Here is a 57,671-nt window from a genome sequence, read left to right as displayed (position 1 = left end):
AAAGAACTCGCGGATGAGATCGTTAAATAGCGCCACGCTGCCCCAAATCGCGCCATAAGCATCGGTCATGACGATAGCCGATAGTGAATACCAACCAAAGCCTGAGGCCAGTGCTAAGCCTTTGGTCCACGATACCTCACTAAACATCATGGCAAACATCACCCCGCCTACCAATACTGCGAGCGTAAAGATGACACTCATCTCAACGCCGCGCTTATTGAGCAGCACTTCTTTTAAAGTAATGCCTGAGCCTTTAAGACCAATGCCAACGAGCAAGATGAGTATCATCAGCAGAACGGTCATAGTATTTTCAGGCGGCATATAATTCTCAGGCAAAAAATAGCCAATCACCATACCGATGACCACACAGATAACCTGCGCCAAGCTGCCACGAATACTGACGCGATGCTCTTTGGATTTGGCGACAGGTTGTTTGGCCTGCCAAGGTTTGAGACGATCAAAAACCATCAGTCCGATGAGTCCCGTACCAATAGTCAATATCGATAATACGGTAACATAGAGCGCAATCTCACCCACTTGACTGCCGAGCCCCTCAACTTGCGACAGCTCAATCCCAATCAAAGTCAAAATAATAAACACTAAGTATGATAAGCCTTTGTCCGCAAGTATAGTCATCTTGGGATTTGATGGAATTGCAAAGCCAATGAACATCGGCATAAGAACAAGAACGAGAGTAATAAGGCTTTGCATAGAATAGGCTCGCAATATTTTACAAGGCGTTTTTGGGAAACCGGCGATTGTATCATAGTCCGCTATAAATGCGCTTATTTGGCTGTTTAAAGTAACAAATGATGAAGTGCAACTGACCTGATAAAATTTTTGACCGCTTGTTTTAATCGTTTACCTGATGCACTTTTGTTGTTACATTAAAGCACTTACTGTATTTAGCGCGCCTTTTCATGTCTCTTTACCAGCTCAAAACTCGCTTTCAAGATCAGTTGCGTCCGCTAAGCGATGCGCTCGTTGCACATCAATACACTGCCAATCAAGTGACTGTATCCGCTGCTGTTATGAGTGTGGGCACCGCTGTCATAGTGGCAAAACCTGCGCAAAATTATCCTAAACTATGGCTGTTATTGCCGTCATCGCTGTTTGTGCGTATGGCGCTCAATGCCATTGATGGGATGATGGCGCGCGAGCATGGGCAGGCCACGCAGCTTGGCTCCGTGCTCAATGAAGTAGGTGATATCGTTGCCGACACCGCACTGCTGGCAAGCCTTGCGCCTTATATCGATAAAAAATACGCAGACAGCGCTTACTCTAATCAGCATCATATCAGCCGTTTTATCGCCTTGAGTATCAGCACAGAGCTACTGGCAATAATAAGTCATACTGTATTTGCTGTCCGAGCCAATCAAGGGCCTTTGGGTAAGAGCGATCGCGCCTTTGTATTGGGCACGCTTGGCGCGGTTATGAGTAGTGCCATTCCGATGATGCCGCTGTCGTTATCACAAGCAAGGATAGGACAAGTGTCCTTAATTATAGAGGCACTGCTTCTCAAGACTTGTCTTAATCGTTTGCGGTTTATGGCAAATCTATACCTTATGCATAATCCGCCTGTTCTTCGATCGGTGTGTCAATCACCGTCTCATTTATCTTCTTCACCCTTTTTGGAGCATAGCGATATGTCAGCTATACCGACCACAGTCAATACTGATTTAGATCAGCCAAATACTATAGAAAACGAAAGTAGAATAGAAGGTGAGAGCTGCTACAACGCTTATGATGGTACGGCGATTTATTATCGCTATTGGCTCACTACGGATATCGAGCAGTTAAAAGATAGCGACCAGCCGAAGCGGCAAGTGATTTTGTTGCATAGAGGTCATGAGCACTCTGGACGACTAAAAGAGCTGGGCGTGCGCTTTGTGGATGCAGGCTATCAGGTATTCGCTTGGGATGCGCGCGGTAATGGGCGCTCAGGCGGTATTAAGGACCATGCCGACAGCGTCACAGAGCTTGAGCGCGACTTAAATGATTTTGTGCAACTCGTTACCCGGCAGACAGGTATCGCCATTGAGGATACTTTGATCGTTGCTAGTAGTATTGGCGCCGTGCTCGCCGCCGCTTGGGTACATGATTACGCGCCCAACATTCGCGGTATGATACTAGGCACGCCTGCGCTAAAGATTCGCTTGTATATTCCCTTTGCCATACCGTCGCTCAAGGTAGCGCGCACGCTTGGGCTCATGTCACGCGTGAGTAGTTATGTTAAAGCTCAGGTACTCACTCATGATAAAGACGCGCAAGAGGCCTATAATGCTGATCCGCTGATCTCAAATAGTATCTCAACTGACTTACTGATCGACACCCACGCGACAGGTCAGCGGCTGCTCGATGATGCAGGCGCGATTACGGTTCCGACCTTTGTGCTCTGCGCCGGCAAGGATTATGTGGTTGATAAGCAAGCAGAACGCCAATTTTATGAGGCTATCAACACGCCTATTAAGCGCTGGCAGTTATATCCAGACAGTTATCACGCGATCTTTCATGAAACCAATAAAGCCGATGTCTTTGCCGACTGTATCGAGTTTGCAGGGTACGTCTTTGATACGCCCATGCCAGCACCTGATTTGCGTATGGCGCACTTAGATAGCGCTAGTAAAGATAAAGTCGATCGCCTAGCGATTAAGCCGTTTAACCCAAGCTTTGCTATCACCCGTTTTGCGATGCAAAAATTCGGTCATGTCAGCGACGCTATCGCCACAGGGCTTGAGCATGGGTTTGACTCAGGGCATTCGCTCGATCATGTCTATTACAATCAGCCTAGTGGTCGCAATAAGTTCGGTCAGGCGGTTGATAAGTTCTATCTCAATAACATCGGCTGGCAAGGCATTCGTATACGCCGCATGCATATTTTAGAGCTGGCACGTCAGGCGCTAGCAGATATCAAAAAGGCTAATGAGCAAAAAAGCGAATATCAGCCCAGACTATTAGATATCGCGAGTGGTCATGGTTTTTATGCTTTTGATTTGTTGACTGAGTTTGATGACTTGCAGGCTGAGCTGCGCGATTATGAGAGGCATAATATTCAAGCGCTACAAAACAAAGCGCTGCGCTTAGAGCTGGCTGATCGTGTCAACACGGTACAAAAAGACGCTTTTGATCCTGCTAGTTATTTACATTTAAAAGCTGATAATGCCACATTCGATATCGCTATTGCCTCAGGAGTGTTTGAATTGTTCTCTGATAATGCGCTGCCAGCGACTGCACTTGCAGGTATTTTTGAGAGTCTAAAGTCTGGCGGCTACCTGATATATACCAATCAGCCATGGCACCCTGAACAAGAATTCATTAGTAAAACGCTTAACAATCACCGAGGGAGTAGTTGGGTCATGCGCTGCCGCTCGCAGGCTGAGATGGATCAATTGGTTGTTGATGCAGGCTTTGAAAAAGTCGCTATGCGTATTGACCGCTTTGGCATCTTTACCGTGTCACTCGCTATTAAGCCTATGCTAAACAGCGATGAGTAATACAACCGCCCCGCCTTACGAGCGCGTCCAGCTATTTTCAGGAGGCGGGTCGCGGTTTGGCTATTATTTGGGGAGTTATGCTGCGCTCGTTGCACACGATTTGCGGCCCGATCTCATCATTGGTACGTGCGGCGGCAGCTTGTCGGCTTATCTGGTGCAGCTTGCTCCTGATCCTAGCGATTTGCAGCAGCTGATGCGTAGCCGTGAGCTATACAAGAGCATCCGTGCGATCAGACATGTTGCCCCTGATGAGGCAAGCACACGTCAAAAACTACGCTATATCAGCAATGCGCTCAAACGCTGGTACAGCTCTCGATATACATCTCAACAGCCGTTCAAAAGACAAAAGCAGCATCAACGCGATAACTACCAACGTCTGTTAGACGAGCTACAGCAACTGGCGATGTTTCGTATTGATAGTGAAGGGCAGTGGCTGGATAAGTTGTCTGCTTTTGGCTCTAATCCCGAGTGCAATACGAGTAGCATAAATAAGTCACCAGAGATTGCCATTATCGCCAGTCGTTTGCGCCAGACGTCGATAGCAGGTTTTAGTGTTAATGCTGATAGTATGCTAGCCGCAGACTTTCAGCTTCAAGAATTGTTATTCGCGCCAAAGCGTTTAGACCACTCCAGCTTTGACAGTCATTTACTAGACCAAAAAGATCTCGTTAGACATAACTTTAACGCGCCTACGCATTCTTTTGCCAATGGACGTATACAACAGTCGGTACAGATACTGACTGAGTGGGATATGAATTCTGCGGTACGCGCTTCGATGGCAGATATGTACTATTTGCCGCCAACGCATATAGACGATCTAGGCTGGTGTTTGGGCGGGGTGATTAATCTGACGCCTATTGAGCTGGCTTGTCAACTGGGAAGTACGGTGTTTGCAGAGACCAAAGCGGGCTATGATCCCTATCTTGCCGCGCCTGCGATTAAGCGCGTGTTTGGCTTTGATCCCAATCAGCGACTGGCTCAGGTGCACAATTATAAAACGTCATCTATGCCTAAGCCTCACGATCAGGCGCAGATACATTGGCTGCCTTTTGCTGACAATGATCAGCAACTGGCAAGGCAAAATGTACAAAAACGCTTTAGCCTTAGGCAAATGACCGTCGAGCTGATTCATAGCGATTATGATGGCTTTATACAGCAGATGGACGCCCAGTGGCAGTATGGCTATCAGCGCACCGTGGATTATATACGCATAAATGCAAAACATACCTTCTAATACGCCTAAGCATCTTATTGTAATAGGCGGCACCAGCGGTCTAGGCTTAGCACTAGCCTTGTATCATCTACAGCTTGGCTGGCAGATCAGCGTCGTTGGGCATAGTCTTGCTAAAATTGCTCATATCAACAGCGTCTATCCTCAGATCACTACTTATCTTTGTGATTTGACAGATTTTGATGAGCGCCAACACCTGCTCGATAAGCTACTAAAAAATCGTTTTGATCGGCTGATTTATAGCGCGGGCAGTTATACCAATGAGCGCGTCCATACTCTAAACCAAACAGAGAGCACGCAAATGCTCGCGATTAATTTGCAAGCGTTCGAGCATGTTTTTATGAGGGCAAGTGAGGTACTCAAACGCCAAAACCTACAGCAGTTGGACAGTGCTAAAGGCGTCAAGCCAAGTCTAATTTGTATCGCTTCTATCGCAGGGACGCTCGATTATCCCTATGCCAGTCTCTATGCCAAAAGCAAGCGGGCGATGATAGCGACGGCGAGCGCTTATCGAATTGCGCTTACGCCTTTTAATATTCAAGTCAATTGTATCGCATCAGGGTATATCGACACCCAAACTTTGCGCGATCTAAACGGAGGTGATGCCAGTCATAAGCCTTTTATTATAAGCCTAGATCACGCGGTGAGTCATATCGTGCAGGCAATCGACAATGATATAGCGCTCGCGACATTTCCGTGGTCTATGCGTTATATTGTCAAGCTGTTAAATAAGCTGCCTGAACCTGTGTTAAATAGGCTATTACGAAGTCAGCTGGATAAACCCGCTTGATTTTACATTGAAGTTGTCTATTGATCATTCGCGTTAGCCAAACCACCAATAAAACAGCGTAAATATCGGCACGCCAATGAGCAAACTATCTATCCTATCGAGCACGCCGCCGTGGCCTGCCAGCATAGTACCTGTATCCTTGACCCCATGCTGACGCTTAAACGCCGATTCTAGCAGATCCCCTGCGATACCGCTCACCGCCAGTCCGTAAGCGGCTAGCAAACACAGCCACCAGCTAAAAGGCGTTAGCCAAACGCCCAATAGTGATGCCAAAAGCGCTGCTAGCAGACTACCAAAAAACGCGCCTTCGATACTTTTATTTGGGCTAATTCTAGGTGCAAGACCACGTTTAAAGAACCTGCCTTTAAATAGCTTACTACATAGAAACTGAGCAATATCGTTGAATTGACTGGCAAATAAAACAAATAATAAGACGCCGTACTGCTCGCGGTGCCAAGTCAGCTGTTGTAAAAATATGAGACAAATAATTAAGGTAATAAAGGCAAAACTAAAAAAGCTATCTAGTACATTAAGATACAGATAAGGCTTAACGGGGCTTGCTGTACTAGCGTTATTTGGCGTTAGCATATGCTTTTGCGCAAAGGGCAGTGCTAAAGTATTGGGTTGCAATCCGCGCGCTTGCAATTTGGTGATAAGCCGCGCTTTACTCTCAGAGCGCCACAACCTGTTAATCTCATAACTACCACGTAAACCAATGGCGATAAAAAAGGCGACCAACAGCCATTGATAAGGGTGTTCGGCGTTGAGGGCTTGACCGTTTGTGTTGATTTTGGCGACCACATAACATAAGCATAGAGCGGCTAGCATCCACCACCAAGAGCGTGCAATCAGGTAAATAGTCGGCAAGCGATTACGCAGCTTGGGCACAGCAAGCGACCCCCAAGCCAAACTGACGATTGTCATAAGTCCGATGACGAACCAAGTATCCGTTGCCATATGCTATATATCTCAAAGGTAGGTTAAAAGTGCAATCCTTCGTAAGCTTACAGCATAACAAGATTTACAAGGGCTTAGCTAGCAGCTAAGACAAATGTTTGTTTGTCTGAGTCATATAGTGCTGTCGACTCACTACTTTGGGATTTAGTGGTCTCTGTAAGTGCTGCAATGACACTGGTCTTTGCCTTATTTGCTAAGTGCGGATAGTCACTGCGATAATGACCACCGCGACTCTCATAACGCTGATGTGCTGACTCTATCACCAAAGTGGCTAATTGCAACTGCCTGCTGAGTTGAAAACGCACCAGCTCAGACGTTGTCATCGCACTATCTGTATTGACCTGACTTTGATTTACTGGCAAAGACTTTAATATTTGCTGCCACTTGGCGATTTGTACCAGTGCTTGTTCCAGTTTTGACGCGCTGCGAGTAATGCCCATATGCGTACTCATTAGGGTCTTTAGCTCATTGGTTATCATATTAATATCAGTATCTTTAGCGCTAGTATTTCTATGAACAACCATGCTATCAATACCAGTGTTTGCAACCTTTAGGGTGATGACTTGCGTGTCCGCCAAGACAGGCGGCGTCCAAAGCGTACGCTCAAAACTGCTAGAAGATGCGGATACTTGGTTTAGATAACGCGGTAAGTCAGTGGCGATATTACGACCGACGACCACGCATTCTAATAGTGAGTTGCTGGCCAGACGATTAGCGCCATGCAAGCCTGTATAAGCGACTTCGCCTGCGGCGTAAAGTCCAGGTACATCCGTCATGCCGCGCGCATCAGTGACCACGCCGCCGCAGCTATAGTGCGCAGTCGGTGCAACGGGTATAGGGTCAGTGGTCATATCGATACCGAGATCCAGCAGGGTTTGATAGATCTGCGGAAAATGACCTTTGATAAAGTCATCTGGTAAATGACTGATATCAAGGTGCACGTAGCCCAAACCATTATTGCTAATTTGTTCCGCTATCGCTCGCGCTACGATATCGCGCGGCGCAAGCTCAGCGCGCGCGTCAATCTCTAACATAAAGCGTGTGCCTGTCTGCGGACAATACAGATGAGCGCCTTCACCGCGCAGCGCCTCTGAGATTAAAAAGCTACTATCGCTAAGTGCAAGACCTGTCGGATGAAACTGGATGAATTCCAAGTTAGCCAAGCGGCATCCTGCTTGCCATGCCATCATCACTCCATCACCAACGCAGACATTGGGCGCGCTGGCGCGTTTGAACAGTTGCCCCAAGCCGCCACTAGCGAGTACCACGGTGCGACTATAAAAGGTAATCTTGCGCGCGCTGATATGGTCAAACACTTGCGCTCCGTAGCAGGATTTAAGCCCGGTGTCGTGAGTTAACAGGCTTAGTGCTTCATGAAAGGGTAAGATGGTGATATTGGTCGCATGTTGCGCCCTAAGCGTCAAGGTCTTCATAATATGCCGACCAGTGGCGTCATCAGCGTGAGCCACGCGGCGGCGACCATGACCACCTTCTTGGGTTAAATGTAGATCTGTCGTTTGAAGTTTGTTTTTTGACTGAATATGTTGCTTGGAAGTTTGAGTAAAAGGGACACCTTGCTCGCATAACCATTGCACAGCCGATTGTCCAGCGCCCAAGATATCCGTTGTGTTATCGGTTGTACAGAGTCCAGCACCTGCGATAAGAGTATCACTGACATGATCAGTGATAGAATCCTCTTTATCCAAGCTTGCCGCTATGCCGCCTTGTGCATAATGGCTCGAGCAGACTTCAAGCGCCGCTTTACTCAGTACCGTGACATGTAGCGATTTTGGCAAAGCCAAAGCCGTGCTAAGGCCAGCCAAACCTGCCCCGATGATGAGGACATCAGTTTGCCGAATACTTATATTGTCAGCGCTTATAAGTCTATTCATATTACGCGGCTCCCACGTTAGCGAAGAGGGCGCGGTCTTTGACGATATCACCGCTGGCAGTGACGCGCTGCTTTTGCGTTTCAGCGAAATCTAACATACGCTGTAATGGCTTTTTGGCAGCGACTGCTAGCTGTTGTGACATCAGTACCTCACCGCTTTGATCTTTTAAGACGCGCTCGATACCTTGCAAGCCATTCATTGCCATCCATGGGCAAAATGCGCAGCTCTTACAGCTGGCGCTTTCACCTGCCGTTGGTGCAGCCAAAAAGCGCTTATTCGGTGAGCGCTTTTGCATCTCATGCAAGATACCTAGGTCAGTGGCGACAATAAAGGTATCGGCGTCCATCTCGTAGGTGGATTTGAGTAATTTGCTAGTTGAGCCAACCACATCAGCCAGAGCCACCACGCTATCAGGTGATTCAGGATGTACCAGCACTTTTGCCTCAGGATGCTCAGCCCTTAATTGCATCAGCTCAGTGGCTTTAAACTCGTTATGCACTAGGCACGAGCCTTGCCAAAGCAGCATGTCTGCGCCCGTCTCTTGCGCGATGTATTTACCCAGATGGCGATCAGGACCCCAAATGATCTTTTCACCTTTATCATGAAGATGGCGGATGATATCGATACCGACAGAGGAGGTCACCACCCAATCCGCTCGTGCTTTGACCGCTGCACTGGTGTTGGCGTATACGACGACGGTGCGATCAGGATGAGCATCACAAAACGCTGAGAATTCATCAGCAGGGCAGCCCAAATCAAGCGAGCACTCCGCTTCTAGGTCCGCCATCAGTACCGTCTTTTCCATGCTGAGAATCTTGGCAGACTCGCCCATGAAGCGTACCCCTGCAACGACTAACGTCTGAGCACTATGCGCTTGCCCAAAACGCGCCATCTCAAGCGAATCACCGACGCACCCGCCCGTCGCTAGTGCCAAGTCCTGAATAAAAGGGTCAACATAATAATGCGCGACTAATACCGCATTGTGCTCTTTTAATAGCTGTTTAATGTTATCTTCCACCGCTAAGCGCTCAGTACGTCCCATGTCTGCTGGTACTTTTGCTTTGGCATATTCAATTTTAGTTTGGATAGTTTTGCTATTATCAGTGCTTAGTATAGGCGCGTCATAGGGATAGATTTTCATAAGTCGTAGTCTCTGTTATGACAATAAGAAAGGTTCGGTAATGAGAAAAATTCGATTCAATGAGTTCTAAAAGGTGATTTAAATTGATATACTCTAATTATGCTCATTTTGAGCATAAATACAAGTTATTTTTGTCAATTAGCAGAATTTATCCTGACCATTATCTTTAAATTGCCATATTGACTATGATATTAAGACAATCTCGCTATACTAGACGTTATTGTCCATTGAGCTCTGCATTATCATCTTTCACTAAAATAGGTGACACTTAATATTATGACGTTGTCTTATTCCCATGCGCATCAAGAAGGCAGTGGTACTACCGAAGTCGTGGCGGTACTGATTGCCATCACCGATCATATTGCGCGTGTTTTGACGGTTGATCGAGGTAAACTGTTGCCCAACGGCCCTTTAATGCCGCTACATCGCTCCCTGCAGGCAGGCGTACGTGAGTGGGTTGAGGAACAAACCCAGCAGCCACTTGGCTATATCGAACAGCTATATACCTTTGTAGATACCAATAGGCGTAACGCTGATGGGCACGCACTGGTTTATGTCAGCTACCTTGGACTGGTGCAAGAGACGCAGGCTCAGCTGCAAAGCCAAGCGCAGTGGCGAGATTGGTACGAGTACTTTCCATGGGAAAATCACCTAACTGGTGTTCCTGATATCATCGAGCGTCTTATCGTACCTGAGCTACTCGCTTGGGCAGATACCGCGAGCGATGCTGCTGCCATATCCCGTCGTCGACAGCGTATAGGGTTGTGTTGGGGTGTGGGCGTTAGTCTCGTTGATAATAAAAGCATTGATAAGCAGAGCGTGAATAAAGACTACGCCGATAGTGACTGGGTCGCAGAGCATGCTCTGCTACGCTATGAGATGCTCTATGAAGCAGGTCTTATTCCTGAAGCGCCAACTTATCCTGCCAGCTATCTGGATAGTAAACTGCCAAACGAGTGGTCAAAAGTCATGGGCGTGCCGATGTATTACGATCATCGCCGCGTGATTGCAACCGCCATTTCTAGGCTGCGCGCTAAGATAGAGTACCAGCCGCTTATCTTTGGTCTCACGCCTGATGTGTTTACCTTATCTGAGCTCCAAAAAAGCGTCGAAGCGCTCTCTGGCACGGCGCTACACAAGCAAAACTTTCGCCGCTTACTAGATACTCAAAACCTTGTGATGCCAACGGGCGAGAGCAGTAGTGCTAGCCGTGGTCGCCCCGCCAAGCTCTACCGTTTTCGTCACGATATCGAACTGCAAAGCTTGCTTATGGATAGCAAATTACCTAAGCGTAAATAGGGAATACTAACTATTCATCTAGCAATTTTTTTAAATAACTAAGCAATCAATCTTGCCAGTCTGTTATCTTTACGCTATATTTATGCTCATTTTGAGTTTAAATAGACTTTTACGATAAATTTTTAAAAGGCAAAATAGATGAGTATATCAGCAGAGCCTGCACTAGATGACGTATTACTTATTCCTTTGGTTGAGGCAGCCCTTAGTGAAGATTTGGGACGTCGCGGTGATGTCACCTCCCAAGCGACCATCCCAGCGAACAAGCAAGCACAACTGCAGATTAAAGCGCGGCAAGCTGGGGTGATATGCGGTATGGATCTTGCGCGGTTATCCTTTGCTATGGTTGATGCTGATATTGAGTTTATAGCGCAGATAACAGATGGCGCGCGCGTAGCAGCAGGTACAGTACTGGCAACGGTACGCGGCAATGCCCGTCACCTATTGACCGCAGAGCGCACTGCTTTGAATTTTATGACTCATCTGAGTGGTATTGCCACCGCTACTCGCCAGATTGTCGATAGCGTGACAGAATATCCCGCCCAGATTACTTGCACTCGTAAAACCATTCCAGGATTACGTATCGTGCAAAAGTACGCGGTACGCTGCGGCGGCGGGCGTAATCACCGCTTAGGGCTTGATGATGCTATTTTGATCAAAGATAATCACATCGCTATTGCAGGGGATATCGCAACCGCTATCAAGCAGGCGCAAGATTTTGCAGGTCATCTGCTACCTATCGAGGTCGAGGTTGATACGATAGAACAGCTAGAGCAGGCTTTGGACGCCGGCGCGCAGCTGGTGCTACTTGACAATATGTCACCTGAGATACTCACGCAAGCGGTTAGTATGTGTCAAGGCCGCGCCAAGACGGAAGCCTCAGGCGGTATCACGCCCGAGAGTGTACAAGCAGTCGCTAAGACGGGAGTTGACTTTATTGCGATGGGCTATCTGACTCACAGCACCACCGCGCTTGATATCGGACTTGATTTTAGTGCTTAGTTATCAATAATTTACCGGTTACCATAAGGTATCAGAATTAGCGGTAGTTAATGATTTAATCGGCTCATGTACTTATGATATAATAGCGCTACTAAATACCTACTGGGTCACCGCTGCATACGCACGGTGGCCTTATTTTTTTGCTGAAGTTTTATGATAGATAAGTGAGCGCTCAGTGGATACTGAAATTATCAAAATCATCTTGGCTTTTGTGGTCTTGATCAACCCCTTTAGTGCCTTGACCCTATTTTTGGATCTAACTCGCGGCTACTCGATGATCAATCGACGTAAAGTGGCGCGTATCGCTTGCTTGACTATTTTTATTACCATTAGCTTTTTTACCGTCGCAGGGGAGCTGTTACTCAAAGCTCTTGGTATCTCTATCGGCTCGTTTCAGCTGGCAGGCGGGATATTGGTATTTTTGATTGCCCTTAATATGATGAATGGCGATGGCAATCCGGTTAAGCCCGATCAAGAGAATTTTGACATCGAATACGATAAACACGCTGCACCAAGTACTGCCGCTGCCGTTGTACCGCTCGCTATTCCAATGATGATAGGGCCTGGCGGTATTTCAACCGTCATCATCTACTCCTCGCAAGTATCTGGTATTCTAAAGGTGTCTGCAGTATTGATTGCAGGTTTACTAATCAGCTTGTTCTGTTATCTTGCGCTTATGGCAGCAGGTCGTATCAGCCGTTTGCTTGGCGATACGGGTTTGAATATTATGAGCCGAATCATGGGCATGCTACTAGCGGCTGTCTCTATTGAGATTATCGTCAGCGGTCTACGTACTCTATTTCCAGACTTAATCTAAAACTCTAAACTAACAATTTTTTATAAATATCATCAATAAACCATCTATCGTAAAGTTAAGCTTGTCTCAATACAGTCTTAATACTCATTACCAAAAGTGTCTGGCTCAAACGGCAGAGATAGAAATATGTTATGATAGCGCTCCAATATTAATATTAGGAGTTAGTTTTGAGTAAGACAAAAATTGCTATTTTAGGGGCAGGTCCTAGTGGTTTGGCTCAATTGCGCGCGTTTGAAGCGGCTCGATTGGCAGGCGTCAAAGACTTACCTGAGATAGTATGTTATGAAAAACAAAATGCCATTGGCGGCATGTGGAACTACAACTGGCGTACTGGTCTAGATAGAAACGGTGAACCCGTTCACGGCAGTATGTATCGCTATCTATGGTCAAATGGTCCAAAAGAGTGCTTAGAGTTTGCCGATTATTCCTTTGAAGAGCACTTTGGTGAACCTATCCCGTCTTATCCACCGCGTGAAGTCCTCAAAGACTACATCATGGGCCGTATCGACAAGCAAGACATTAATAAATACATCCGTTTTGAGTGCCCCGTACGTTGGGTGACTTTTGATGACGACACGCAAAAGTTCACCGTGACCGTGATGAATCACAAATCAGGTGAGCAAGAAGTCGAAGAGTTTGATTACGTCGTGGTAGCGACAGGTCACTTCTCAACGCCGAACATGCCTTATTTTGAAGGGCTAGAGGTATTCCCAGGCCGCGTATTGCATGCTCATGACTTCCGCGATGCATTAGAATTTAAAGACGAAGACATTCTACTTATCGGTAGTAGCTATTCTGCCGAAGACATCGGTACGCAGTGCTATAAGTACGGCACCAAATCAGTCACTATCAGCTACCGCACGCAAGCGCTAGGTTATGATTGGCCTGACGGTATTAGCGAGCGACCGCTGGTCACCCATTTTGAAGATGATGTTGCACATTTCGCGGACGGTACCAGTAAGCGTTTTGACGCTATTATCATGTGCACAGGCTACTTGTTCCACTTCCCATTCTTGCCTGATGAGCTACGCTTGCAAACGCATAACTGCTTGTATCCTGCCAACCTTTACAAGGGTATCTTTTGGCAGCCTAACCCTAAGCTTATCTATTTAGGGATGCAAGATCAGTACTTCACCTTTAATATGTTTGACGCGCAAGCGTGGTACGCCCGTGATGTGATGGTGGGTGATATTGAGCTGCCAGATCTTGAGACGCGACAAGCCGACGAGCAAAAGTGGTTAGCAACTTATGACAAAGCCGTCACCGTTAATGATTCTATTGAGTTTCAAGCCAATTACATTCGTGATTTGACCAACTCGACCGACTATCCAGAATTCGCCGTTGAAAAGCAGGGCGATATCCTAAAGCAGTGGCAAAAGGATAAAGTTGCTAATATCATGGGCTTTAGAGAAAAAGCGTATCGCTCAACGCTAACGGGTACGCTAGCGCCAGAGCTACCAGAGCCGTGGTTAGATATTACTGATGATTCACTAGAGCATTTTTTGAATTTATCATTTGTAAAATCTAAAAAGATTAAAAAAGCGTCTTAAAACCAGCTTGTTAAAAAGATAGAAAAACCAAATATACTTAGTATGTTTGGTTTTTTTATTGTCTTAATTTTGCATATTATTTTAGTTAGCTCTGGTATAAATGCCACGCCAAATAAAACATAAGCAAACCAACGAACGCGTCCAGTATATTCCACGCTTTTGGTTTGATAAATAAAGGTTGTAGTAGCCTCGCCCCATATCCGAGCGCAAAAAAGAATATAAAAGAGGCACTGACGGCGCCGAGTGCGAAGGTAAGCTTACTACTTGCGCCTGTTGAAACCATGCCAACGAGCACCAAGGTATCTAGGTAGACGTGCGGATTGAGCCAAGTAAATCCAAAGCACAGTAGCAGGGATTTTTTTAGGCTGGTGACCACTTGCCCCTCGACAGTCAAAGCATGAGAGACACGCAAGCTTGCGTATAGACTCTGCAAACCGTACCCTAATAAGAACAGCACGCCTGCGATCTTGGCAATACTCACCACTTGCGGGAAGCGGGCGGTCACTGTGCTAAACCCTGCCACGCCCGCTGCGATAAGTAGCGCATCACTTACTGCGCAAAATAGGCAGATATAAAAGATATGCTCGCGTTTGAGCCCTTGTTTGAGGACAAAAGCGTTTTGCAAGCCAATGGCAATGATGAGCGATAAGCCAAGCAAAAAACCAGAGAGATAATCAGGGGCGTTCATAGTAATTTGCTCAAATAATCAGAGAGAAATGGTGACGTTTGCTTACTGGCAGCAGGGCAAAAAGCTGTTAAGATACGATATCAAGTCACGGCTTGCAAGCTATAAATCAATAAGCAAAACTGCCGCAAGTTTGGTTAAACGTTAGTATTAAAATAACAGGCGAGGAGTAGGGCCAGTCATGGTATTGAGTTTGGCAAGAATGCTACAGTCATTTGGACAAGAGCAAGATGACTTGCCGACTACGGCTGCCAAAAATGTCCAGCAGGCCGCTAGCATAGATAGTAAGACGCCAGTTCAAGAGCACTCGCAAAGCCTAGATGCACAAACCCCAGACGCACAAACGCTGGTGTCGCCACTGCGTGAACCTAAACGCGTTGAGCGTATCTGTGATGCGCTAGCGCAAGTAAGCAATGTTGGCACACCAACGCCGCTCACTGATAGATATCTGGCAAATCGTGCCAAATGGCGCTCGCCTAATCGACCTCCCTTTGATCCTGATACCTTATGGTATCTCAAACATGGACGCTGCCCGATTATGACTGAACTGGTTGAAGTGGTCGACGAGGCCACTCTAAATGCGATGCCGATTGAGGCAGTTGCTATCCTTGACCGTATCAATGGTAAGCTCAAACGCTACCGCGAGTGGAGCCAAGAGCTAAACGAGCAGCAACAGCAGCAGCACAATGAGCGTCAGTTTGTTATTGATAAGCTGGTCACTGAGAGCATTCCAGAGGCCTTATATCACTATGAGCAATTGCAGCGTTTTAGTCCGCACCGCACCAAGAACAACATAGCGCAGGGCAGTATGACGGCAGGGGATATGCTCACTGATTTGTTTTTAGAGATCGATTATGAGCTTGATGAGCTATTAGATGAGCTTCATCAAACCGTGCTCAATCGCCTAGCTTCAACGCACCGTTATGTCAAAAGTCGTACGCAAAATTAATGACCATTAAAGCGATAAAAGGAAAAAGCCATGACCCAAGTGACCGCTATGTTTGTAATGTTTATCCTATACGGGGTACTACCAGCAGCGGGTATTTATCTGGGTTATCGCGGTATCAAAAAGCTTAGCGCGCCCAAAATGCTTGAATACGAGGCTATGCCGCAATTGGGTTATATTCCAGAAAAGAGCCTGCCAGACGATGTCAAAATAGCTTTGACTCAGATTAATACCAAGGGCGAAAAACTATCTTTGATTTACGGCGATACCAATAATGATGGCAAAATAGATGACAAAGACACGGTGAATGAAACCTATATCATGATCCAAAACTTGATGGACAGACACATTCCGCAAGCGGTCGCTGATTATCGCCGTTTGCATGATTTAGACGGCGCGCGTGCCGATACCACAAAAATAAAAAACTCCAATGTCACTGGTAAAGAGGCCTTACTTGAGGTACTAGAAACGATCAATAGCCAATTCGATGATTTGCTTAATGCGTCTTATCACCAAGACGGGCAAAAGCTGCTGGTGACCAATCGCTATTTGCAACAGCGTTTTGATAATCCTACGCAAGACAATGATGTACAAGTGCTACAAACCACGCGTTTAGACAAGGAGCACGATAAAAGTACTCAGGACACCACTATCTAGTTAGTCCATGAGTAAGAGGTAAACCAATATGAGTATTTTAATAGGTATAGGTGTCGCAGGTACAGTAGCCACCGTTTATATAGCCAGAAAAGGTTGGCACGCATTGCACAAAGCTGTTGGTATTACTCCAGGTGTGCTTACTTATCATGACTCGCAAACGCCAAGACTGCTCAATGACACAAGATGGCAGCAGCTTGAGTTGAACAAAGAGCATTTAAGCTGCTTACCTAGCAGTCAATTGCGCCAGCTACAGCGTATTGATAATAAAGTGGTCAGCTATGATAACTATCAAAAGCAGATGCAAAAGCAAAATGTAACACCTGCGATTAGCGAATCACAATTTATTGTCAACAAGCTATTACAAACAAGACTGCCTGAAATGTTGGCGAGTTACTATCAGCTTATGACGATAGACGGTCATGCTAACACAAACCGTTATGAGAGACAGAGTGAAGCTAACGATCTATTACAGCAAGTGCTAGATAATATAGAGACGCGCTTAGATAACTTATTAGAGAGCGTAGAGCGACAGCATCTGCAAGATTTAAAAGTGATGAAGAGTTATATCGATAGTCAGAACATTTAAAGGTTTGTAGTTAAAAGAAAAAATAAAAAGCTGCCAATGATAATGATCACTGGCAGCTTTTGGTTTTTAGAAGACAAGAACTTATAAGATATAAATACTTAGCTTAAACACTAACGCTTGTCATTGCGATCACGAGTATTACGCGCTGCGCGGCTAGCAGGACTAGCGCTACTTTTAGACTTCTCGCTATTGCTGCTAGTACTACTACGATTATCACTACTTTTACGACTGTCAGAGCGACGCGCTTTTAGCGGCTTGTTTTTGATACGCTCTTGCTTGTCTTTTGCCGCACCATGGAGGCCTGTGCCGTAACGTGGACGCAAGCTGACCAAGTCAGTTAAAGTGTTGATATCTTTTTTGTCCAATTCGATATGACGACCTGTACGCAGCTCTTTGGGTAGATCGATACTACCATAGCGCGTCCGCAGTAGACGGCTAACTTTAAGACCTTGCGACTCAAAAAGACGGCGAACTTCACGGTTACGGCCTTCTTTGAGTTGCACATGATACCACTTATTGACGCCTTCCCCGCCGCCCGCTTTGATGTCATCAAACTGCGCCATACCGTCCTCTAACATCACGCCCGAGGTCAGATTGCGAGCGATTTCTGGGGTGACTACACCGAGTATCCGCACCGCATATTCACGCGTGATCTCACTTGAGGGATGCATCAATCGATGTGCCATCTCGCCGTCATTGGTGAATAACAGCAAGCCTGAGGAGTTGATATCCAAGCGACCGACCATGACCCAGCGGTCATGAGTTAGTTTAGGCAAACGCTCAAATACCGTCGGACGACCTTCTGGATCACTAGCTGAGCAAATCTCACCCTCAGGCTTATAGTAAGCGATAACGCGGCGACGCTTTTCGTTCTCGCTTGTGTATTTGATCTGACGACCATCAACGCGGATCTCATCGCCTGGGCTGACGCGATCGCCAATGGTCGCAGGGCCGTTATTGACCGTGACGCGCCCAGACTTAATGACCTCTTCCATCTGACGGCGTGAGCCAAGTCCCATACGGGCTAGTGCTTTTTGTAGTTTTTCATCTTTCATAGTCATTCCTTGAGTCGGTTGGAGCTACATTTCTCAATGTAGTAGGGATAAAATTATCAGCGGCTATTCTACGCTAAATACGCTGGCTATTCTACGCTAAGTACGCAGCCTTAGCGTAAGAGAACAGCAAGTAGATAATGGGACTAAAAATAGTTCACCTATTAATCACCAGTTAATAACAGTATGATATTAATTTGCTTATTCGAATATAATGATAAGCTAGTGTTAAAACTTACTTTTTTATTATCATTTAAAACAAGATTGAACGTTATTCGTTTAATAGCTAACCACTTATGTTATTATGGCTTTGTTTTTTGGAGCTAGTATGAGGGTCGATTTAGCTCATATTATTGTAGCGCGGTTATTATTAAAGTTCTGTTATCGTTTACTTGTTATGGTTTATAAGGGTCTTTTATTATGCTTCAATCCTCTAAGCTACTAGGTGCAACAGGCTTACTGCTTATCAGTTTGCTGTCTGGTTGTGCGACGACAACGATAAATTCAGGATTACAAGCGGGTGATTTGCCACCTGTTGGCAGTTTTACCGCAGACAATGGCTTGCAGTTTAATATTCAGCCGCTTAACCTAGCGACCCTGCCAGCACCAAGAGTGGCACAGCCGAACAATGACATATATCAACTTATAGCGAGCTCCACTAAGAAACAGTATCGTATAGCGTCAGGTGATATCTTAAGTATTAATCTTGCTGGTTATCCAGACATGGCACCAGCCGCTTCAGGTGGCACGAGTCCTGCTGCCTCAGGATATCCTGTAGACCAACAAGGCTTTGTACAGTTTCCACTTATAGGACGTATAAAGGCATCAGGTTTAAGCGTGCCACAGTTCACAGAAAATCTACGTGGTAAGCTACAGCGCTATCTTAAGTTTCCAGATCCGCAGGTTAAAATTGTAAATTACCGCGGCAATAAGTTTTTTATCGATGGTGAAGTCAGACAGCCTGGCGAATTTACTATTGATGATGCACCTGTATCTTTGTATAGTGCAATTTCTTTGGCTGGTGGTGCTACTGCTGCAGGTGATTCGAATAGTATTGTACTTAATCGCAACGGTCGCAACTACAACATTGGCTTGCAAGATTTGCGTCAAATAGGCGCATCAGGCAACCAGATATACTTACAAGATGGTGACTCTGTTCATGTTAATAGCCAAAGCCGCAACCAAGTCTATGTGTTAGGCGAGTTTGGTCAAGTTGCGCCAGTACCAATACTAGAACAAGGATTAAGCTTAGCTCAGGTTTTGGGTGAGTCACAAGGTCTTAACTCCTTTACGGCTAATGCTGCCAAAATATATGTCGTTCGAGATAATCCAGGATATGGGCGTACCAATATCTATTACATAGACATGCAAACTATTACCAACTTTGCCCTTGCCAATCGCTTCGAGATGCAGCCCAATGATATTCTCTATGTTGATCCTACAGGTTTGACGCGTTGGAACCGTGTGCTTAGCTCACTATTACCATCCACTTCTGCTATTAGAAGCCTTTCAAACTTGTAATATATATCTGATAAAATTTAGGTAGTTTTAGTATGGCATTTGAGAATATTTTAGTCGTTTGTGTAGGTAATATTTGTCGTAGTCCTATAGCAGAGGCACTATTAAAAGATCAGTTCCCACAAAAGCATATCGAGTCAGCAGGTCTTGGAGCGCTCGTTGGTAATGCTGTAGATCCAAAATCGCAGCAAGTGATGACGCCATATAACATAGATATGTCAGATCATATTGCAAAGCAGATAGATGAGCATCTAGTCATGAAAGCAGATCTTATCTTTACCATGTCAGACAGTCAGACGAAGTGGATAGAAGAGCGCTGGCCGCATTGCCGCGGCAAGACTTTTAAGATAGGTCATTGGAATGACAAAGATATTGCGGATCCTTATCGCCACGATATCTCTTTGTTTGAGACCGCAAGACAAGATATCATGAGTAGTCTTGAGACTTGGACGGACAAGATCATTTAAATGATACTGACAAATAATTAGCATTCAACTATTAAACCTAAATGATGAACATAAAGTTATGACTTCAGATTCAAAGAACCTATCAAAGCCTGATATGGAAGCCAAGAATGATGTGGATCTATTAGCGCTCGCATTTTCGATACTGCGTGGCTGGAAAACTATTCTATTTTTTGCCTTGTTAGGTCTATTAATAGGTGTCCTATATAGCCGTTATGAAACAACAACCTTTAGATCGGACGCCTTGATTCAAATTGAGTCCGGCTCTAACGGTATAACAGCGCTCGGCGCTAACGTCTCAGATTTGGTATCATCAGAAGCAGGTCCTGCACAGACAGAAGCTGAGCTTATCAAGTCTCGAATGGTACTTACCCCTGTGGTCAACTCGCTTAATCTGTCTATTGCCTTGAGCGATCCTACTGTAGATGCTATAGATAAAATTGTCACCAATCGCTCTTATACACAAGAGAACCTACCCAAAAGCGTACTATTAGCGACTAGCGATGGCAAAGCACAGATCAGCCAATTTGATGTATCAGAAGACTACTTAGATAAATCTTTTACTTTAAGTAGATCAGCGACTGGTTTTATTTTAAGTAATGATTTGGACATTTTTGAGGGAGACTTCGATAAGACGTATCGGTTCAAAGGTACAAAAGGTATTATCGATATCGTTGTTAATGATTTGCCATCTAATGAGCATCCTATTTCGATCACTAAAAGATCCTTACAGAATACAACCGATGCCATTAATGGTGCTTTGACCGTAGCAGAGGTTGGTGGTGATACCGGTATTATTGAGCTGACGATGATTGGGTCAAATCAAGATCAAATCAGCCGTATCTTGCGACAAATTGTATTGTCCTATATGGAACAAAATAATTCGCGCGGTTCAGAGGAAACCACGAGAACACTCGAATTTATCGAAACACAAATACCAGATCTTAAGCAAAAGCTTGAAAACTCTGAGGCAACGTTTAATGAGTTCCGTACCCAGAACAATACGATAGATATTGGTCAAGAAGCACAGTTGCTGTTAGCAGAGAATGCACGTATCGATAGTCAGCTCAGTGAGCTACGACTCAAAAAAGCAGATCTAACGACGTATTATACTGAAGAGCATCCACTAGTCATTCAGATTAATGATCAAATAGCAGAGCTACAGAGTAGAATACAAACGATAGATAGTCGAATAGGGAATTTACCTGAGATTCAAAGAGAGTTTTTGCAACTTTCAGAAGACGTCAGTATCAATAGGGAGATTTACTTAAACCTACTCAAAAACTATCAGCAGCTTAAGATAGCAAAAGCGGGTCAAGTAGGTTTTGCACGTATTATTGATCTACCTATCAACACCTATCGTGCTATTGCGCCTAAGCAATCTTTAATCATATTTATAGCGGCGTTAACAGGATTATTGCTTGGCATTATGGCTGTAATACTGAAAAATATGCTACGAAACGTTGTCAAAGATCCCGAGCGCCTTGAGTCGAGAACGGGCGTACCAGTCGTCGCGACTGTTCCGCGCTCACCGTTACTGACTCGATTAAACAAAGGCAGTAAGTCACCTAGCCGTCTGTTAGCACATACAGATAGCAATAGCTTAAGCTACGAAGCTATTAAGAGTCTGAGAACCAGCCTAATGTTTGGTATGCCAAAAGAGGGTAGAGCAGGTCAGCGTGCAAAGGTAATCTTGATCACGGGTGAGAGTCCTGGAGTCGGTAAGTCTTTTATCTCATCTAACTTATCTGAAGTGTTCGCACAACTGAACAAAAAAGTATTGATTATCGATGCAGACATGCGCTTGGGCGAGCTGCACAAAGTATTCAATATGAGTCAAGACAATGGCCTCGCAGATTACTTCCAGCAAGATAGCCATGCACTAGTAGATATCGTTCATCCTACGACATTGGATAATGTAGACTTTATACCCAGAGGTAAGCAGCCCCATAATCCTGCTTCGCTACTATCTAGTGACAAATTCAGTGCGCTAATGACTGAGCTTAATGCACACTATGACTATATTGTTATAGACTCGCCGCCAGTACTAGCAGCTTCAGATGCTATGATTATATCGCAATACGCGGATAAAGTGCTGATGGTCACTAGATACGATCAGTCTATAGAGGGGCAATTGGTTTATGCGGTCAAACAAATGAACAAGGCTAATGTTCAGGTAGATGGTATCGTCCTCAATGATGTCAAACAAGGGCTTATGAGCAAATATAGTTATCATTACAACTATGCTTATGGTAATGATAAATAAAGCTTACCAAGCAAGCATTCGCCATAAAATAAATCGATATTTAATATATACTCACATTAGTTGAGTATGCGTTGATGTCTTGTTATTTATATTCTATTAAAATTAGTCTAAGGAAAGTTATGTTCGATACCAATAACCTAAAAATAGCAGTCATTGGTCTTGGCTATGTTGGCTTGCCATTAGCCGTTGAATTTGGTAAGCAGCATTCGGTGATTGGCTTCGACATCAATGCAAGTCGTATTGCATCATTACAGGCAGGGACAGATCATACCTTGGAAGTTAGTAAAGAAGAGCTCTCTCAAGCAAAGCATCTAAGCTATAGCTCAGACATTCAAGCATTAAAAGACTGTAACTTCTTTATCGTAACGGTACCAACTCCTATTGATGACTATAAACAGCCTGATCTCACACCTTTGATTAAGGCATCAGAGGCTATCGGTGGCTTGCTCAAGTCTGACGATATCGTCGTCTATGAGTCAACGGTCTATCCTGGCGCAACCGAAGAGGTCTGTATACCTGTACTAGAAAAGGTATCAGGACTGACATTCAATCAGGACTTTTATGCAGGCTATAGTCCAGAGCGTATCAACCCAGGTGATAAAGAACATCGAGTGACCAATATCCTCAAGGTAACCGCAGGCTCAACGCCACAAGTTGCTGATTTCGTCGATGAGGTATATAACTTAATTATTACCGCAGGCACTCATAAAGCGCCCAGTATCAAAGTAGCAGAAGCTGCCAAGGTGATCGAAAACACCCAAAGAGATGTCAATATTGCTCTGATTAATGAGCTAGCGGTTATCTTTAATAAGATGAATATCGATACCGAGGCTGTGCTGACTGCCGCAGGTACGAAATGGAACTTTTTACCCTTTCGTCCAGGTCTAGTAGGTGGTCACTGTATCGGTGTTGACCCTTATTACCTCACTCATAAGGCGCAAGCTATCGGCTATAATCCTGAGATTATACTAGCGGGTCGTCGTCTGAACGATAGTATGGGCGAGTACGTCGTCACGCAACTGGTCAAGACTATGATCAAAAAGCGCATTCAGGTCGAAGGCGCAAGAGTGCTCATATTAGGACTAAGTTTCAAAGAGAACTGTCCTGATGTACGTAATACCAAAGTAATAGATATCGTGCATGAGCTAGAAGAGTACAATATCGAAGTGGATGTCTATGATCCGTGGATAGACAGCAGCGAGGCTGAGCGCGAGTATAATATTACACCAGTTAGCGAACCATTAGCCAATCAGTATGATGGCATCATCCTGGCGGTTGCCCATCATCAATTCATTGACATGGATATAGAAAGCATACGCGCATTGGGCAAAGACGATCACGTACTCTATGATCTCAAATACGTGTTTAATAGAGATAAAACAGACATCCGATTATAAACACTTCAAGTAATAGAGAGTATCATGACAACCACATATGACATCATCAAAGATAAATTGAGAAACGAGCCGAGGACATGGCTTATTACAGGGGTAGCGGGTTTTATCGGCTCTAATTTGCTTGAGACACTATTATTGCTTGATCAAACAGTGGTGGGGTTAGACAATTTTGCCACAGGCTTTCAGCATAATTTGGATGAAGTAAAAAGTTTAGTAAGTGTTGATCAGTGGGAAAGATTTACGTTTATAGAAGGTGATATTCGTCAGTTAACTGATTGTTCGAAAGCATGTCAAGGCGTTGATTACGTGCTGCACCAAGCAGCGCTAGGCTCAGTACCGCGCTCTATCGCTGATCCTATCACGACCAATGAGACTAATATCTCAGGATACCTAAATATGCTAGTTGCCGCCCGCGATGCCCAGGTGACCAGCTTTACTTATGCCGCTAGTAGCTCAACTTATGGCGATCATCCTGCGTTGCCAAAGGTAGAAGATGCTATCGGTAATCCGCTGTCTCCATATGCGGTAACTAAGTATGTCAACGAGATATATGCTGATGTATTCGCTCGCACTTATGGCTTCCAGACGATTGGTTTACGCTATTTCAATATCTTTGGCAAGCGTCAAACACCAGATGGCGCGTATGCTGCGGTCATTCCGAAGTGGACATCGGCGATGATTACTGGAGATACGGTCTATATCAATGGTGATGGCGATACCAGTCGCGATTTTAACTTTATCGAAAACGCGGTACAGGCCAATATCTTGGCCGCAACTGCCAACGATAATGCCAAAAACGAAGTCTATAACGTCGCTGTTGGAGGTCGTACGACACTTAATACGCTATACGTGGCTCTAAAAGAAAACCTATCGGCAAACGGGGTGGACTACGCGCAAGAGGCTGTATATCGCGACTTCCGAGAGGGAGATGTACGTCATAGTCAGGCAGATATTAGCAAGATACAAAACGCACTTGGCTATGCACCGCAGTTCAACATTACGCAGGGTATAGAAAAAGCGATGCCTTGGTATGTACAAACCATACAATAATTCTACTATTACTATAAGCACAAATATTGATAACACTGGAAGTTTAATTGTTAAATGCCAAAAAAATAAAGTCTGCAACTGCGTGGTCACTGATTGAAACACTAGTTACAATGGGATTAGGCGTATTCTCAATAATCTTCTTAGCTAAAATACTTACACCTGAAGATTATGGAAAAATTGCCACTGCTCAATTCATATCAGGTTTTGTACAAATAATTTTAAGCTTAGGGTTAAATGAAGTTGTAATACAAAGAAAGCAATTGAACGATAATGAAGTTCAAACGTTCTGGACTGCAACAATTGGAATGTCTATATTTTCATTATTAGTCTGTCTAATTATTAGTTTGGTTCTTTACATGAATAATCAAGCTATTATTTCAAAGGTATTAATCTATGAAGGTATTAGTACCTCATTGATATTGTTGTCCATAGTTCCAACTGCATTATTAATGCGTAATTTAGAACTTAAGATATTTGCTTATAGAACTATAATTTCAAGAGTTACTTTCTTTATTTTTGCTATACCATTGGCTTATTCTAATTATGGCTTATGGAGTATAGTATATGCAAACATAGTACAGTCGTTTGTTTCATTTCTATTGTTGTATTTTGCAACAAAAAGCTTAATACCGAAAAAACTATCTTTTGATAAGAAATTTTTCTTAGATTCTATAAATTTTGGTTTTTACGTTATGATAGAAAAACTACTGTGGAGCTTCTTGACTAGAGTCTTAGGTATCTTAATTACAATTTTTCATGGTCCTACAGCTCTAGGGTTGTATCACATGGCGACTAAACTAACAGATACAGCATTGAATATATTAAATGCTGCAGTAACAAGAATTTCACTGCCGATTTTTTCTTCAGTTCAGGACAATAAAGATAAGTTACTATTCGCATTTCAATCTTCTACTTATTATTTTAACTTACTATCTGTTCCGATGTTTTTAGGAATGGCATTAACAGCAGGTTATTGGATACCGTTAATTTTAGGTGAGAAATGGAATGATATTATTCCACTCTTGCAAATAATATCAGTAATGTATGCAATAATGTATAGTCGTATGTTCGTTGGAATAGCCATCAAGGCTTTAGGAAGGTCTAAAGATTTTTTATATTTATCGCTTATAGCAGCTATTGTTACTGTGATTGCTCTTGTTCTAACTAAAAACTATAGCCTTACTACAGCTTTATTAGCTCTAGCTATACCTAGGATAATAATCACTATCCCTTTAGGTATATATTTAATGAAAAATATATGTGATTTTTCTATAACTGAACAGCTGATCCCATTAAAGATTCCGATTATATTGGGTATGCTTGTTACGATAACTGTGTTGTTAGTACAGACTATCTATCAAGAAAGTTTATTAATAAGTTTAAGTTTACAAGTATGTATAAGTACCTTCTTATTTCTCGTCATTATATTAATATTATTTAAAAAAAATCATTTAAAATGGAGATGATTACTTGATGGGTATGTATGATTTGAAAGCCAAATTATTAAAAATACTAGATTTTATTGAGGATAAAGAGGATATAGTTTTTGTAGACTATCCTTTACATCATAACGTGGGTGATTTATTAATCTTACTTGGAACAATAAAATTTTTTAAGAATAATTCACTTAATGTAAAAGCTCATTTGTCAACTTATAACACAGATATTAAATTATTAAAAAAACAAATAACGCCTAAAACGACTATTCTCTGCCATGGAGGAGGAAACTTTGGTGATATCTATCCTACTCATCAAAAGTTACGAGAAGATATAGTAGAACATTTTCCAAAAAACAAAATCATTATTCTGCCACAAACTGCTTTTTTTGAAGATAATAAGAGTGAGGAGCTCTCGAAGAAAATATTTAGAGCACATAATAATGTAATTATGTTTGCTCGAGACGAGATAACTTATAACATTTTTAAAGAGTTTTCAAGTAATGCTTATCTAATGCCAGATATGGCACACGAGCTCTATGGTGAGTTACCTAAGTCAAAAAAGAAGAAGTCTGTCTTATACTTTCTTCGTGATGATGTCGAAAAAAACCCTATGCAATTAAAATTGCAGGAAAAAATAAAAGGTCATGACTGTGTCGACTGGAGCGATTTACTAACCAAAAAAGATCATAGAGTAGCATATGCGATTCATAAAATGATTAGATTAAATAAGTATCTGAGATCTAGTAAAATAGATAAAACAATCTTCAAATTATGGAATAGTCATTCACAACTTTTAGCCTTTAGGATGTCGAAGAGGTTTTCAAGTTATGAAAAAATAGTAACCTCACGTTTGCATGGACATATTCTGTCTTGTTTAGTTGATGTTCCATCTTCTATTATCGATAACAGTTATGGTAAGAATACTTCATACTATGATTTATGGACAAAGGACTTAGAAATAACATCGGTTTGGGATGAGTAATATGATACATATCTATATAGTTTCGTTGAAGCAAGATATTAAGAAGAGAGAAAGTATTAGTAAGACTTTAAAAGATTTTGATCTTGAGTTTAGTTTTGTAGATGCTATCTACGGAAAGGAATTATCTGAAAACGCATTGGATTCAATTAGATCCAAAAGTGTTGGTACTATTATTAGCAGAGGTTTCGCTGCAATACCGGGTGAAATTGGTTGCACTTTAAGCCATATTAAGGCTTATCAGCAATTGCTAAGCGATCAACGAGAGTGGGCATGTATTTTGGAAGACGATGTTATTCTCGACAAGAGGTTCAAGGTTTTCATTAATACTTTTAAAAGCGATAATATAAATCCAAAAGACCTTCACTTGATGGGTGGTCAATCCTATCCATTAAATAAATATATTATTAGAAGTAGAAAGAACAACAAATATATAGGAGAACAAAAATTTTACAAGACCATTAGAAGTCAGTATTTAGTATATAGAACATGTTGTTATCTTATAAGTTCTGAAATGGCTAATGAATTGATAAGTCTATCAAAAGCAAAGTTCATTCTTGCGGATGACTGGGGTTACTTGAAAAAAAATAAGTATATTAATAGAATATATTTATCTGACTTTGTAGAGCATCCATTAGACTTATCCACAAGTCATTTGCAGAAAGGTAGAGAACAAGAAAGATTACCAAAGAAAACCAGCTACGCTTATAATGTAAAGGGTTTTCTGAAGCGAAACATTAGGTATCGAACATTAAAAATTTATTCATATATAGAAAAAAAAGATAAAAAATAGAAATTTTTTACCGACTGTTAAGTTGAAAGATATATGATTTAATTATTTGAAGTAAAACTATTATTTTCTAGTGTGGCATGACATACAGGTTATAGTTAAGGACAAAAATTTTATGAGTCTTCTTAAACAAAAAGCATATGCTTTGGTATTCTGGCGCACTCCAGTCGGAGAGGTCTTGAGCAAGACCTATGACACTTATTATCATCTAAAATTTGGTTTTAATAATAATAAGCTTCCTGATAAAGCCAATTTAGAATTCTATCTAACTAAACAATATCATATAGTCGAGAAAGGTCTTGCTTTACCTAATCCTAGACCAGGTTTTGGAGCTGAAAAAATTAAGTTGCTATTAGATAAAGGTAATTTATACATACAAAAGTATGGTACCTCGCAGCTTACCTCTTCAATCGCACAATGCTTAGTAGACTATTTGGCTTTTAACGACCGTATCGATCATACTATAGATGCCGAAATTAGAAAAAATATAGACGATTTTGTTGAGAAGGACGATTTAAGATACAAAGGTGGAGCAAAGCAAGTTACAAGAGATAGTGTCAAAAGCCTAGCTAATAAGCCTTTCAATGAGTTTGTTAAAAGTAGATTTAGCATTAGAGATTTTTCAGATATTGATGTTCCTATTGATACGGTTGAAAAGTCAATTGATTTGGCTAAGTTTGCTCCCTCAGTATGCAATAGACAGTCTTGGCAAGTGCATTACTATAATGACAAAGCTCTTATGAAAGAGCTACTCACTATTCAAAACGGTAATGGGGGTTTTACAGACTGTATCAATGGCTTAATGGTTATTACTGGTGATATTAAAGGCTTTACTAAGTACGAAAGCAATCAGCTATTTGTAGATGGAGGGCTTTTTTCGATGAATATTATGCTGGCCTTGCACTATTATAATATAGGCTCTTGTCCTCTTAATACCTGTGTTCCTTTCGTTGTTGAAAATAAGATCAAGACATTAGCTGGTATACCAAAAAATGAGCGATTGGTCATGATGCTGGCCGTTGGTAATTTAAAGGAAGAGTTTAGAGTAGCAGTCTCTGAACGTAGGTCTACTGATAATATTTTAAGCGTTCATTAATTGGGTTTTATATGAAGATTAAAACAATAACCTGCCATCAGGTATATAACTATGGTGCTAGTTTGCAAGAGTTAGCTCTTGTAGAGTTTTTGAAAATGAATGGTCACGAGGCAGAAAGCATAGCGTATAAGCCAAGTTATTTAGCTGACGTCCATAATTTATTTTCGTGTTTAAGCCCAAGGTGGAATAAGAACCTCTTAACCAAATGTGCTTATATTTCATTGAAGTTACCGCAGCGCATCAAGTTATTAAAAAGAAAAAGGATTTTCAATACATTTGAAAAAATGTATATTTCTATAACCCCTAAAAGCTATAAAAATAACGAACAGTTAAAAAAAATAAGAAAAGATGCTGATATCTTTATTTGTGGTAGTGATCAGATTTGGAATCCACTATTTCCAAATGGTAAAGACCCCGCTTTTTATTTGGATTTTGCTCAAGGTAGTGAGGCTGTAAAAGTTTCTTACGCAGCTAGCTTTGCGACTGACGCTATTCCTATAGAAAATGTTAGCTTTGTCAAAGAACAGGTGTCGAAATTAGACTTTGTCTCCGTGAGAGAAACATCAGGAAAAAGAATTCTAAATGACCTAGGTTTTGATGAAGTAGAACAAGTATTAGATCCTGTTTTTTTACTTACTGAGCAAAAATGGAATAGCTATGTAGTAGAGAAATTAGAGAATAAAAAATACATCTTGATCTACGATTTTGATAATAATACACATATCAAAACTATAGCCAAGAAACTAGCAAAGCGACATGGACTTTTGCTCATTGGTGTTAATGCAAATTTAAAATATGTTGACAAAAACTACTATTTACAAGGGCCTGCTGAGTTTCTTGGGTTAGTAAAAAATGCAGAACTAATACTGACAACGTCTTTTCATGCTCTAGCATTTGGATTGATATTTAAGAGACGTTTAGGTGTGTTTAATCGTAATATTGGTATCAATACTCGTATGAGAGATTTGTTAGAATTAATTGGTCTATCTGATCACTTGTTGGATAGCTCTAAAAACGTTAGTCTGTCTCATTTTGATATTGATTACCAAATTATTGATAAAGAAATAGATAAACATATACAGCGTTCGCAGAATTTTTTAGTTAATAGTATTAACTCAAAATTTAATATTGGTAAATGATATGGATATTCTTTTTTCTGTCATTATCCCTCTTTATAATAAAGCGGACTATATATTCTCAACTTTAGAGAGTGTATTAGCTCAAACATGTAAAAATTTTGAAGTAATAGTCGTAGACGATGGCTCAAATGATGCTAGCTTAGCAGTAGTCCAAAAAATTACCGATCCACGCTTACAAGTTATTTCGCAGAATAATTCGGGAGTGTCTGCTGCAAGAAACAAGGGTATAGCAATAGCTAAAGCAAAATGGGTTGCGTTTTTAGATGCTGATGATATTTGGCTTCCTAATCATTTAGAGACTTTGTTAGAAGTGAGCAAAAATCATCCTGAAGCTGAAATGATAGCTACTGGTCATAAAGCTCTCAAGAGAGAAGCTATTAACGGTAGTTTAAATCATGAAGAAGAATCTGAGATTAAGTTAATAAACTACTTCTTGGAATCACAAGTCAATATTAGCATTCTAAACTCATCATGTACTGCTATAAAAAGAGAGTTTTTTGACAGCAATAAGGGTTTTAAGGATTACAAACGCGGGGAAGACCTAGAGCTTTGGGCACGAGTTGCACTCAATTATCCTGTAGCTATATCGACTACGATTACTAGTATCTATGTACAAGACACTGGCGGTGCTATGGATACTGGTCACTGGTCCAAAGACAAGCCAAATTCCATTGATGCTATAAAACTAGAAGATGTTAGTCCATCCTCTGCTTTTTTATACGATAATCTACCGAACCATTATTCACCTGATATCGTTGACTATATCAATGCACGAGTAATGAGTCATATAAGAGCGAACTGTATTAGAAAAGATGCCGCAACAGCGAAAAAAATATCATCTTTTCTAATAAAACCATTGCGTTACAGAAAACCAAGTGAACGGTTTTACAGGCATGTGCTATTACTACCTTCTTCATCTATAAACTCTATTTTTAATTGTCGTAAGAAAGTTACAAGCTTATTAAAAACTAATCCATTGTATAAAACCTTTGTGAGAAATAGGTCTTAATAATAATTAATATGTACAATACGAGTATGAAGTTATGCAAAAAAAAATAGATGTATGTATTTATTCCTCCAGTGAAAAAATTTGGGGCGGTGGTCAGATTTATATAGAGAATTTATGTCGTTACATGAATGATAAAGGGATCGCTACTTCAATCTTAACTTCAGAACCAGATACATTTACTTGCCCTACAATCAAGATAAATTCAGTCGCTTCCAAATCCAAACGATTGTCAAGCTCCTTAACGCTTACAAAGCAACTCAAACGTGCTGGAGTTAAGGTTATTGTACTCAATGACCTAGGTTCCCTATGGCTTGCTCCAATGTTCAAGTTGCAAGGATTCAAAGTGGTTTCTCTCTTACATTTATATCTACAGAAAAAAAATGCCGCTGGATTGGGTCATAGTGATATTGAGTATCGTTTATTAAGATTCTCAAGTCATTTCTGCGATAAGATATTTAGTGTAAACAAAGAAAACTTAGCTACTTTTCCAGTCGAAGTTGATTTTGTAGGTAACTGTATATCACCTTGGTTTTTTGGTAAATCTGAAGCAGTAAAGAAGTATGATTTAGGCATTATATCTAGGCTATCTCAGGAAAAGAATATTCCTCTCTTTATTGATTTAATTAAATGCCTTAATGCTCGAAGCGACGAACCAATCAAAGCACTTATCTTGGGACGCGGTGAAGAAAAAGATAATATTGTTAAGGCTATCAAACTCGCCGGTCTAGAAGGCAGTATAGAGTTACAAGACTGGGCTGATAGGAATGAGTTACCAACTATATACGATAGTATCAAATGTTTTGCTATTACTAGTCATCATGAAGGATTTGCGACTACGCTACTTGAGGCACACGCACGAGGTGTACCTGCTATTACAACCGAAAGTGCTGGATTCTGTGCTGAGTTTGTAGAGGGTTTCGGTTCTACAACTGGCATCTCTTTTGTTCCTGAAGATGTAGACTCTATAGAGTTTCAACAAAACGTACTTTCATTAATTGATCATGCGGACGATTATTATGATGCCTGTATTGATAAGGCTAAGATATTTAGTGAGGATAAAGTACTAGGCAAAATTAGTGCAGGGGTTGAGGCTTTAGTAAACGAAAGTAGCAAGTAAGATCTTACAATTTATATCTTAGTTCAATAACTATTATTTATGATAATTAATCCTATATGACTTTGGGCGTGGTTATTAACAGATTCGAAATTAATAATAACAAAAACATATTTATTAATATAATTAAGGCTGGTTATGAAAGTCATACATCTAATACCTAGTGATGGGCTTGGCGGAGTTGAACAAGCTGCACGCTCGATAGAGCCTACTGACAAATTGAACATAGAGGTTGCGTTTATAAGTGGAGAGTCTTTATCTAATCAACCTTATATGAGAACTATTGATAAAAGTAGTAAGCTGAACTCTCTTAGGTTTTATAAATCTGGCTTTAATTATCTTTTAGATCAAAAACCTGACTTACTTGTTTGCTCTCTGTGGCGCACTAGCATTATAGGTATAGCCTATTCTATTTATAGACGAGCATTCAGTAATAAGAAACTAAAGTTGGTTGTTTTTATACATGCTGATAAATTTGCTCATCGTATTGATAAGATAGTTACTAGTACTGCTATATTTTTAGCAGATGAAGTATGGTGTGATTCTCAAGCTAGTAAAGATGGTATATTTCCAAGTAATAAAAATAGTAGTAAAACAAAGGTGATCTCTTTTTTCACTGGTCTGAGTGAGCAGGTTTTGTCTAACGATAGAAAAAATAATTTTGTTTTTTGGGGAAGACTTGCTAAGCAAAAGAGGTTAGATAAAGCTATTTGTTTTTTTGAGAGTATAAATAAGCATGTCCCTGAAGCGATGTTTTATATCTTTGGTCCAGATCGTGGAGAGCTAGATGGTCTACAAGATTTGGTAAAAAAATTAAGGCTAGAAAACAATGTTCTCTTTATGGGTGAAAAAGTACCTAACCATTATCCTGAAGAAGCTCTAAGCTCCAAATTTTTTATAAATACATCAAGTCATGAAGGAATGGCTATCGCTGTTACTGAGGCGATGCAACTTGGACTAGTACCTATTGTCACTCCTGTGGGAGAGATAGCAAATTATTGCATTGACGGTTCGAATTCCATCCATTATAAAGATGGGGGTCATGTTCTTGAAAATGTTTTAAATGCTATTAGTGACCGAAAAACCTATGAGAGATTGAGTGGTAATGCCCATAGTTACTGGAATCAAAAAGTAGATTACTCAACTGATTTTAACCAAAACTGTCTAAGAATTCTTTCTATTCAATAAAGAACGTCTTATCAGTAAAGAGTATTAATGTTCTAGTCTAGTTAAATCCTTTAATCGATCTTAAGAGTATCAGGGTTGCGTAAAGTATCGTAGACCGATTGGTTCGAATTCTACTGACAAAACAACTTATTATATATCCCATACAAAATCATATGTAGTTATAAATATGGAACTAACAGGTATTTAGTATGTCTTTAAAAGAAGATCTGGGGCGTTATAGTCCACATTTGGTACAGAATTTAGCTATCAGTGTTTTCAACACCTACCAGTATAGAGTCAGACACGGGGGCAACTACCAGAAGTATCGAGACTATTTTGCAAAGTTTTCGAATGCTTCATTATCTGAAATTGAATCAGAGCAACGCAATCGATTAGGAAATTTCTTAGACAAAAGTGTCATAAATTCTAAGTGGTATAGCAAATATAAGGACTACCAGTCTTTGGAAGATTTTCCACTATTATACAAAAAAGATATTATTGAAAACTTAGGTGCGATTGCTAGCATAAAAGAAAAAGATGCTGTCGTAAACTTTACAGGCGGCACTACAGGTGCCTCTATGAAAGTGCTTTACACTAAAGACAACGTTCAAGAACGTAATGCACTATTAGATCATTTTAGAGCACAATATGGATATAAGCTAGGCAAAAAGTGTGCTTGGTTCAGTGGCAAAAATATAATCACTGAGAAAGATCTTAAGAAAGGAATTTGTCACAAAGACGACTATGTCAATCGCATACGTTTTTTTTCGACGTTCCATATTACCGATACTAATTTCGATGTGTATTGGAAAGCATTTTGTAAGTTTGCTCCTGAGTTTATAGTGGGCTTTCCCTCTAGTGTTTACGAGCTATGCGCAATGGCTGCAAACCGAGATTTGAAGCTCGAGAACAAAGTGAAAGCTTTTTTTCCGACTGCTGAGACGATACTTCCTGTCCACCGAGAGGTCATCCAGTCCGTTTTAGGATGCAAGGTTGCCGATCAGTATGCATCCTCAGAAGGGGCACCATTTATTTTAGAGTGCACAGAAGGTAGTCTTCATATTCATCCACTGACCGGGATATTTGAAGTGGTTGATGAGAATTTGCAACCAGCTCAAGAAGGCGAGATTTTAGTTACTTCTTTTGCAACTGAAGGTACACCACTGATTCGCTATCGAATCGGAGATCGTATTGAACTTGCTTCAAAAGAGCATAAGTGTTCTTGTGGTTCTGTATTTCCAGTAGTCAAAGCTATAGAAGGACGTTCTACAGATTACATCTCAACCCCTACGAATGGTAAAATTAACTACGTTAATATCACTAATAGCACTAAAGGTGTTGCAGGTATCATTCAGTTTCAAGTGGTTCAAAACGAGTTGGAGAGAGTGGAAGTCATGGTTGTTGGCAATAAATACTTCGACAAAAAACAACAAGAAAAGTTTCATCACGCGCTATCCGAGCGATTTGGTAAGGATATGCTGATCAATATAAAAGTGGTTGACAGTATTCCTAAAGAGAAGAGTGGTAAATTCAGAGTCGTTAAAAACAATATTAAACCATAGAGATAGTTAGATGTCAGACATGAGTTGGATTTATAGCTATGGTTTTCTAGGCACTAGGTTGTTTGAACTTCCTAGCTTGTTAACGTGCATGTTACTAATATTTATACTCGGATATAAATTTAAAATTTCACCAAAATATCAAGCTATATTGACTCTACACTGCTTTCTACCCTTTGTCTTAAATGATGTCTTATTTAATGCATCGTACATGCCTGATCAATTTCAATACCTGCGTTCTGTTAATGATTTGAGGAATGGAGAGCTAGGGTTTATAGAAGCCTTAACAAGCACTGGTAACGTCAAACAGGCTAGTGTGTTCTTCGCACTAATGCCATTTCCTACTCCCGTATCCCCCATAAGCTTAGGGTTTTATAATACTTTTTTATATATTATCCTGTTCTTTGTATTATATGTGAAAAGAGTCTTTACTAACGTATCTATATGGTTTTACTTACTATTTCCCAGTGCAGCGCTTTATACAGCATTAAGTTTGAGAGAAACTTTAATTTTCTTTTTTATGACACTTACTATAATCTATGCTCGCGAATCTAAAATTTTTAAAAGTGCTCTTTTTGTCATACCCATATACCTAATAAAGTTTCAAAACTTCTTCATCTTGGGTCCTATCGTTCTAATATATTTCATATTCAACGTAGCCAGAAAAGGTATGAGTTTGGCTAAAGCATTGATGATTGGTGTTATTAGTTTAGTTGGTCTGTTGCTCTCCGCTCCTATTGCTATCCCGCTAGTCAACAAATTCAGAGTAGCTATGTTTGTAGAAGATGGTGGTGACAGAGACGACATTAATCTGATTACTGGCGCAGGTGACTTTGTATTTCAGGGTTTAACATCAGCGTTGTATTTCTTAGCTAAGCCGTTACCATGGGAAGCTGGCGGTGCTCTTCAATTAGTACAATCATTAGAGAACCTAGCAGTATTAGCTGTTTTGTTTTTGATTACTCGTCAAGCATGGAAACTTCGACCTGATAAGCTTGCTTTTTGGCTGCTATTCATGGCGCTATCTATGTCCGTATATGGTTTGGTTGTATTCAACTATGGCACTGCGGTACGCTATCGCTATCCATTCGTTGTTATTTATGTTTTGTTTGTCTGTGCAGATTGTAATATCACAAGATTAAGAAGTGATAAAAGAACAAAACATCATACCCAGCCTATGCCTAAGAGCTTGGACTAAATTAGACCGTTTGCTTAATAAACTCTCCTCATTTATCTCTCAATATACTGTGTGCTACTTATGAAATTTCTGATATGTGCAAACTACCTACCACACGTTCTAAACTTTCGAGGTAAGCTGCTAGAGGCCATAGCCAAACTAGGTTATGAAGTACATATCATAGCGCCTGATCTAAAGTCACATACCAAAGATTATGATACCTTATCAGATTTAGGATATGTCCTACACCAAGTCCCTATGCAGCGTACAGGGACTAACCCTATATCAGATACCAAGACCCTAATAGCGATATATCGACTACTACGCAATATAGAGCCTGATTATATGTTGTCTTATACCATCAAGCCGATTATTTATGGCACCCTAGCGGCATGGCTGGCAAAAGTGCCTAAGCGCTTCATTCTATTATCGGGCCTTGGCTATACATTTCAGGAGGTTGAAGAGTCTGGCAGACGCAGTGGCTTTCAAAAGCTCGTCCATGGTCTATATCAGCAGGCTTTGTCCAAATCGACCAAAGTGTTTTTTCAAAACCCTGACGATCTCAATTTATTCAAAACCCTCAATTTGCTTGGTGAAAATACACCTGCTATCGTCGTCAATGGCTCAGGGGTAGACGTCGCAGATTTTAGCGTACTGCCGTTTCCTCAAGATGACGCAGGACAGATTAAACCTTCTTTTTTATTGATTGCTAGACTCCTTAAAGACAAAGGAGTCGTCGAGTACGTCGAGGCTGCCAAAATAATTAAGCAGCAATATCCCGCAGCTGAGTTTCATCTCGTAGGCTGGATAGATGAGAACCCAGCCGCCATTGATCAAGCGCAGTTAGATGAATGGGTAGAGACTGGTATTGTTAATTATTGGGGTAAGCTTGACGATGTACGACCTGCTATCGCTGCCAGCTCTATTTACGTATTACCTTCTTATAGGGAAGGCACGTCGCGCTCGGTCTTAGAAGCCATGGCTATGGGTCGCCCTATTATCACTACTGATGCACCCGGTTGCCGCGAGACCGTAGTAGAAGGCAGCAACGGTTATCTAGTACCTGTAAAATCAGTTGGTGAGTTGGCTGAAGCTATGGAGAAGCTAATCATCAGTCCTGATCTGATTACTACTATGGGACAGGCCTCTCGTAAACTCACAGAAGACAAGTTTGAGGTTCATAAGGTCAATCAGGTCATGACAAATGAGATGGGACTGAATCGCTAAGAGCGTATATACTTATGCAAACCCTTGATTCTAATTGACTATTTATAAGCCTTTTATTTTTGTAGTATTTAGCTTATTTAAAATACTTATCAATTGTATGGTCTTTTAAGCTATAATTGCCCGATTTTTCCTTACTCTATATTTAAGACTGTCACTATGTTCAATAAGAAGATACTAACGTATTTACGATTTTTGCCTGTCCAGCTTCTTATTGGCTTAGTCGTTTGTACTTGGATTCCGTATTTGTTCTTTGATTGGCAGTACTCCATATTCGGTATTGCTAAACAGACTACTTTTAGTGTCTTTATCAGTACTATGCTCACCGTATCGACTATATTTACCCTAAACCTGATACGCCGCTTCCCTGGTATTAATTCTAGCTTATACATACTACCGGTGTTCTTTTTTTGGTTTATCGTTATCGTAGTGGTATCTGGTCTGACCTATCTACCTTTTTCTATTGCTTATTACTGTATAAGTAGTCTTTGCTTACTTAGCTTTTTATTTATAGTTAATATTATCAATCGTCATAATACGATTCAGACACTAGCCTATATCCCTGTAGGTCGCGCTATAGATATGCCAGAGCAGGTACCAACAGCACAGTGGCTAAAACTTGATAGCACTAACCTCGACCAAGAGGTCAATGGTATTGTCACTGATCTGCATAGCTATGACTTGACCGACGAGTGGGAAGAGTTCATCGCTAATAAAACTCTAGAAGGCATTCCGGTATATCATCATCGCAATATACGCGAATCTTTGACAGGTAGAGTCAAGATTAATCACCTGTACGAGAATGAACTGGGTTCTCTTTTGCCTTCTGGCAATTATATGATGGTCAAATACTGCCTTGATGTGTTGATAATTTTGCTATTATTACCGATGACTCTCATTATTTGTGTATTGACAGCACTAGCTATCAAGCGTGAAGATGGCGGTAAGGTGTTTTATGTACAATCAAGAGTAGGCTATCGTGGCAAGACTATAAAGGTTTACAAATTTCGTAGCATGCGCGAGCAGGCGAAAGAAGTTTTGACAGTTGATAATGATGATAGAATCACCAAAGTAGGCAAGTTCATTCGTAAAACGAGAGTCGATGAGTTGCCTCAGTTTCTTAACGTCATCAAAGGCGAGCTGAGCCTGATCGGACCTAGAGCAGAGTTTATTGATTTTGCGGTCAAGCTCGAACAGCAAGTACCATTTTTTAATTATCGTCATATTGTCAAGCCAGGTATATCGGGTTGGGCACAGGTCAATCAAGGTTATGCAACTGGTGCTGAGGAGACTCAGTTAAAGATTGAATACGATTTTTACTACATTAAGCATATTTCCTTTACCTTAGATTTGCTGATTTTCTTTAGAACGATTCATACTACCCTTACTGGATTTGGGTCACGCTAACATTAATGAAATCAAGACGTTACAGCAAGACTCTGCGTCCAACACTACAAACCAAGAGTAAACCATTATGACCATACATTTGCTTCGCCGTCGTCTGAATACTTTGGGTATTGTCAGTATAGGGTTAAGCGTAGGCTTGATGAGTACGATCGCTAACGCCCAAAACCTGCATATGAATGATCTGCGATTAAAAGCAGAAATTGACTGGCTAAACGCGCAGGGCGTCACTCAAATAAGTACCAGTACGTGGCCTCTGACAGCGAATGAGATCAGCCGCGGTATTAGTACAGCCAATGCCCAGAGTCAGGCGCAGCAGCAAGTGCTCCAGTCAGTACAGACTAGATTGAGTAATAACCGTGAGTCTGTGGTTCAAGCCTTTGGAGAGCTCAGTCTACAAACGGATCGTCAGCAACTGCCGCAAACCTTTGCAGATGACAAGCTCGCTGGGCAACAAGTGATGGTTGGAGTAGCGCTAACTGAAAGAGACTGGGAAGCCAACCTACAAGCTACTGTGAAGAATGATGAGCTTATTGATGATGATTCAGATGTCAGCTTTGAGGGCTCATATCTCGCTGGTAACTATGCCAATCAGTGGCTAATCGCGGGTAAGATACCGGCTTGGTGGGGTCCGGGTCATGATGGTAGCCTCATCCGCGGGGATGCTAGTATTCCGGTGACTGGCTTTACCATGCAACGTGATACCCAAACTGCACCGACGTCTCGATATTTGGACTGGGTAGGACCTTGGCAGTATCAACTATTCGCAGGTCAGCTCGATGACTATGATGCGGTACCTGATGCCAAACTCTTTGGTGCCCGCCTAACAGCTAGTCCTTGGCAATGGCTTGAGCTAGGCGCCTCTCGTACTTTTATGTGGGGAGGTGAGGGTCGACCTGAGAGCTTAAGCTCCTTTGGTGATGCTATATTAGGCACTAGAGATAATGAAGCTACTGCGGGCAACACAGACGATGATCCTGCCAATCAGCTAGGCGGCTTTGATGCTAGAGTACAGCTATCCTCATTGGTCAACGTCCCAGCTAGCGTCTATGCACAGTATGTTGGCGAAGATGAAGCAGGCGGCTTGCCTGCCAAAAATATGTATTTAGCAGGCGCAGATTATGCGTCTAGCTACCAAGGCCTGCCTTATCAGGTCTATGCTGAGTATGCAGACACGCGAAGTAGTGGCGAGGTCAAAGGCGTATCGTATGATCATTTTCTCTACACCGATGGCTACTATCAGCAAGGCTATCCACTTGGTCATTCCCTTGGCGGCGATGCTGAGAGCGTTGCCGTAGGCGGTAGATTATGGCTTGATAACCGTAATTTTATCAATGCTAAAGTGCAACATGCCAAAGTAAATCAAGCAGATGAAGCTGACAACCAAGCTTTTCCAACAACTGATAAGCTCACTAGTATTGATGTCGCTTGGGAGCATCAATTGCAACCTTTAACCAAGATTACTACAAGACTATGGGCAGTAGACTCTGATACTCAGTCTAGTGATATCGGCGCTGGTATAGGGATTGAGCTCAAAACTTACTAGATCTACGCTCAAATTAAAGAAGACCTACTAAATATTTAGTGGGTCTTTTTTTTGTCTGAATTTAGCGATAATTATTTAGCTCATCAAATATAATTATAAATTTTTCATTAACATAGATAGACGTGTATTAGTGCATAAAGCGTTGATATATTTAATATAAATATGAATTCATTGATAGTATTAGGGGTACTTTTCTATCATAAGTATATAGGTATGTTGCGTTGTTACTAATACAGGTGTATATTCAGTAATATTATATTCTTTTTTGTGAATTTATATATTCAATAAAATTACTTAGATGAATTTATTAACAATGAATGGTATAGCAGTTATAACCTTGTATTCAAATCAGTCAAAACCATTGAGACGATGAGTAGGCTTATGAAAACAGACTCAAATAAAAAGTCCGAATCTATGGGTAAGTATAAAAGCAGCGAGCTTGATTTGCTAAGTTTGTTTGACATATTACGGCGCGAGTGGAAAATTATACTGTTCTTTGTATTACTAGGACTAGTATCCGCTGTTTTATACAGCCGCTATATGACGCCTGTATACCAAGCAGATGCACTTATACAGGTTGATGAAAAGTCACAAGGGGTGTCAGGTCTTGGTGAAAACATATCTGATCTCATCGATACTGAAGAGAGCAAATCTCAAGCAGAAACAGAACTCATAAAGTCACGTATGGTATTAGATCCCGTAGTCAGCTTACTACATCTACAAATTCGTTTAAGCAATCCTACTATTGGTACAGTCGATAAAATCCTATCCGACAATATAAACACGCAATTAAATACAACCAATGATGTCTCGCTTCAAACTAATAATGGAAGCGCTAAAATTAGTCAATTTGAGGTCGCTGCAGAGTATTTGGATCAGCCTTTTACCTTGATGAGATCAGGTAGTGGATTTACGTTAAGTAATGCGGTTGATGAATTCACAGGTCAGCTTAATGTAGCAGAGCAGTTTAAGGGCACAAATGGCGATATCCAGATTACAGTACTTGATCTCCCTAATACTCAACAACCTATAGCAATTACTAAGCAATCTATACAGTTTACGACCAATAGTATAAGTAATAGATTAAAGGTAGTAGAAAAGGGGGATTTGAGCGGTATTATCCAGCTGTCTATGACAGGAACCAATCAACAACAGGTTAGCTCCATTCTAAGAGAGATCGTCATATCGTATGTCGAGCTCAGTGAAGCACGCAGCACTGAGGAAACTACCAAGACAGTTGGGTTTATGGAAACCCAAATCCCTGTACTCAAACAAAAGCTTGAAGATTCAGAAGGAGTATTTAATAAATTCCGTGAAAGATATGGCACTATCGATGTCGGCCGAGAAGCTGAGCTATTATTGACAGAGAATGCGCAAATTGATACTCAGCTCAACGAGCTTAAGTTAAATAAAGCCGAGCTGACTACTTACTATACCAATGAGCATCCGCTAGTCATTCAAATCAATGATCAGCTCAGAGTGTTAAATGATAGAAAACAAGTTATTAACAATACGGTTGCAGGCCTACCTGAGATTCAACGAGAGTTTTTAAAGTTATCAGAAGACGTTGCTATCAACCGAGAAATTTATCTCACCATGCTCAAAAATTATGAGCAGCTCAAGATCGTCGAAGCGGGACAAACGGGCTATACCCGTATCGTAGATTTGCCTGTAGATACATATATTCCTATTGCTCCTAACAAGACGCTTATCTTGCTGGCAGGACTCTTATTTGGCGCTTTGCTGGGTATTATGTCCGTACTGCTAAGACACCTCATAAAAAGTGACGTAAAAGATCCTAATGGACTAGAAGATAGAATGGGCGTGCCCGTACTAGCAATGATACCGCGCTCACAACCCCTCAAAAATCTAATCGATAGTAGACATTCAACAGGGCGACTGCTGACTTATATTGATAAGAGCAGCTTAAGCTATGAAGCTATCAAAAGCCTGCGCACTTATTTAATGCTCGGTCAACCTGCAACAACTAAGGCCCGAGCGGTTGGTGCAGATACTACTCGTGGCCGAGTTATCCTTATCACAGGAGAGAGTCCCAACGGTGGTAAATCCTTTATTACAGCCAATCTAGCAGAGGTCTTCTCTCATCTTAACAAAAAGATTCTCGTGATAGATGCAGATATGCGTATGGGTAATTTGCATAGTGTATTTGCTATAGAGCACAACTTTGGTCTAAGTGAGTACTTCAATTTTGAGGCGGACTTGGTATCTAGTATCACCCACGTGACTGCGATAGATAACATCGACTTTATTCCGCGAGGACATAACGCGCATGATCCTTCATCTTGGCTGGCTAGTGATAGGTTTAGTGAGTTGATGGCACAACTGGTAGGACATTATGATTACATCATCATAGACTCACCGCCAGTACTGGCCGCCTCAGATGCCGTTATTATTTCGCAATATGCAGATACGGTGCTGATGGTAACTAAATACAATGATCCGCTAGAGGAGCAGTTGGCTTATGCCATCAAGCAGATGGAGAAGGCAAATACCACAGTCGATGGTATTGTCATCAATGATATGCAGCAAAGCAAAAAAGACAAGCGCAGCTATTACTATAACTATGAGTACGGCAGTAACTCATAGCCATGAATTCATAGCATTAAACTTGTAGTACTGATTTGGGCAGGTAAATATCATGATTGAGAAACTAGAATATAGTGATAGTTATCAGGTAAAAAGCCATGGGCGCTATCAAATAACGCAGTGGCTGTTGTCTCTACCGCGTAGCATAAAACGCCTCATCTTGATAAGTATTGACTTACTCATATCGGTCGCCTGCGTATTTTTTGCTTTGTCTTTACGTTACGGGTATATCGCGAACCACATTAGTCCCTTTGAGCTTTTTCTCTACGCTCTACCTGCTGTGATCGGCTTATATGCCATTGGATTTTATAGAAGCGTTACCAGAGTATTTTGTGATGCGGCTATGCATCAGGTGCTAAAGCTATTTATAGCGCTTATTATATTTTATCAGGCGATTAACTATGTTGAATGGATGTTTATTGTTCCGCGTTCAACGCCTTTCTTATTTTTATTCTTATTGTTCATCTGGTTGTGGGGTAGTCGTTTAGGTATACAAACCTTGCTTAATCATACTCATAACGGACAGCAAAAAACGCGTTCTAATAATGACTCCTGCGAGAACATCATTATATATGGCGCAGGTTCAGCGGGCAAAGAGCTTGGCGATGCCTTAAAACGCTCTTGTAAGTATCACGTAGTCGCCTATATTGATGATGACCCGCATCTGGTAGGCGCTTATCTATTGGGCAAAAAGATATACGCAGCAAATGATTTGATTGCTTTAATCGAGAGACTTGAGGTCGCACAAGTCTTCGTCGCATTGCCATCGGTTAGCCGAGTGCGGCGTCGACAAGTTATCGATGAGATATCAGAGACCGCAGTCAAAATAAAACAACTACCTAGCTTACATGAGATTGCAGATGGTATTGCAACCGTGAGTGATATGCGTCCTGTTGATATTTTGGATGTATTGGATCGTCAGACTGTAGAGCCTGATACGCTGCTACTGGGTAAGAACATTACTGGCAAAAACGTATTGGTCACTGGCGCTGGTGGCTCTATCGGTAGTGAGCTGTGCCGGCAGATCATTCAAAATCAGCCAAAATGTTTGGTGCTCTATGAGTTGTCTGAGTTTGCGCTATATGACATTCATCAGCAGCTCAAAAGTATTCAAAACGAAAATCCTGCTTATCAAAGCATTGAGATTGTCGCTATGCTGGGCAATGCAACCAACGAAGACAAGCTCCTAAAAGTATTCAACAACTACCACATACAGACGGTATACCACGCCGCCGCCTATAAGCATGTACCCATCGTTGAGCACAATCCGTTTGAGGGAGTTATCAACAACGCCAAAGGAACTTACCACTGCGCTTATGCCGCTATGCAAGCTTGTGTCGAGACCTTTGTGCTGATCTCAACGGACAAAGCCGTCAGACCCACCAATATTATGGGCGCCTCTAAACGCTTGGCCGAGCTGGTTTGTCAGGCTCTAAGCCAAAAAGAGAGCGCAACCTGTTTTAGTATGGTGCGCTTTGGCAATGTACTGGGCTCATCAGGTTCTGTGATCCCTCTATTCACTAAGCAAATTGAGAAAGGAGGGCCTATTACCGTGACTCATAAGGAGGTCACTCGCTATTTTATGACGATCCCAGAAGCCGCAAGTTTGGTGATTCAAGCAGGTGCGATGGCAACGGGCGGTGAGGTCTTTGTATTAGATATGGGCGCGCCTGTCAAGATTATGGATCTTGCCAAACGTATGATCTATCTAACGGGTTGTAAGCTCAAAGACAAAGACAATCCTAATGGCGATATGGAAATCGTGGTGACCGGTCTTAGACCTGGTGAGAAGTTATACGAAGAACTCATCATTGGCGAAGATAATGTTGAGACAACGCATCATCCTCTCATTCGCCAAGCTATGGAGCATAGCTTTGTGTTAGAAGACATCGAAACCATGTTGTCTCAGCTTATTTATAGAGCGCAGATCAATGATATAGCATGGCTTAAAGAAGAATGCACCCACTTTGTAGAAGGCTATCAAGAAAGCACAGCTACCGTATAGTCTGTATTACTGACAGATTTTGATACGAAGCGAAGATAGAATCATACAAGTAGCTAACGCAGGGCGAAAATCTAGCTTATGTAATTTTTAAATTAATTTTTAGAATAATTTTATAGTGAGATGATTATGTTTAGCATGATAAAGCAGCTGTTTGGACTGCTCTCAGTTCAACAAGTCAGACAGTTCTATATACTACAAGTGCTTGTGGTTATCATGGCTTTTACTGAACTATTAGGCATCGCGTCCATAGCGCCTTTTATGGCCTTGGTCGGTGACATCTCTATACTCGAAACAAACCGTGTCTTTGCTGAGTTATATCAGCTATCTGGCTTAACTGATCCTATGGACTTTATATTTTATACCGGTTTGTTTGTACTCATAGCTTTAACTTTATCTACCTTAGTATCTATGTATACCACTTGGAAGCTCGCACTTTATGGGGCCAGCGTAGGGGTTGAGATTGCAGATCGTCTGTATACGCACTATATGCAAGAAGATTGGCAGTTTCATGCCAGCGGTAGCAGTGCACAGCTGACCAAGCAGATATCTACAGAAGCCATGCGTATAACGGGTGGAATAATACAACCGCTGATGCAAATGAATGCAAAAGTAGTTTTGGCGGTCCTCATCTCTATTAGTATCGTCATCTACAATCCTGTGATAGCAATATTAGGTTTAATCCTATTCGCTCTTGCCTACTTCATACTCTATAAGCTCGTGCGCAAAAAGCTAGTGTCCAATGGCACAAAAATATCTGAAGTTTCTACTGAACGTTTTAGATTGATGAATGAAGGCTTTGGCGGTATCAAAGATGTCCTGCTGCTCAATCGTAGCCACGACTTTATCAAGCGTTTTAAGGATAGTGGAGAGATTTTTGCCCGCGCATTAGGAACTAACACGGGTATCAGTCAAGTACCGCGCTATTTTATGGAGCTTATCGCTTTTGGCAGCATGATAGGCCTAGTGCTACTACTGATTAAATTACACGAAGGTAATTTGGGAGCGGTATTACCAATATTAGCCGTTTACGCGTTAGCTGCATTTAAGTTGCTTCCAGCATTGCAGCAAATCTATGCCAGTGTCGCGAGCATCAAAGCCAACATATCAGCATTTGAAGCGGTAAAAGACGATTTAGAAAGCTCGTCTCATAACCGCGAAGTTGAGACGATAAAACCCATAGCTGTACATAATGAGCTAAAAGAAAAAATCACCTTGAGCGATATCAAGTTCAACTACCCTGGCAAAGTACAGCCTGCTATAAACGGCATCACTATGACGATACCGGCCAATAGTGTGGTCGGTATCGTAGGATCCTCTGGTTCTGGAAAGTCCACTCTAATCGATCTATTGCTTGGGCTACTAACGCCGCAAAATGGTCATCTGTATATGGATGACACTCGCATCATTCCTGAAAACAAACGTGCTTGGCAAAATACCTTGGGCTTTGTGCCGCAAAGTATTTTTTTGAGTGAAGGCTCTATCGCCGAAAACATTGCCTTTGGCTTGCCTGCTGAAGATATCGATCCCAAAAAAGTCAATAAAGCGTTGAAGCTTGCAAGCTTAACGGAGCTAGTAGCCCAGCTCCCTGATGGTGTAAATACCACAGTAGGCGAGCGCGGCGTACAACTCTCAGGCGGTCAACGTCAACGTATTGGTATTGCTCGTGCACTATATTATGAGGCAGACACCTTGGTATTTGACGAAGCAACCAGTGCTTTAGATGGTATTACCGAAAAAGTAATCATGGACGCTATACACGACTTAAGCGGTAAAAAGACCATCATTATGATCGCCCATCGTCTAAAAACCGTGCAAAAATGCGACATCATTTACTTGATTGATCAAGGAAAAGTAGTAGATAAAGGCACTTATCAAGAGTTGGTAGAGACTAATTCTCAATTTAAGAAAATGGCTGAACATGCTTAGAACTAAATGGATCTACAAAAGCATTAGATTATTTAATTTAGAATTAACAAATATTGAGAATAAAACATGAGGAATGAATAATTACTTTGGATAAATAAGATGCTAAAAATTTATATAGTCTCACTAGAAAAGGATATAGAAAAAAGAAGAGCTATATCTAACGCCCTAAATAAATATGATATCAAGTTTGGGTTTGTTGATGCTATATATGGGACAGAGCTATCAGATAGTATATTAGATTCATATAGAGTCAAAAGTACAGGAGCCATTATTGAAAGAGGGTTTGCAGCGACTGCTGGTGAGATTGGTTGTACTTTAAGTCATCTTTTGGTTTATCAAGATATGCTGGATAACAATATTAAATGGGCGTGCATTTTAGAAGATGACGTTATTTTGGACAAAAGGTTCAAATATTTCATTGCAACTTTTTCAGATATTGAGTTAGATCCAAATATACTTTACTTACTTGGTGGTCAGACTGATTTCAATAAAAAGATGATCGTTAAAAGCTTTAAGCATATTACCACTATAGGAGATCAGAGGTTTTACAAAACAATTAAAAGTAATGCTTTTATTCATGGCAGCTGTTGCTACCTTATCAGCTTGAGTTTAGCTAAAAGTATTATTGAATTGTCCAAAAATAAATTCATAGTCGCTGATGATTGGGAGTTCTTGTCTAATTCAAATATTATCAACAAAATATTTCTATCTGATTTTGTTGATCATCCTTTAGATTTTGCTAGTAGCAGTATACAAAAAGAAAGAGAGTTAGCTTCAAAAAAAATCTTAGATAGTACGTCTGAGAATAATATTTTTGGTTTACGAGTTAAGAGATATATTAAATGGCGTTTATGGTTAACGAAATGGCAGCTTAGGACGATGACTTTAAAAACCTATAGGTACGTTGAGAAATGATAAAAATCATAGGGTATCTAGTTAAAACATATTATTTAAGTTAAATCATCATATCAACCGTTAGTGGAGATATAGTAATGAGTATGCCTTTAATAAGTGTAGTCATACCAGTCTACAACAAAGAAAATTATCTAGAAAAGTGTCTCGACTCAGTGGTCAATCAAACCTACGCAGCGCTAGAGATTATTCTAATAAACGACGGTAGTACAGATAGATCCCCTATGATATGCAAAGAGTATGCTGATAGAGATAGTCGAATTAGATTTATAGACAAGGATAATCAAGGGGTGAGTGTAACCAGAAATTTAGGTATTTATTTATCTAATGGTGAATGGTTATACTTTTTAGATAGCGATGATTTTTTGGATGTGGATGCTTTTGAAGTCTTGGCTGACATTGCAAAGTCTACTGATGCTGACGTTATTTACTTTGGATGTCGCGGCTATGAACGAGGTAGAGTAGTTGGAGAAAGGAAGCCTAAAAACTATGGAGAGTATATCAATCTCAAATCATTTCTTGACAACACCAAATTAAGTCCTGCTTCTGCTTGGTTAAACTTTTTTAGACGAGAAGTTATTTTAAATAGCAAAGTTACTTTTAATATGAAATTAAAACATAATGAAGATGCTTTATTTGTATATAGTTTATATTGTCATGCCAAAAAAATAGTAGTTTTAGATAAAGTGCTCTACAACGTTGTTGTAGCTTCAGATTCAGTAAGTAGGAAGCCTATAAAGGTAAGGGTTTTAGAAGACAATTTATTATTCTTAGCTGAGCTATGTAGTTACGTTCGAAAGCTAGGGCTGATTGAAGATTTTAAGCAGGAGATTAACAATATCTCTAAACATACTTTTGTTCTAGCTCTGTATTTTAAAGATTTTAGCAAGTATAAATTTGATATTCAAAAAACTTATAGGGGTTTATACTCTGCTAACAAAGATATTTTCTATACCTATTTTTCAAAAACAGCTAATATAAATATTAATATAGTGATACAGCTGATCAAGGTAAAACATTTTATAAAACATGATAATTATAAAATTTGAATTTTTTATCTTGTTTTTGTAAATAAAATATTTTTGGTATTTTTAAATGAATAATTAATTATATTTTTCAAAACTAAATTAGATGGTATAGTTATATCTAAGTGCTATTTTGAAATAGTATACACAATTTAATCTTCAATATAAAAAGCACTACCTAGTCTTCGAGAGTTTCTTTTAAAGATATTACTTGTTATACATATTGTAGCTTTAGCAATAATAAAAAGCTTGTCTTGTTACTTTTACTATAGGAGCTTTATATGAAGGATTCTCTTGAGCTTTTACCTCAACCAAGTCAGACCAGTGATAAAGGTGTAAGACGTTGTTGTTTGTTAGCGCAAATCTCTGCTAGTGGTGAGCGTACTGATAAACAGCTATGGTTTCTATATCCTTCTACTATACCAATGCCAGAAGATGATAACTGTGACTCTTACTTACTAGCTGTATTACTACCAGCAATGCAGATGAAAGCGAACGTAATTGTCCATGGTAGTATCTCTAGTGAGTTGCTTGCTAACCTTACAGAGTTTCAACATGTTTGGAGAAAATGGTCACCTGAACAATTTTTTTTAGTAGATATACAGGTTAAGAGTATTCGAGAGTGCGAGACAAAAGTAGAGGGGGCTATTGCAGCCTTTTCTGGCGGCGCTGATGCTCAGTTTACTGCCTATCGTCATGCGACAGGAAAAGCTGGATATGGTTCGCAAAGGCTAAAAGCGGGTGTGTTTATACAGGGTTTTGATATCTCACTTTCTGATGACAAGGGTTTTATTGGTGCGAAAAGACTAGCATCTGAAGCTTTAGAGGATCTAGACGTAAGACTGTTCACTGTCAGCACCAATATACGTGAACTTTGGAGTATTAACTGGGAGAGCTATTTTGGTTCAGCATTAGCTTCGGTTTTATGTGCGTTTTATAAGTATGCAGGCGTTGGACTCATTGCGGGCGGTCCCTCTTACAACGAGCTATTTATGCGTATGGGAGATCATCCTATGTTAGACCCCATGCTAAGCTCCGGTGTTTTTCAGATAATACATGATGGTTGCGGCTTTGATCGTACTGAAAAAATTAGAACCATCTCGGCATGGTCGTGCGGAGTATGCAACTTGCGAGTTTGCTGGGAAGGAGATAAAACTGATCGTAACTGTGGTGAATGCGAGAAATGCGTTAGAACTCGTCTCAACTTTTTGATTGCTGGTGTAGAAGATCCTACTTGTTTTAGTACTCCACTCAAAAAAGAGCATCTCAAGCGAATGGTACTCTCTAGTAGTCATGTTGTTTCAGAATGGGAACGTATTCTCTTAGAGATGATCAATGCAAATGTAGATAATAAATGGATACATCAGGTTCAAAAAGCTATTAAACGAGACCCTCCGCTTACATATTTATTACCTCAAGGGACTCGCCGCCGTAAGTTATTAACGAAATTAAAAGGTAGGCTCATACATTAGTTTAATGAAAAATACTCAAGGACTTTAATTTTTATAGCGCATACTTAATCTATAAAAATACTGGTAATCCATAAGGAGATTTATTTTGAAGTATTTAAATGTAGTTTCTAAAAGATTACCGCTTACCTTTAAAGTTAAACTTACTTCTTTATTCAACAAGAAAGAAATGAAGTTTAATTCAGGCAAGAAGGCTTTTGTCTTTCTTGCAGCAGATTATGGCAACATCGGTGACATCGCCATCTCTTGTGCTCAAAGCCACTATCTAAAAAGCGTCCTGCCTGATTATGACGTTATTAGCATACCCATTAGCCAAACCAGATTTTTAATCGATTCTATTAATAAGCAAATAAAGTCTGATGACATCGTCACTATTATTGGCGGTGGCAATATGGGCGGTACTTATCCTGATATCGAAGCCCTACGGCAACTGGTGATAAAAACTCTTAGGGCTAACCGCATTATATGTTTTCCACAAACCCTTGATTGGAATAAATCTATCAAGTCCAAACGTGCGCTCAATCAAATTGTAAAAGTATATTCCAGTCATCCTGATATTCATCTTTTGGCTAGAGAGTCTATTAGCTTTGCTAAGTTAAATCAGATGTTTAGTAGCAAAGATACCGTCAAGATTAGCCTAGTGCCAGACATTGTTATGAGTGCGACTGCAAAGGTGCTTGGCGCAACGGAGTGCCATGATACGTCTGGTATTCTTCGTTGCCTGCGAGATGATAAAGAAGCGGCTTTAACAACTAAGCAATATAGTATCGTTGATAAGGCGTTAGTCAAAACTGGCTATGATATAGAGAAAACAGATACTCACGCTGGTGGCTCACAGTTAAGCGCGGCGCATTGTACTCAGCTGTTGACTGATAAGCTCAACCAATTTCGAGCGGCAAATCTGGTTGTCACGGATCGTTTGCATGGCATGATTTTAAGTCTACTCTCTGGTACACCTTGTCTAGTACTGCCAAACTCTAACCATAAAATAAGACAAACGCAGGCTGACTGGTTACAGGCTCATCCCAGAATTATTTTTTTAGAGCTTAATGAGATAGATCAAATCTCAAAGTCTATTGATAGCTTATTGTCCTTGCCTCATGGGCCACTAGATGAGTCCCCAGTTGATAGCAATAAATACAACGATCTAAAAAAAGCGCTGAGGTATCTATGAGTACTACAGTAGCTCCATTAGTCAGTGTCATCGTTCCTGTATATAACGTAGAAAACTACCTCGACGCTTGCCTGAACTCTATCAGACAGCAAACCTATCAAAACCTAGAAATTATCATAGTCGAAGACGGTTCTACTGATAACTCTAGACAACTGCTCGATCATCATCTCAGTGATAAGCGCATAAAAGTCGTTCAGCATAGCAAAAACAAAGGGCTCTCTGCGGCTCGTAATACTGGCATCGAGTCTGCGACGGGTGAATACATGATGTTCATTGATTCTGATGACATCGTAGATATACGCTTAGTAGCCGCTTGTGTTGATTGCGCCCTTTGGTCACAAGCGGAAGTCGTGACTTATGATTTCATGTCCTTTGATGATGGCGTCGCGGAGATGGCGCTGCCATATCCGCGTGGCAGCCTAGAGTATAACGCTGTTGAACAAGATAATGACTATTATAATCTGCCACATTTTGCATGGCTCAAGTTCATACGCGCAAGTGTGATACGTTCTACGTCATTACGTTTTCCAGAGGGCTTATATTACGAAGACTGGCCCTTTCATTGGCACCTTGGACTATCTACGACTAAGAGATTTCACTTGCCCGTTAATTTTTACTTATACAGACAGCGCGGCACCTCTATCACAGAATCAAGGGGCAAAGAGCTGCTGGATCTATTCGCTATTCACGCGATAGTAAAAAATTTGTTAGATGATCACAAGGCGTATAAGGTAAGAAAGGTTTTTGCTCATAAGTGTAGACAGAGTCATTGGAGAGTTTTGACCCGCATTGATTCGACGTATTTAAAGACTGCACTCAAAGCGGTCAAACAAGCACAGAGGACGATGCAGTCTGATGACTATAACAGTGCGACTAATATCAAGCATATGATGCTCTCAACTATAGTGGGTATGCCATATCCTATGAACTTGTATAGTGTAAAAGCGCTGCGTCACGCGTTACGTCGCACCCAGAGACTCAGAGTACTACAAAAGTAAATCTTATAAAGCTTATAGAGGTTGGGTTCGATATTTAGTGATAAAAGGGGTGATGAGTATGCAAAGAGTGCTACATATCGTAAGTAAGATGGATCGTGCTGGTGCTGAGACTATGCTGATGAATTTATATCGCCATATAGATCGTAGTCAGTTTCAGTTTGATTTTACAAACTTTACCCCTGATGCCGGCGATTATGATGATGAGATCCTAGCAATGGGCGGCAGGATTATTCCGATAATAGCGAGCAATCCAGCTTCGCGTATGCGGGTACTGATGCGGTTTTTACGTCAGCACCCTGAGTACCGTATCGTACACTCTCACATGCTATTAAGTAATGCTTTTCATTTATTGGCGGCAAAAGGTGCTGGCGTGCCGCATCTTATCTCTCACTCTCATAATACCAGTAGTAGCAAATCTACTATGACAGGCAAAATATACGAGCGCTGGTCGCTGATGACCAATCGAAAGGTAGCTACTTATAAAATTGCTTGCGGCGAGCTTGCGGCCAAATACTTATTTGGTACGAAAAAAGAGGTCTGGTTACTACCCAACGCGGTAGATATAAATAAGATGATGGCTATCGCTGATGGCATGCGAAATTATATAAGCGAGACGTTTTATGATAAAGGTCTGAAACTTATTCAAGTGGGCCGCTTAAGCGATGTCAAAAACCATGAGTTCTCATTAAAAATCGCTGAGCTACTAAAAGATCGCAATATAGACTTTACCTTATACATCGTGGGACAAGGGGACTTGGAGGATGAGCTAAGACATCAAGTACAACGAAGCGCTCTAACCGAACACGTTCAGTTTTTAGGAGTACGTACCGATATCACTGAACTTATGGCAAGTGCCGACTACATGCTCATGCCATCCTTGCATGAAGGCTTTCCAGTTGTGCTGGTTGAGAGTCAGACGGTAGGGCTAAAAGCTTTAGTATCCACTCAAGTATCGTCTGAGGTAGATTTAGGACTAGGTTTGGTTGAATTTTTACCCATTGATGATCCAAGGACTTGGGTGGAAGCGCTGTTAGATAACAAAGAGCTAGAGTGCTCTAAAGATAAAAAAATACAAATACTTAAATCAAATGGTTTTGATGTGTCTGAGAATGCAAAAAAACTAGCACAAGTTTATGAAAGTCTCTAACTAGAGCCCACAAAAAAGAGGGTTATATGATTCCATACTTACTGGTTCTCAGCTTTGTTACTTTTTGGATCGTACTAGAACAAAAAGCGCTTAACCGTAAGTCTTTTTGGGTGCCCCTGATCGCTCTTACTTTGTTTGCAGGTGTGCGTAGTTTTCGCGTGGGTACAGATTCTTGGAATTATACTCGAGACTTTAGAGAGCAGCTCGACGTCTATAACTTTAAATTTGAAGAGTTTGTCGAGCCAGGTTACCAAGTGTTAGAGTATGCGTTACTAAGCGTGACTCACAGTTATTTTTGGCTATTTATAAGTACCGCATTTATCGTTGTATTTTGCTACCTAACTGTTATCAGAAAATACAGCGTAGATTACTGGTTTTCTGTGTATTTATTCATCACATTAGGTATTTATCCTTTCTTTTTTAACGGATTACGTCAAGGTTTGGCGATGGCCATATTCGCTTCTGCCTTACCCTTTTTGTTAGATAAGCGATTGATTCCTTATCTATTGATATGTTTGTTAGCCGCATTGTTCCATACGACCGCTCTATTTATGATTCCCTTTTACTTTTTAGTTCACCTCAACATAGCGCCTTTATACAAAATCATAATGACCTTTATAGGGTCTTTTACTATTAGCGGCATATTGATTGCCTACATAGCATCGACTAACGCCAGATATGAGGCATATGTTGAGACCTCTGATAGTGCTGGAGGGCTGTTCATTTTAGGATTTTATCTAGCGCTACTACTATTTACCTTCTTTATCATACGACTTTATAAAATAAAGGACGAGTCGTTTATCACACTGTTCTCTTTTTATGCGATTGGCGTGGCTTTTATGATACCTATTGCCATGCTCGGTGCAAATCCATCAGGACCACAGCGATTATTGAGCTATTTTACGTGGACCTTAGTGCTAATACTGCCTATCCTCTTTAAAAAAATAAATAATATCTATATCACCGGTATCGGCGTAGGCCTTTTTCTTATCTACTTTATCCTAACGACGTCTCGATTTAGTAACTTGACCCCATACATTATTAATCCCGTTTTTGAGATTTTCTGATGAATCATTCTGCGCCCGTCACTATTTGTATTCCCTTTTATAATGCTGAGTCTACTCTAATAGAGGCAGTACGTTCTGTGTTTGCTCAAACCCACAAAAACTGGGAGCTCATATTGATTGATGACGGCTCTACAGATGGCTCCTTAGCGATAGCTCAATCGATTAGTGATCCTAGAGTAAAGGTGTATTCAGACGGTCAAAATCGCCGTCTCGCGGCGCGTCTCAATGAGTTGGTTGAGATAGCCCAGTATGACTTTATCGTACGTATGGATGCGGACGATATGATGACGCCTGATAGAGTGCAAAAGCTATTAGATATTTTGTTGACGAGTAAAAAGTACGATCTTGCATCATGCGGCACTTATTCTATTAGGCAAGATGGCTCTTTTAATGGCTACAGAGGGGCTGATGAACACAACTATACTTTTAACAAGCTATTAAATAAGTCGCAAGGGTTTTTGCATGCAGGTCTAGTAGCGCGTAAAAGCTGGTATCAGCGCAATCGCTACGATGAGTCGCTACCAGTTGGGCAAGATAGTGAGCTATGGCTACGAGCTGCCAGAGCAGGTGATTTTCGCGCCATCTCCCTCAAAGAGCCTTTGTACCTATATCGAGAGGAGGGAAACGTGACACTTCAAAAACTAATTAGAGCTTATCAAGCAGAAAGAAAGCATCACGCGCCTTTGATCGATAAAAGATCTAAGAGGCTTAAATATATTGCTAAATCGGCACTAAAAACAGGAGTTGTGCAGGTTATGGCATCAACAGGAACTTTAGACTATCTTCTCAAACGTAGAAACAAAAAGAGCAAAAAAACAAAAGTGCCAGACCCAATGCTGGAGATATTTAATCAGGCATTGGATAGTATTTATTCAACGAAAATACCAGGTATTGACCATGTCTAAGCGTAAAATACTCTTTGTTGCATCAGTTGCAGAGCATTTTCAGGCCTTTCACAGACCTTATCTAAAGTGGTTTTGTGATAATGGGTTTGAGGTTCATGTGGCTTGTCGTGGCGAATTTATAGATAGTACTGTGTCAAAGGTATGGCAAATTGGTTTTGAGCGATCTCCCTTATCATTGTCACATATCAAAAGCTTAATTCAACTAAAAGCTATTGTCGATGATAACGACTATGCCTTGATATCTTGTCATACCCCTATGGCCGGGGTGCTCTCAAGACTGTCCGCTATTGTCGCTAGAAAAAAGGGCACACAGCTTTTGTATACCGCACATGGCTTTCATTTTTTTAAGGGCGCCAGTACTTGGTCTTGGTTGACCTACTATCCTGTTGAAGTGGCTTTATCTTATATTACGGATGCCATTATCTGTATTAATACAGAGGATTTTGATCTAATCAGTAAAAAGGGATCACCAGATACCGAATACTTTGTAATACCTGGTATCGGTGTAAACTCTGAGCGGTTTAAGCCGCTATTGTCTGAGCAAAAAAGGTCTTTGAAAGAGGAGTTAACTATCGACAAAGATGACTTTGTCATCATATATGCTGCTGAATTTATCGAGAGAAAAAACCATCGACTGCTCATAGATGCGATCAAACGTCTAAGCACGCAAATGGATAGCTTTACGGTATTACTTGCAGGTAAGGGTGTATTGCTAAGTGAGATTGAGTGGTATGCCAAAAGCCATGGGGTTTACGATCATATACGCTTTGCCGGGTTTGTTACTGATATTGAAAAGTACTATCAAGTCTCCGATGTTGTCGTATCTACGAGTAAACAAGAAGGGCTAGGCATTAATCTTGTTGAAGCTATGATGTGTGGATTGCCGCCTATTGCGACTATCGATAGGGGACATGGTACGATTATCGAGCATGGCGTAAATGGTGTCTTGTTTGCACAGGATGATTCACAAGCGTTAGCTGATGCTATATTTAAGATATATAGCGATGACGAGCTACGTTCTAAAATAGCAACCTCTGCGATAAAGAGGGCGGCAGTATTTGATATTGCTAACGCACTAGATGCCATGACAAAGATTTATGCAAAGTTTCTAGACACAGAAACGCAATCAAGCTAGAAAAGCGGTTTGCTAGTAGTCGGTTGTCAATCATGTGGAGTCTAACTCTACGAGCCTTTGAGCTAAAATAAAATTGAGGTAAATGCAGATGTTAAAACGACTTTTTGATATCACCGCTAGTAGTGCAGCCTTAGTTGTTTTATCACCGGTATATATAATTACCGCGTATAAAGTCAGGCAGCAATTGGGTTCGCCAGTACTCTTTCGCCAAACGCGCCCCGGTCTATATGGCAAGCCTTTTAAGATGATTAAGTTTCGTACTATGAAAGAGGCGATAGATGCTAAAGGCAATCCATTGCCAGATGAGGCGCGCCTAACCTCATTCGGTCACATGCTGCGTAATATGAGCCTGGATGAATTACCAGAGCTATGGAATGTGATTAAAGGCGATATGAGTCTAGTAGGGCCACGTCCGCTGTTGATGGAGTATATGCCCCTATATAATGATGAACAATTGCGCCGTCATCACGTGCGCCCTGGCATCACAGGGTACGCGCAGATCAATGGACGTAATGCTATCAGTTGGGACGAAAAATTTGCACTTGATATATGGTACGTTGACAATCAGTCTTTTTGGTTAGATACAAAAATTTTATTTAAAACTGTCAAAAAAGTGATCCTAAAGGACGGTATCAATGCTGACGGCGAAGCGACGATGAGCAAGTTCATAGGTAATAAGATGATACTAAGCGATTAAATATATTGTAGAGGTGCATATGCTAAATACTAAGTTTTCACCATGGCCGAGCTTCACAAAAGAAGAGGCTAACGCCGTTAGCCAAGTGCTTTTATCTAACAAAGTGAACTACTGGACTGGGAATGAATGTCGTCATTTTGAGCGAGAGTTCGCTGACTGGACAGGTAGCA

General features: G+C 41.1%; 48 protein-coding genes (2 of these 48 cut by a window edge). 42 read left to right on the top strand and 6 right to left on the bottom strand.

Annotation, left to right across the window (positions count from 1 at the left end):
• Nucleotides 1-711: the 5' portion of a LysO family transporter gene (locus ACTXGE_RS09830; RefSeq protein WP_435950441.1), read on the bottom strand. The gene continues 201 nt to the left of window position 1, outside the view; only the first 711 of its 912 coding nucleotides appear in the window; the start codon lies at nucleotides 709-711; the stop codon falls past the left edge of the window.
• 209 nt (nucleotides 712-920) lie between these two features.
• On the opposite strand from ACTXGE_RS09830, the gene ACTXGE_RS09825 reads away from it, so the two are divergent.
• From ACTXGE_RS09825 to ACTXGE_RS09815, 3 genes are read left to right on the top strand one after another with little or no spacing between them, the layout of a single operon-like run.
• Entirely contained in the window at nucleotides 921-3,494 is a 2,574-nt protein-coding gene (locus ACTXGE_RS09825; RefSeq protein ID WP_443541344.1) for an alpha/beta fold hydrolase, read from the top strand.
• Nucleotides 3,487-4,728: a patatin-like phospholipase family protein gene (locus ACTXGE_RS09820; protein ID WP_443541345.1), complete on the top strand. Its 1,242-nt coding sequence runs from the start codon at nucleotides 3,487-3,489 to the stop codon at nucleotides 4,726-4,728. The genes ACTXGE_RS09825 and ACTXGE_RS09820 overlap by 8 nt, the downstream gene beginning before the upstream one ends.
• On the top strand, nucleotides 4,709-5,515 hold the full coding sequence (locus ACTXGE_RS09815) for an SDR family NAD(P)-dependent oxidoreductase (protein ID WP_443541346.1): 807 nt from the start codon (nucleotides 4,709-4,711) through the stop codon (nucleotides 5,513-5,515). The genes ACTXGE_RS09820 and ACTXGE_RS09815 overlap by 20 nt, the downstream gene beginning before the upstream one ends.
• A 33-nt stretch (nucleotides 5,516-5,548) precedes the next feature.
• Here the strand turns inward: ACTXGE_RS09815 and ACTXGE_RS09810 are convergent, their stop codons facing one another.
• From ACTXGE_RS09810 to nadA, 3 genes are all read right to left on the bottom strand, one after another.
• Entirely contained in the window at nucleotides 5,549-6,472 is a 924-nt protein-coding gene (locus tag ACTXGE_RS09810) for a phosphatidate cytidylyltransferase (protein WP_443541347.1), read from the bottom strand.
• A gap of 74 nt (nucleotides 6,473-6,546) precedes the next feature.
• Nucleotides 6,547-8,364 carry an L-aspartate oxidase gene (nadB, locus tag ACTXGE_RS09805; protein WP_443541348.1) on the bottom strand — a complete coding sequence of 606 codons (1,818 nt, stop codon included), beginning with the start codon at nucleotides 8,362-8,364 and terminating at the stop codon, nucleotides 6,547-6,549.
• 1 nt (nucleotide 8,365) lies between these two features.
• The gene (nadA, locus tag ACTXGE_RS09800; protein WP_443541349.1) at nucleotides 8,366-9,505 is read right to left on the bottom strand and encodes a quinolinate synthase NadA; all 1,140 of its coding nucleotides are present in this window, start codon (nucleotides 9,503-9,505) and stop codon (nucleotides 8,366-8,368) included.
• Nucleotides 9,506-9,781: 276 nt separating this feature from the next.
• On the opposite strand from nadA, the gene ACTXGE_RS09795 reads away from it, so the two are divergent.
• From ACTXGE_RS09795 to ACTXGE_RS09780, 4 genes are all read left to right on the top strand, one after another.
• Entirely contained in the window at nucleotides 9,782-10,804 is a 1,023-nt protein-coding gene (locus ACTXGE_RS09795) for an NUDIX hydrolase (RefSeq protein WP_443541350.1), read from the top strand.
• A gap of 138 nt (nucleotides 10,805-10,942) precedes the next feature.
• A complete protein-coding gene (gene nadC / locus ACTXGE_RS09790) occupies nucleotides 10,943-11,803 on the top strand; it encodes a carboxylating nicotinate-nucleotide diphosphorylase (protein WP_443541351.1) in 861 nt (286 codons plus the stop codon).
• Nucleotides 11,804-11,978: 175 nt separating this feature from the next.
• Nucleotides 11,979-12,620, top strand: a complete 642-nt coding sequence (locus ACTXGE_RS09785; RefSeq protein WP_317200258.1) for a MarC family protein — start codon at nucleotides 11,979-11,981, stop codon at nucleotides 12,618-12,620.
• Between the two features lie 167 nt (nucleotides 12,621-12,787).
• Entirely contained in the window at nucleotides 12,788-14,170 is a 1,383-nt protein-coding gene (locus ACTXGE_RS09780; RefSeq protein ID WP_443541352.1) for an NAD(P)-binding domain-containing protein, read from the top strand.
• 85 nt (nucleotides 14,171-14,255) lie between these two features.
• On the opposite strand, the gene ACTXGE_RS09775 is transcribed toward ACTXGE_RS09780, so the two are convergent.
• The gene (locus ACTXGE_RS09775) at nucleotides 14,256-14,858 is read right to left on the bottom strand and encodes a LysE/ArgO family amino acid transporter (protein ID WP_443541353.1); all 603 of its coding nucleotides are present in this window, start codon (nucleotides 14,856-14,858) and stop codon (nucleotides 14,256-14,258) included.
• Nucleotides 14,859-15,057: 199 nt separating this feature from the next.
• On the opposite strand from ACTXGE_RS09775, the gene ACTXGE_RS09770 reads away from it, so the two are divergent.
• From ACTXGE_RS09770 to ACTXGE_RS09760, 3 genes are read left to right on the top strand one after another with little or no spacing between them, the layout of a single operon-like run.
• On the top strand, nucleotides 15,058-15,804 hold the full coding sequence (locus ACTXGE_RS09770) for a hypothetical protein (protein WP_443541354.1): 747 nt from the start codon (nucleotides 15,058-15,060) through the stop codon (nucleotides 15,802-15,804).
• 30 nt (nucleotides 15,805-15,834) lie between these two features.
• Nucleotides 15,835-16,458: a hypothetical protein gene (locus ACTXGE_RS09765; RefSeq protein ID WP_435950453.1), complete on the top strand. Its 624-nt coding sequence runs from the start codon at nucleotides 15,835-15,837 to the stop codon at nucleotides 16,456-16,458.
• A gap of 28 nt (nucleotides 16,459-16,486) precedes the next feature.
• The gene (locus ACTXGE_RS09760) at nucleotides 16,487-17,044 is read left to right on the top strand and encodes a hypothetical protein (protein ID WP_443541355.1); all 558 of its coding nucleotides are present in this window, start codon (nucleotides 16,487-16,489) and stop codon (nucleotides 17,042-17,044) included.
• A 110-nt stretch (nucleotides 17,045-17,154) separates the two neighbouring features.
• On the opposite strand, the gene rluB is transcribed toward ACTXGE_RS09760, so the two are convergent.
• Complete coding sequence (gene rluB / locus ACTXGE_RS09755; RefSeq protein WP_443541356.1) at nucleotides 17,155-18,099, bottom strand: 23S rRNA pseudouridine(2605) synthase RluB; 945 nt, start codon at nucleotides 18,097-18,099, stop codon at nucleotides 17,155-17,157.
• 417 nt (nucleotides 18,100-18,516) lie between these two features.
• Here rluB and ACTXGE_RS09750 point away from each other — a divergent pair, with 417 nt between their 5' ends.
• The 32 genes from ACTXGE_RS09750 to ACTXGE_RS09595 all read left to right on the top strand — a co-directional run.
• Entirely contained in the window at nucleotides 18,517-19,617 is a 1,101-nt protein-coding gene (locus ACTXGE_RS09750; RefSeq protein WP_443541357.1) for a polysaccharide biosynthesis/export family protein, read from the top strand.
• A 32-nt stretch (nucleotides 19,618-19,649) separates the two neighbouring features.
• A complete protein-coding gene (locus tag ACTXGE_RS09745) occupies nucleotides 19,650-20,081 on the top strand; it encodes a low molecular weight protein-tyrosine-phosphatase (RefSeq protein WP_443541358.1) in 432 nt (143 codons plus the stop codon).
• A gap of 58 nt (nucleotides 20,082-20,139) precedes the next feature.
• Nucleotides 20,140-22,344, top strand: a complete 2,205-nt coding sequence (locus ACTXGE_RS09740; RefSeq protein ID WP_443541359.1) for a polysaccharide biosynthesis tyrosine autokinase — start codon at nucleotides 20,140-20,142, stop codon at nucleotides 22,342-22,344.
• A gap of 119 nt (nucleotides 22,345-22,463) precedes the next feature.
• On the top strand, nucleotides 22,464-23,741 hold the full coding sequence (gene tviB, locus ACTXGE_RS09735) for a Vi polysaccharide biosynthesis UDP-N-acetylglucosamine C-6 dehydrogenase TviB (RefSeq protein ID WP_443541360.1): 1,278 nt from the start codon (nucleotides 22,464-22,466) through the stop codon (nucleotides 23,739-23,741).
• A gap of 24 nt (nucleotides 23,742-23,765) precedes the next feature.
• A complete protein-coding gene (locus ACTXGE_RS09730) occupies nucleotides 23,766-24,791 on the top strand; it encodes an NAD-dependent epimerase/dehydratase family protein (RefSeq protein ID WP_443541361.1) in 1,026 nt (341 codons plus the stop codon).
• 47 nt (nucleotides 24,792-24,838) lie between these two features.
• The gene (locus ACTXGE_RS09725) at nucleotides 24,839-26,257 is read left to right on the top strand and encodes an oligosaccharide flippase family protein (RefSeq protein ID WP_443541362.1); all 1,419 of its coding nucleotides are present in this window, start codon (nucleotides 24,839-24,841) and stop codon (nucleotides 26,255-26,257) included.
• A gap of 7 nt (nucleotides 26,258-26,264) precedes the next feature.
• Nucleotides 26,265-27,212, top strand: coding sequence for a polysaccharide pyruvyl transferase family protein (locus ACTXGE_RS09720; protein WP_443541363.1), 948 nt, complete (start codon nucleotides 26,265-26,267; stop codon nucleotides 27,210-27,212).
• A gap of 1 nt (nucleotide 27,213) precedes the next feature.
• A complete protein-coding gene (locus ACTXGE_RS09715) occupies nucleotides 27,214-28,002 on the top strand; it encodes a glycosyltransferase family 25 protein (protein ID WP_443541364.1) in 789 nt (262 codons plus the stop codon).
• Between the two features lie 112 nt (nucleotides 28,003-28,114).
• A complete protein-coding gene (locus ACTXGE_RS09710) occupies nucleotides 28,115-29,095 on the top strand; it encodes a nitroreductase family protein (protein ID WP_443541365.1) in 981 nt (326 codons plus the stop codon).
• Between the two features lie 11 nt (nucleotides 29,096-29,106).
• Nucleotides 29,107-30,234 (top strand): polysaccharide pyruvyl transferase family protein, encoded by a 1,128-nt coding sequence (locus tag ACTXGE_RS09705; RefSeq protein ID WP_443541366.1) that lies wholly within the window; start codon nucleotides 29,107-29,109, stop codon nucleotides 30,232-30,234.
• A 1-nt stretch (nucleotide 30,235) separates the two neighbouring features.
• Nucleotides 30,236-31,243: a glycosyltransferase family 2 protein gene (locus ACTXGE_RS09700; RefSeq protein WP_443541367.1), complete on the top strand. Its 1,008-nt coding sequence runs from the start codon at nucleotides 30,236-30,238 to the stop codon at nucleotides 31,241-31,243.
• Nucleotides 31,244-31,277: 34 nt separating this feature from the next.
• Complete coding sequence (locus ACTXGE_RS09695) at nucleotides 31,278-32,360, top strand: glycosyltransferase family 4 protein (protein WP_443541368.1); 1,083 nt, start codon at nucleotides 31,278-31,280, stop codon at nucleotides 32,358-32,360.
• Nucleotides 32,361-32,495: 135 nt separating this feature from the next.
• Nucleotides 32,496-33,545: a glycosyltransferase family 4 protein gene (locus ACTXGE_RS09690; protein WP_443541369.1), complete on the top strand. Its 1,050-nt coding sequence runs from the start codon at nucleotides 32,496-32,498 to the stop codon at nucleotides 33,543-33,545.
• Between the two features lie 188 nt (nucleotides 33,546-33,733).
• Nucleotides 33,734-35,086, top strand: coding sequence for a phenylacetate--CoA ligase family protein (locus tag ACTXGE_RS09685; protein WP_443541370.1), 1,353 nt, complete (start codon nucleotides 33,734-33,736; stop codon nucleotides 35,084-35,086).
• Between the two features lie 208 nt (nucleotides 35,087-35,294).
• On the top strand, nucleotides 35,295-36,281 hold the full coding sequence (locus ACTXGE_RS09680) for a hypothetical protein (protein ID WP_443541371.1): 987 nt from the start codon (nucleotides 35,295-35,297) through the stop codon (nucleotides 36,279-36,281).
• A gap of 60 nt (nucleotides 36,282-36,341) precedes the next feature.
• Nucleotides 36,342-37,487 (top strand): glycosyltransferase family 4 protein, encoded by a 1,146-nt coding sequence (locus ACTXGE_RS09675; protein WP_443541372.1) that lies wholly within the window; start codon nucleotides 36,342-36,344, stop codon nucleotides 37,485-37,487.
• Between the two features lie 156 nt (nucleotides 37,488-37,643).
• The gene (locus ACTXGE_RS09670; RefSeq protein ID WP_443541373.1) at nucleotides 37,644-38,891 is read left to right on the top strand and encodes a sugar transferase; all 1,248 of its coding nucleotides are present in this window, start codon (nucleotides 37,644-37,646) and stop codon (nucleotides 38,889-38,891) included.
• Between the two features lie 67 nt (nucleotides 38,892-38,958).
• A complete protein-coding gene (locus tag ACTXGE_RS09665; protein WP_443541374.1) occupies nucleotides 38,959-40,434 on the top strand; it encodes a capsule assembly Wzi family protein in 1,476 nt (491 codons plus the stop codon).
• 381 nt (nucleotides 40,435-40,815) lie between these two features.
• The gene (locus tag ACTXGE_RS09660; RefSeq protein ID WP_443541375.1) at nucleotides 40,816-43,041 is read left to right on the top strand and encodes a polysaccharide biosynthesis tyrosine autokinase; all 2,226 of its coding nucleotides are present in this window, start codon (nucleotides 40,816-40,818) and stop codon (nucleotides 43,039-43,041) included.
• A 52-nt stretch (nucleotides 43,042-43,093) separates the two neighbouring features.
• Nucleotides 43,094-45,046: a polysaccharide biosynthesis protein gene (locus ACTXGE_RS09655; RefSeq protein WP_443541376.1), complete on the top strand. Its 1,953-nt coding sequence runs from the start codon at nucleotides 43,094-43,096 to the stop codon at nucleotides 45,044-45,046.
• Between the two features lie 126 nt (nucleotides 45,047-45,172).
• On the top strand, nucleotides 45,173-46,972 hold the full coding sequence (locus tag ACTXGE_RS09650) for an ABC transporter ATP-binding protein (protein ID WP_443541377.1): 1,800 nt from the start codon (nucleotides 45,173-45,175) through the stop codon (nucleotides 46,970-46,972).
• Between the two features lie 99 nt (nucleotides 46,973-47,071).
• Nucleotides 47,072-47,887, top strand: coding sequence for a glycosyltransferase family 25 protein (locus ACTXGE_RS09645; RefSeq protein ID WP_443541378.1), 816 nt, complete (start codon nucleotides 47,072-47,074; stop codon nucleotides 47,885-47,887).
• Nucleotides 47,888-47,964: 77 nt separating this feature from the next.
• Complete coding sequence (locus ACTXGE_RS09640) at nucleotides 47,965-48,933, top strand: glycosyltransferase family 2 protein (protein ID WP_443541379.1); 969 nt, start codon at nucleotides 47,965-47,967, stop codon at nucleotides 48,931-48,933.
• 257 nt (nucleotides 48,934-49,190) lie between these two features.
• The gene (locus tag ACTXGE_RS09635) at nucleotides 49,191-50,381 is read left to right on the top strand and encodes a hypothetical protein (protein ID WP_443541380.1); all 1,191 of its coding nucleotides are present in this window, start codon (nucleotides 49,191-49,193) and stop codon (nucleotides 50,379-50,381) included.
• 166 nt (nucleotides 50,382-50,547) lie between these two features.
• A complete protein-coding gene (locus tag ACTXGE_RS09630) occupies nucleotides 50,548-51,552 on the top strand; it encodes a polysaccharide pyruvyl transferase family protein (RefSeq protein WP_443541381.1) in 1,005 nt (334 codons plus the stop codon).
• Entirely contained in the window at nucleotides 51,549-52,550 is a 1,002-nt protein-coding gene (locus ACTXGE_RS09625; protein ID WP_443541382.1) for a glycosyltransferase family 2 protein, read from the top strand. Before ACTXGE_RS09630 ends, ACTXGE_RS09625 begins: the two co-directional genes overlap by 4 nt.
• A 58-nt stretch (nucleotides 52,551-52,608) precedes the next feature.
• The gene (locus ACTXGE_RS09620) at nucleotides 52,609-53,697 is read left to right on the top strand and encodes a glycosyltransferase (protein ID WP_443541383.1); all 1,089 of its coding nucleotides are present in this window, start codon (nucleotides 52,609-52,611) and stop codon (nucleotides 53,695-53,697) included.
• Between the two features lie 26 nt (nucleotides 53,698-53,723).
• The gene (locus ACTXGE_RS09615) at nucleotides 53,724-54,764 is read left to right on the top strand and encodes an EpsG family protein (protein ID WP_443541384.1); all 1,041 of its coding nucleotides are present in this window, start codon (nucleotides 53,724-53,726) and stop codon (nucleotides 54,762-54,764) included.
• Nucleotides 54,764-55,669: a glycosyltransferase family 2 protein gene (locus tag ACTXGE_RS09610; RefSeq protein ID WP_443541385.1), complete on the top strand. Its 906-nt coding sequence runs from the start codon at nucleotides 54,764-54,766 to the stop codon at nucleotides 55,667-55,669. Before ACTXGE_RS09615 ends, ACTXGE_RS09610 begins: the two co-directional genes overlap by 1 nt.
• Nucleotides 55,662-56,804 (top strand): glycosyltransferase family 4 protein, encoded by a 1,143-nt coding sequence (locus ACTXGE_RS09605; RefSeq protein ID WP_443541386.1) that lies wholly within the window; start codon nucleotides 55,662-55,664, stop codon nucleotides 56,802-56,804. Before ACTXGE_RS09610 ends, ACTXGE_RS09605 begins: the two co-directional genes overlap by 8 nt.
• 88 nt (nucleotides 56,805-56,892) lie before the next feature.
• On the top strand, nucleotides 56,893-57,501 hold the full coding sequence (locus ACTXGE_RS09600; protein WP_443541387.1) for a sugar transferase: 609 nt from the start codon (nucleotides 56,893-56,895) through the stop codon (nucleotides 57,499-57,501).
• Between the two features lie 19 nt (nucleotides 57,502-57,520).
• Nucleotides 57,521-57,671: the 5' end (the start) of a DegT/DnrJ/EryC1/StrS family aminotransferase gene (locus ACTXGE_RS09595; RefSeq protein WP_443541388.1), read on the top strand. It continues 1,049 nt past the right edge of the window; the window shows 151 of its 1,200 coding nt (coding positions 1-151); it begins with the start codon at nucleotides 57,521-57,523; the stop codon falls past the right edge of the window.

This window comes from Psychrobacter sp. T6-4 (assembly GCF_052258425.1).
GTDB lineage: Bacteria > Pseudomonadota > Gammaproteobacteria > Pseudomonadales > Moraxellaceae > Psychrobacter.
The sequence above is the reverse complement of the archived record's forward strand: the minus strand, read 5'-3'. Positions and strand labels throughout refer to the sequence as shown.

Excerpts from the sequence above, each read along its gene's own strand:
- ACTXGE_RS09825 (WP_443541344.1), top strand. The coding sequence starts at position 921 with ATGTCTCTTTACCAGCTCAAAACTCGCTTTCAAGATCAGTTGCGTCCG.
- ACTXGE_RS09820 (WP_443541345.1), top strand. The coding sequence starts at position 3,487 with ATGAGTAATACAACCGCCCCGCCTTACGAGCGCGTCCAGCTATTTTCA.
- ACTXGE_RS09815 (WP_443541346.1), top strand. The coding sequence starts at position 4,709 with ATGCAAAACATACCTTCTAATACGCCTAAGCATCTTATTGTAATAGGC.
- ACTXGE_RS09810 (WP_443541347.1), bottom strand. The coding sequence starts at position 6,472 with ATGGCAACGGATACTTGGTTCGTCATCGGACTTATGACAATCGTCAGT.
- nadB (WP_443541348.1), bottom strand. The coding sequence starts at position 8,364 with ATGAATAGACTTATAAGCGCTGACAATATAAGTATTCGGCAAACTGAT.
- nadA (WP_443541349.1), bottom strand. The coding sequence starts at position 9,505 with ATGAAAATCTATCCCTATGACGCGCCTATACTAAGCACTGATAATAGC.
- ACTXGE_RS09795 (WP_443541350.1), top strand. The coding sequence starts at position 9,782 with ATGACGTTGTCTTATTCCCATGCGCATCAAGAAGGCAGTGGTACTACC.
- nadC (WP_443541351.1), top strand. The coding sequence starts at position 10,943 with ATGAGTATATCAGCAGAGCCTGCACTAGATGACGTATTACTTATTCCT.
- ACTXGE_RS09775 (WP_443541353.1), bottom strand. The coding sequence starts at position 14,858 with ATGAACGCCCCTGATTATCTCTCTGGTTTTTTGCTTGGCTTATCGCTC.
- ACTXGE_RS09770 (WP_443541354.1), top strand. The coding sequence starts at position 15,058 with ATGCTACAGTCATTTGGACAAGAGCAAGATGACTTGCCGACTACGGCT.
- ACTXGE_RS09765 (WP_435950453.1), top strand. The coding sequence starts at position 15,835 with ATGACCCAAGTGACCGCTATGTTTGTAATGTTTATCCTATACGGGGTA.
- ACTXGE_RS09760 (WP_443541355.1), top strand. The coding sequence starts at position 16,487 with ATGAGTATTTTAATAGGTATAGGTGTCGCAGGTACAGTAGCCACCGTT.
- rluB (WP_443541356.1), bottom strand. The coding sequence starts at position 18,099 with ATGAAAGATGAAAAACTACAAAAAGCACTAGCCCGTATGGGACTTGGC.
- ACTXGE_RS09750 (WP_443541357.1), top strand. The coding sequence starts at position 18,517 with ATGCTTCAATCCTCTAAGCTACTAGGTGCAACAGGCTTACTGCTTATC.
- ACTXGE_RS09745 (WP_443541358.1), top strand. The coding sequence starts at position 19,650 with ATGGCATTTGAGAATATTTTAGTCGTTTGTGTAGGTAATATTTGTCGT.
- ACTXGE_RS09740 (WP_443541359.1), top strand. The coding sequence starts at position 20,140 with ATGACTTCAGATTCAAAGAACCTATCAAAGCCTGATATGGAAGCCAAG.
- tviB (WP_443541360.1), top strand. The coding sequence starts at position 22,464 with ATGTTCGATACCAATAACCTAAAAATAGCAGTCATTGGTCTTGGCTAT.
- ACTXGE_RS09730 (WP_443541361.1), top strand. The coding sequence starts at position 23,766 with ATGACAACCACATATGACATCATCAAAGATAAATTGAGAAACGAGCCG.
- ACTXGE_RS09720 (WP_443541363.1), top strand. The coding sequence starts at position 26,265 with ATGGGTATGTATGATTTGAAAGCCAAATTATTAAAAATACTAGATTTT.
- ACTXGE_RS09715 (WP_443541364.1), top strand. The coding sequence starts at position 27,214 with ATGATACATATCTATATAGTTTCGTTGAAGCAAGATATTAAGAAGAGA.
- ACTXGE_RS09710 (WP_443541365.1), top strand. The coding sequence starts at position 28,115 with ATGAGTCTTCTTAAACAAAAAGCATATGCTTTGGTATTCTGGCGCACT.
- ACTXGE_RS09705 (WP_443541366.1), top strand. The coding sequence starts at position 29,107 with ATGAAGATTAAAACAATAACCTGCCATCAGGTATATAACTATGGTGCT.
- ACTXGE_RS09700 (WP_443541367.1), top strand. The coding sequence starts at position 30,236 with ATGGATATTCTTTTTTCTGTCATTATCCCTCTTTATAATAAAGCGGAC.
- ACTXGE_RS09695 (WP_443541368.1), top strand. The coding sequence starts at position 31,278 with ATGCAAAAAAAAATAGATGTATGTATTTATTCCTCCAGTGAAAAAATT.
- ACTXGE_RS09690 (WP_443541369.1), top strand. The coding sequence starts at position 32,496 with ATGAAAGTCATACATCTAATACCTAGTGATGGGCTTGGCGGAGTTGAA.
- ACTXGE_RS09685 (WP_443541370.1), top strand. The coding sequence starts at position 33,734 with ATGTCTTTAAAAGAAGATCTGGGGCGTTATAGTCCACATTTGGTACAG.
- ACTXGE_RS09680 (WP_443541371.1), top strand. The coding sequence starts at position 35,295 with ATGCCTGATCAATTTCAATACCTGCGTTCTGTTAATGATTTGAGGAAT.
- ACTXGE_RS09675 (WP_443541372.1), top strand. The coding sequence starts at position 36,342 with ATGAAATTTCTGATATGTGCAAACTACCTACCACACGTTCTAAACTTT.
- ACTXGE_RS09670 (WP_443541373.1), top strand. The coding sequence starts at position 37,644 with ATGTTCAATAAGAAGATACTAACGTATTTACGATTTTTGCCTGTCCAG.
- ACTXGE_RS09665 (WP_443541374.1), top strand. The coding sequence starts at position 38,959 with ATGACCATACATTTGCTTCGCCGTCGTCTGAATACTTTGGGTATTGTC.
- ACTXGE_RS09660 (WP_443541375.1), top strand. The coding sequence starts at position 40,816 with ATGAAAACAGACTCAAATAAAAAGTCCGAATCTATGGGTAAGTATAAA.
- ACTXGE_RS09655 (WP_443541376.1), top strand. The coding sequence starts at position 43,094 with ATGATTGAGAAACTAGAATATAGTGATAGTTATCAGGTAAAAAGCCAT.
- ACTXGE_RS09650 (WP_443541377.1), top strand. The coding sequence starts at position 45,173 with ATGTTTAGCATGATAAAGCAGCTGTTTGGACTGCTCTCAGTTCAACAA.
- ACTXGE_RS09645 (WP_443541378.1), top strand. The coding sequence starts at position 47,072 with ATGCTAAAAATTTATATAGTCTCACTAGAAAAGGATATAGAAAAAAGA.
- ACTXGE_RS09640 (WP_443541379.1), top strand. The coding sequence starts at position 47,965 with ATGAGTATGCCTTTAATAAGTGTAGTCATACCAGTCTACAACAAAGAA.
- ACTXGE_RS09635 (WP_443541380.1), top strand. The coding sequence starts at position 49,191 with ATGAAGGATTCTCTTGAGCTTTTACCTCAACCAAGTCAGACCAGTGAT.
- ACTXGE_RS09630 (WP_443541381.1), top strand. The coding sequence starts at position 50,548 with ATGAAGTTTAATTCAGGCAAGAAGGCTTTTGTCTTTCTTGCAGCAGAT.
- ACTXGE_RS09625 (WP_443541382.1), top strand. The coding sequence starts at position 51,549 with ATGAGTACTACAGTAGCTCCATTAGTCAGTGTCATCGTTCCTGTATAT.
- ACTXGE_RS09620 (WP_443541383.1), top strand. The coding sequence starts at position 52,609 with ATGCAAAGAGTGCTACATATCGTAAGTAAGATGGATCGTGCTGGTGCT.
- ACTXGE_RS09615 (WP_443541384.1), top strand. The coding sequence starts at position 53,724 with ATGATTCCATACTTACTGGTTCTCAGCTTTGTTACTTTTTGGATCGTA.
- ACTXGE_RS09610 (WP_443541385.1), top strand. The coding sequence starts at position 54,764 with ATGAATCATTCTGCGCCCGTCACTATTTGTATTCCCTTTTATAATGCT.
- ACTXGE_RS09605 (WP_443541386.1), top strand. The coding sequence starts at position 55,662 with ATGTCTAAGCGTAAAATACTCTTTGTTGCATCAGTTGCAGAGCATTTT.
- ACTXGE_RS09600 (WP_443541387.1), top strand. The coding sequence starts at position 56,893 with ATGTTAAAACGACTTTTTGATATCACCGCTAGTAGTGCAGCCTTAGTT.